The sequence below is a fragment of the Streptomyces sp. NPDC047130 genome, assembly GCF_040643475.1.
Lineage (GTDB): Bacteria > Actinomycetota > Actinomycetes > Streptomycetales > Streptomycetaceae > Streptomyces.
Genome location: NZ_JBEYUK010000034.1, coordinates 1 through 57,671 on the forward strand (window position 1 = coordinate 1; position 57,671 = coordinate 57,671).

General features: G+C 74.5%; 39 protein-coding genes and 2 pseudogenes. 13 read left to right on the forward strand and 28 right to left on the reverse strand.

Annotated features, from left to right (window positions below):
* The 9 genes from ABZ836_RS27770 to ABZ836_RS27810 all read right to left on the reverse strand — a co-directional run.
* Positions 1–647, reverse strand: a 647-nt coding sequence (locus tag ABZ836_RS27770) for a polyketide synthase (protein ID WP_361146625.1), incomplete at its 3' end; no start/stop codon positions are given.
* Positions 648–690: 43 nt separating this feature from the next.
* Positions 691–10,479 carry a type I polyketide synthase gene (locus ABZ836_RS27775; RefSeq protein ID WP_361146628.1) on the reverse strand — a complete coding sequence of 3,263 codons (9,789 nt, stop codon included), beginning with the start codon at positions 10,477–10,479 and terminating at the stop codon, positions 691–693.
* Between the two features lie 112 nt (positions 10,480–10,591).
* The gene (locus ABZ836_RS27780; protein WP_356133558.1) at positions 10,592–10,792 is read right to left on the reverse strand and encodes a ferredoxin; all 201 of its coding nucleotides are present in this window, start codon (positions 10,790–10,792) and stop codon (positions 10,592–10,594) included.
* Positions 10,793–10,797: 5 nt separating this feature from the next.
* Positions 10,798–11,982 (reverse strand): cytochrome P450, encoded by a 1,185-nt coding sequence (locus ABZ836_RS27785; protein ID WP_361146631.1) that lies wholly within the window; start codon positions 11,980–11,982, stop codon positions 10,798–10,800.
* A gap of 204 nt (positions 11,983–12,186) precedes the next feature.
* A complete protein-coding gene (locus tag ABZ836_RS27790; RefSeq protein WP_356133435.1) occupies positions 12,187–12,645 on the reverse strand; it encodes a winged helix-turn-helix domain-containing protein in 459 nt (152 codons plus the stop codon).
* A gap of 220 nt (positions 12,646–12,865) precedes the next feature.
* Positions 12,866–13,108 (reverse strand): MbtH family protein, encoded by a 243-nt coding sequence (locus ABZ836_RS27795; protein ID WP_356133433.1) that lies wholly within the window; start codon positions 13,106–13,108, stop codon positions 12,866–12,868.
* Between the two features lie 26 nt (positions 13,109–13,134).
* Positions 13,135–14,661 carry a methyltransferase gene (locus ABZ836_RS27800; RefSeq protein WP_361146635.1) on the reverse strand — a complete coding sequence of 509 codons (1,527 nt, stop codon included), beginning with the start codon at positions 14,659–14,661 and terminating at the stop codon, positions 13,135–13,137.
* Positions 14,662–14,772: 111 nt separating this feature from the next.
* Positions 14,773–17,124, reverse strand: coding sequence for an amino acid adenylation domain-containing protein (locus ABZ836_RS27805; protein ID WP_356133429.1), 2,352 nt, complete (start codon positions 17,122–17,124; stop codon positions 14,773–14,775).
* Entirely contained in the window at positions 17,121–17,402 is a 282-nt protein-coding gene (locus ABZ836_RS27810) for a phosphopantetheine-binding protein (protein ID WP_361146704.1), read from the reverse strand. Before ABZ836_RS27810 ends, ABZ836_RS27805 begins: the two co-directional genes overlap by 4 nt.
* Positions 17,403–17,640: 238 nt before the next feature.
* Between ABZ836_RS27810 and ABZ836_RS27815 the strand changes: the two genes are divergently transcribed.
* The 3 genes from ABZ836_RS27815 (at position 17,641) to ABZ836_RS27825 (ending at position 22,059) form a co-directional block, all read left to right on the forward strand.
* Entirely contained in the window at positions 17,641–18,402 is a 762-nt protein-coding gene (locus ABZ836_RS27815; RefSeq protein ID WP_361146638.1) for an alpha/beta fold hydrolase, read from the forward strand.
* A gap of 317 nt (positions 18,403–18,719) precedes the next feature.
* Positions 18,720–20,354, forward strand: coding sequence for a ribosomal protection-like ABC-F family protein (gene abc-f / locus ABZ836_RS27820; RefSeq protein ID WP_361146641.1), 1,635 nt, complete (start codon positions 18,720–18,722; stop codon positions 20,352–20,354).
* Between the two features lie 79 nt (positions 20,355–20,433).
* Entirely contained in the window at positions 20,434–22,059 is a 1,626-nt protein-coding gene (locus tag ABZ836_RS27825) for an ABC-F family ATP-binding cassette domain-containing protein (protein WP_361146644.1), read from the forward strand.
* A gap of 187 nt (positions 22,060–22,246) precedes the next feature.
* Here the strand turns inward: ABZ836_RS27825 and ABZ836_RS27830 are convergent, their stop codons facing one another.
* Positions 22,247–23,239 carry a helix-turn-helix domain-containing protein gene (locus ABZ836_RS27830; protein WP_361146647.1) on the reverse strand — a complete coding sequence of 331 codons (993 nt, stop codon included), beginning with the start codon at positions 23,237–23,239 and terminating at the stop codon, positions 22,247–22,249.
* A 52-nt stretch (positions 23,240–23,291) separates the two neighbouring features.
* Between ABZ836_RS27830 and ABZ836_RS27835 the strand changes: the two genes are divergently transcribed.
* The gene (locus tag ABZ836_RS27835) at positions 23,292–23,687 is read left to right on the forward strand and encodes a cupin domain-containing protein (protein ID WP_361146650.1); all 396 of its coding nucleotides are present in this window, start codon (positions 23,292–23,294) and stop codon (positions 23,685–23,687) included.
* A 56-nt stretch (positions 23,688–23,743) separates the two neighbouring features.
* On the opposite strand, the gene ABZ836_RS27840 is transcribed toward ABZ836_RS27835, so the two are convergent.
* Together ABZ836_RS27840 and ABZ836_RS27845 are read right to left on the reverse strand one after the other, a co-directional pair.
* Positions 23,744–24,292 carry a hypothetical protein gene (locus ABZ836_RS27840; RefSeq protein WP_361146652.1) on the reverse strand — a complete coding sequence of 183 codons (549 nt, stop codon included), beginning with the start codon at positions 24,290–24,292 and terminating at the stop codon, positions 23,744–23,746.
* Positions 24,289–26,058, reverse strand: a complete 1,770-nt coding sequence (locus ABZ836_RS27845; RefSeq protein WP_361146655.1) for a PHP domain-containing protein — start codon at positions 26,056–26,058, stop codon at positions 24,289–24,291. The genes ABZ836_RS27840 and ABZ836_RS27845 overlap by 4 nt, the downstream gene beginning before the upstream one ends.
* A gap of 299 nt (positions 26,059–26,357) precedes the next feature.
* Here ABZ836_RS27845 and ABZ836_RS27850 point away from each other — a divergent pair, with 299 nt between their 5' ends.
* A complete protein-coding gene (locus tag ABZ836_RS27850; protein ID WP_356133416.1) occupies positions 26,358–27,134 on the forward strand; it encodes a GNAT family N-acyltransferase in 777 nt (258 codons plus the stop codon).
* Positions 27,131–27,886: pseudogene (locus ABZ836_RS27855) on the forward strand (lysophospholipid acyltransferase family protein); the annotation flags it as partial. The gene ABZ836_RS27850 and the pseudogene ABZ836_RS27855, both read left to right, overlap by 4 nt.
* Positions 27,887–28,893: 1,007 nt before the next feature.
* Here the strand turns inward: ABZ836_RS27855 and ABZ836_RS27860 are convergent.
* The 5 genes from ABZ836_RS27860 to ABZ836_RS27880 all read right to left on the reverse strand — a co-directional run bounded on the left by ABZ836_RS27860 (position 28,894) and on the right by ABZ836_RS27880 (position 34,273).
* On the reverse strand, positions 28,894–30,081 hold the full coding sequence (locus ABZ836_RS27860) for an MFS transporter (protein ID WP_361146658.1): 1,188 nt from the start codon (positions 30,079–30,081) through the stop codon (positions 28,894–28,896).
* A gap of 132 nt (positions 30,082–30,213) precedes the next feature.
* The gene (locus ABZ836_RS27865; RefSeq protein ID WP_356133411.1) at positions 30,214–30,810 is read right to left on the reverse strand and encodes a helix-turn-helix domain-containing protein; all 597 of its coding nucleotides are present in this window, start codon (positions 30,808–30,810) and stop codon (positions 30,214–30,216) included.
* A 125-nt stretch (positions 30,811–30,935) separates the two neighbouring features.
* Positions 30,936–31,700 (reverse strand): maleylpyruvate isomerase family mycothiol-dependent enzyme, encoded by a 765-nt coding sequence (locus ABZ836_RS27870; protein ID WP_356133407.1) that lies wholly within the window; start codon positions 31,698–31,700, stop codon positions 30,936–30,938.
* A gap of 189 nt (positions 31,701–31,889) precedes the next feature.
* On the reverse strand, positions 31,890–33,464 hold the full coding sequence (locus tag ABZ836_RS27875) for an MDR family MFS transporter (RefSeq protein WP_361146707.1): 1,575 nt from the start codon (positions 33,462–33,464) through the stop codon (positions 31,890–31,892).
* A gap of 38 nt (positions 33,465–33,502) precedes the next feature.
* Positions 33,503–34,273, reverse strand: a complete 771-nt coding sequence (locus ABZ836_RS27880) for a helix-turn-helix domain-containing protein (protein WP_361146662.1) — start codon at positions 34,271–34,273, stop codon at positions 33,503–33,505.
* Between the two features lie 119 nt (positions 34,274–34,392).
* On the opposite strand from ABZ836_RS27880, the gene ABZ836_RS27885 reads away from it, so the two are divergent.
* Together ABZ836_RS27885 and ABZ836_RS27890 are read left to right on the forward strand one after the other, a co-directional pair.
* On the forward strand, positions 34,393–36,588 hold the full coding sequence (locus tag ABZ836_RS27885; protein ID WP_361146665.1) for an AAA family ATPase: 2,196 nt from the start codon (positions 34,393–34,395) through the stop codon (positions 36,586–36,588).
* Positions 36,589–36,725: 137 nt separating this feature from the next.
* Complete coding sequence (locus ABZ836_RS27890; protein WP_361146667.1) at positions 36,726–38,174, forward strand: NAD(P)/FAD-dependent oxidoreductase; 1,449 nt, start codon at positions 36,726–36,728, stop codon at positions 38,172–38,174.
* 78 nt (positions 38,175–38,252) lie between these two features.
* On the opposite strand, the gene ABZ836_RS27895 is transcribed toward ABZ836_RS27890, so the two are convergent.
* Positions 38,253–39,020 (reverse strand): IclR family transcriptional regulator, encoded by a 768-nt coding sequence (locus ABZ836_RS27895; protein ID WP_356133399.1) that lies wholly within the window; start codon positions 39,018–39,020, stop codon positions 38,253–38,255.
* A 138-nt stretch (positions 39,021–39,158) separates the two neighbouring features.
* Between ABZ836_RS27895 and hutH the strand changes: the two genes are divergently transcribed.
* Both hutH and hutI read left to right on the forward strand, forming a co-directional pair.
* Positions 39,159–40,694 carry a histidine ammonia-lyase gene (gene hutH, locus ABZ836_RS27900; protein WP_361146670.1) on the forward strand — a complete coding sequence of 512 codons (1,536 nt, stop codon included), beginning with the start codon at positions 39,159–39,161 and terminating at the stop codon, positions 40,692–40,694.
* 198 nt (positions 40,695–40,892) lie between these two features.
* Positions 40,893–42,098, forward strand: a complete 1,206-nt coding sequence (gene hutI, locus ABZ836_RS27905; protein ID WP_361146673.1) for an imidazolonepropionase — start codon at positions 40,893–40,895, stop codon at positions 42,096–42,098.
* 176 nt (positions 42,099–42,274) lie between these two features.
* Here the strand turns inward: hutI and hutG are convergent, their stop codons facing one another.
* From hutG to ABZ836_RS27945, 8 genes and pseudogenes are all read right to left on the reverse strand, one after another.
* Complete coding sequence (gene hutG / locus ABZ836_RS27910; RefSeq protein WP_356133393.1) at positions 42,275–43,312, reverse strand: formimidoylglutamase; 1,038 nt, start codon at positions 43,310–43,312, stop codon at positions 42,275–42,277.
* Positions 43,309–45,000, reverse strand: coding sequence for a urocanate hydratase (gene hutU / locus ABZ836_RS27915; RefSeq protein ID WP_361146676.1), 1,692 nt, complete (start codon positions 44,998–45,000; stop codon positions 43,309–43,311). The genes hutG and hutU overlap by 4 nt, the downstream gene beginning before the upstream one ends.
* Positions 45,001–45,231: 231 nt before the next feature.
* Positions 45,232–46,059, reverse strand: coding sequence for an IclR family transcriptional regulator (locus tag ABZ836_RS27920; RefSeq protein ID WP_356133389.1), 828 nt, complete (start codon positions 46,057–46,059; stop codon positions 45,232–45,234).
* An 82-nt stretch (positions 46,060–46,141) separates the two neighbouring features.
* The gene (locus ABZ836_RS27925; protein ID WP_361146679.1) at positions 46,142–46,396 is read right to left on the reverse strand and encodes a triose-phosphate isomerase; all 255 of its coding nucleotides are present in this window, start codon (positions 46,394–46,396) and stop codon (positions 46,142–46,144) included.
* A complete protein-coding gene (locus ABZ836_RS27930; protein ID WP_361146710.1) occupies positions 46,393–46,527 on the reverse strand; it encodes a hypothetical protein in 135 nt (44 codons plus the stop codon). The genes ABZ836_RS27925 and ABZ836_RS27930 overlap by 4 nt, the downstream gene beginning before the upstream one ends.
* 61 nt (positions 46,528–46,588) lie before the next feature.
* Positions 46,589–46,768, reverse strand: a pseudogene (locus ABZ836_RS27935) (hypothetical protein); the annotation flags it as partial.
* Between the two features lie 80 nt (positions 46,769–46,848).
* The gene (locus ABZ836_RS27940) at positions 46,849–47,442 is read right to left on the reverse strand and encodes a hypothetical protein (RefSeq protein ID WP_356133387.1); all 594 of its coding nucleotides are present in this window, start codon (positions 47,440–47,442) and stop codon (positions 46,849–46,851) included.
* Positions 47,443–47,899: 457 nt separating this feature from the next.
* Complete coding sequence (locus ABZ836_RS27945) at positions 47,900–49,501, reverse strand: PucR family transcriptional regulator (protein WP_361146682.1); 1,602 nt, start codon at positions 49,499–49,501, stop codon at positions 47,900–47,902.
* 145 nt (positions 49,502–49,646) lie between these two features.
* Here ABZ836_RS27945 and ABZ836_RS27950 point away from each other — a divergent pair, with 145 nt between their 5' ends.
* The 3 genes from ABZ836_RS27950 (at position 49,647) to ABZ836_RS27960 (ending at position 54,127) form a co-directional block, all read left to right on the forward strand.
* Entirely contained in the window at positions 49,647–51,149 is a 1,503-nt protein-coding gene (locus ABZ836_RS27950; RefSeq protein WP_361146685.1) for a CoA-acylating methylmalonate-semialdehyde dehydrogenase, read from the forward strand.
* Positions 51,150–51,162: 13 nt separating this feature from the next.
* Positions 51,163–52,530, forward strand: coding sequence for an aspartate aminotransferase family protein (locus ABZ836_RS27955; RefSeq protein ID WP_361146688.1), 1,368 nt, complete (start codon positions 51,163–51,165; stop codon positions 52,528–52,530).
* Between the two features lie 106 nt (positions 52,531–52,636).
* A complete protein-coding gene (locus ABZ836_RS27960; protein WP_361146691.1) occupies positions 52,637–54,127 on the forward strand; it encodes a gamma-aminobutyraldehyde dehydrogenase in 1,491 nt (496 codons plus the stop codon).
* A gap of 72 nt (positions 54,128–54,199) precedes the next feature.
* Here the strand turns inward: ABZ836_RS27960 and ABZ836_RS27965 are convergent, their stop codons facing one another.
* Entirely contained in the window at positions 54,200–54,754 is a 555-nt protein-coding gene (locus ABZ836_RS27965) for an XRE family transcriptional regulator (RefSeq protein ID WP_356133379.1), read from the reverse strand.
* Positions 54,755–54,760: 6 nt separating this feature from the next.
* Positions 54,761–57,199, reverse strand: coding sequence for a helix-turn-helix transcriptional regulator (locus ABZ836_RS27970; protein ID WP_361146695.1), 2,439 nt, complete (start codon positions 57,197–57,199; stop codon positions 54,761–54,763).
* Between the last annotated feature and the right edge of the window lie 472 nt (positions 57,200–57,671).

Genomic DNA, 57,671 nt, shown 5'->3' on the forward strand with positions numbered 1-57,671 from the left:
CGCTGCCGCAACGCCGACACCGCCAGATGCAACGCCACCAACGACGACGAACACGCCGTGTCCACCGTCACCGCAGGCCCCCGCAAACCCAACGCGTACGAGACACGACCCGACAGCACACTGCTCGCCCTGCCGGTGTTGACGTATCCGTCCTGGTCGCCGAGGCCGTGCCCCAGGCTGCCGTAGTCGCCGTTCATCGTGCCCAGGTACACACCGGTGTTGCTGTTCTCCAGGGCCTCGGCGGGGATGCCGGCGCGTTCGAGGGCCTGCCAGGAGGTTTCGAGGACCACGCGCTGCTGCGGGTCCATCCCCTGCGCCTCGCGCGGGGGGATCCCGAAGAAGGCGGCGTCGAACTCCTCGACGTCCCGCAGGAATCCGCCCTCACGTACATAGCTCTTGCCGGCGGCCTCCGGGTCCGGGTCGTACACGTCCCAGCCGTCCCACCGCGACGGGAAGCCCTCGATCGCGTCCCCGCCCGAGGACAACAGCTCCCAGAACTCCTCCGGCGTCTCCACCCCACCCGGCAGCCGGCACGCCATCGACACGATCGCGACCGGTTCGGTGAGTTGGGCCTCCAGATCGGTCGCCCGCCTCTTGAGCTCCCGGATGGCGGGCAGGGCGAGTTCCAGCCGACTCTGTTCGGACATCGAGCAGTTCCTTCCGGCAGGGCGATGGGGGGGACGGAAGCATCTACAGATCGAGCGCGAGGAGGGCCTCGAGCTCGGCGCCGATCTCGGCGGCCGACCGGGCCGGTGCGGGCGCCTCCGGGGCCGTCGCGGGCCCCGGTCCGGGTGCCGTCGCGGTCTCCGGGCGGGTGATCCCCAGGCGCAGCATCAGCAGGTCCGCGATGTCGGCCGGGGTGGGGTGGTCGAAGGCGAGGCTCGCCGGCAGCGGCACCTCGGCGGCGTCCGCGAGCCTGCGCCGCAGTTCCACGGCCATCAGCGAGTCGAGGCCGAGGTCCTTCAGCACGGCCTTGCTCCTGAGCGCTCCCGGACCGGGCAGCCCCAGGACGACGGCGGCCTCCTCCAGCACGAGCCGGGTGACCGTGGCGGCCTGCTCCTCGGGCGTCGCGCCCCGCAGGCGCCGGCGCAGCCCGTGGTCCCCGCGGCCGTCGCCGGCGCGGCGGAGGGTGGGCCGGACGAGTCCGCGCAGCAGCGCCGGGGGTTCGCCCTCCAACGCGGCGAGGTCGAGCCTGACGGGGACGAGGTTGCCGTCCGGCGAGCGCAGCGCCCGGTCGAGCAGTCGCAGGGCGTCGGCGACGGGCAGCGGGGCGATGCCCTGCCGTCGCAGGCGCCGCAGCTCCGCCTCGGTGAGGTGGGCGGTCATGCCGGGGCCCGTCGGCTCCCACAGGCCCCAGGCGAGGCTGGTGCCGCCGCTGCGGGCGGCGAGGGCGTCCAGGCAGGCGTTGGCCGCCGCGTAGGCGCCCTGTCCGGCGGAACCGAAGGTGGCGGCAACCGAGGAGAACAGGACGAACGCCGACAGGTCCATTCCGGCGGTGAGTTCCGCCAGGTGGGCCGCGCCGTCCAGCTTGGGGGCCATCACCTTGCGCAGGCGCCGCCGGTCGTGGTCGAGCAGCAGGCCGTCGTCGAGCACGCCCGCGAGGTGCAGCACGGCGGACCAGTCGTCGGCCGTGGACAGGACGTCGGCCACCTGGGTCCGGTCGGTGACGTCGCAGGCCAGTATCCGCACCGATCGCGCGCCGGCCCCGGTCAGTTCGGCGACCAGCTCCCCCGCCTGCGGGGCGGCCGGTCCGCTGCGTGAGGTCAGGACCAGGTCGCGGACCCCGTGTTCGGTCACCAGGTGCCGGGCGACGGCCCTGCCGAGTTCGCCGGTCCCGCCGGTGATCAGTACCGCTCCGCCGGACACCGTGGCGGTGGCCGTGCCGGGGGCGCCCGCCGCGGTCAGCCGGGGGGCCAGGATCTCCCCGTCCCTGAGGGCGAGTTCGGGTTCGCCGGTCACGGAGAGCGCCGTCAGCAGGGTCTCGGCGTCGATCCGGTCGCAGTCGACGATCCGCAGGACCGCCTCCGGGTGTTCGCGCCGCGCCGCGCGGAGCAGGCCCCACAGCGGCGCCCCGGCGAGGCCGCGCACGCGGTCCTCGGGGCGGGCGGCGACGCTGTCCCGGGTGATCCACACCAGTTCGGTGTCCCGGAGGGGCAGCAGCCGGCGCAGCAGGTCCAGCGTGTCCGCGGTCGCCTCGTGGACGGCGTCGACGCCCTCGGGGTGCGCGGTGGCGTCGATCAGGACGCGGCGCGGGCCGTCGTCCGGAACCGTCTCGGCCGGAAGCGCCTCGGCCGGTGTCAGCCCGAGGGCCTCGGACACCGGGCCGCGGCCCAGGACCGCCATCGGCTCCGTGACCGGGACCGGCGGCGTCTTCGGCACGGGGCGGAAGGCCACGCGGTAGAGGTCGGGGACGGGGAGGGCGGCTCGTAGCTGACCGGCGTCGACGGGACGCAGCCGCAGGCCGCCGATGTGCATCACGGGAGCCCCGGCGGGGTCGGTGATGGTGGCCCGGATCGCGTCGTCGTGGAGGTCGACGCGGACGTGGAGTTCGGTGGCGCCGGTGGCGTACAGGCGGACGTCGGTGAACGCGAAGGGGATGCGGGCCTCGGCGGAGGCCGGGAGCACCGCGCGCATCACCTGCAGGGCCGCGTCCAGCAGGGCCGGGTGGACGCCGAATCCGCCCGCCTCGGCGACGGGCAGCCGCACCACGCCGCAGGCGGTCGGGCCCTGTCCGCGCAGTTCGGCCACGCCCTGGAAGGCGGGACCGTAGTGGACGCCCTGGGCGGCGAAGCCCTCGTAGAAACCGGTCAGGTCCACGGGCGGGAGTTCGGGCGTCGTCCGGTCGGCTGGCTCCGGACCGGGGTCGTCCAGCAGCTCGCCCTCGGCATGGGTGGTCCAGGCGCCGGTGCCGTCCACCCTGCTGTGCAGGGTCACCGTCCGGCGGCCCTGTTCGCCGGGGCCGATCCTGACCTGGATCCGGGCCGCGTCGCGCAGCACCATCGGCCGGGACAGCGTGAGCTCGCCGACGCCGGCCGCGCCGGCCTGCCCGGCCGCGGCGAGGACCAGGTCGAGCAGGGCGGTGCCGGGGACGACGACGGTGCCGTGGACCACGTGGTCGGCCAGCCAGGGCTGGGACGAGGCCGAGACGCGGCCCGACAGCACCCAGCCGCCGTCGGCCAGTTCGGTGGTGTCGGTCAGCCAGGGGTGTCCGGCGCCGGAGGGGTCCGGCCAGTAGCGCCGCCGCTGGAAGGGGTAGGTGGGGAGGTCGACGCGGCGACGCCGCCCGCCGAGGAGCGCGGGCCAGTCCGGTGCGGCGCCCGCGGTGTGCGCCGCGGCGACCGCCAGGGTCAGGGCCTCGGGTCCGGGCCGGTCCGGCCGCTGGGCGGCGATCACGACGGCGTCGCGGTCCACGCAGTCCTCGGTCATGGCGGCGGTCGTCCCGTCGGGGCCGATGCCGAGGAACGCGGTGACGCCTTCGCCGAGCGCGGTGCGGATGCCGTCGGCGAAGCGGACCGGCTGCCTGACCTGGCGCACCCAGTGGTCGGGGCCGCAGGCGGTGACGAGCCGGCCGGTCAGGTTGGTCACCAGCGGGATGCGCGGCGGGTGGAAGGTGAGTCCTTCGGCCACGGTCCGGAACGCGCCGAGCATGCCGTCCATGTGCGGGGAGTGGAAGGCGTGGGAGACGTCGAGGCGTTTGGCGCGGCGTCCGGTGAACCGGCCGGCCACCTCGTCCACGGCGTCCGCGTCACCGGCGATCACCACGGACCCGGGCCCGTTGACCGCGGCGAGGGCGACCCGTGCGGACGTCAGCGGGGTGATCTCGTGCTCGCCGGCCTCGAGGGCGAGCATGACGCCGGTGTCCGGGCGGTCCTGCATCAGCCGGGCGCGGGCGGCGACCAGCGCGCAGGCGTCCGCCAGGGAGAGCACGCCCGCCACGTGGGCGGCGGCGAGTTCCCCGACGGAGTGGCCGAGGACCAGGTCGGGCGTGATCCCGAGGCTCTCCAGGAGCCGGAACAGCGCCACCTCGAAGGCGAACAGCGCGGGCTGGGCGAACTCGGTGCGGCGCAGCGCCCGCGGGTCGTCGACGACCTGGTCGAGCGGAAGGCGCAGGTGCCGGTCGAGTCCGGTACGGATCTCCTGCCACGCGGCGTCGAACACCGGGTAGGCCTCGCGCAGGTCCGCTCCCATGCCGGCGCGCTGGGTGCCCTGTCCGGCGAAGACGAACGCCGTCCGGCCGTCCCGCGCCGATCCCTCCACCACCGACGTCGACGACTCTCCCCCGGTGACGGCACGCAGTCCGGCGAGCAGGTCGGCGGTGTCCCGGCCGACGACGACGGCGCGCTCCGGGAAGGACGTGCGCGAGGTGGCCAGGGAGAACGCCAGGTCGGCCGGGTCCGTCCCGGGGTGCGTGCCGACCTGGACGGCGAGCCGGGAGGCCTGCTCGCGCAGGGCTTCGCGGCTGCGCGCGGACAGGACCCAGGGGAGCGGCCCGGGAGGGGAGGCGGGGGCCGCCGGTTCGCCGGCCTCGGCGGCCTGTTCGAGGATCAGGTGGGCGTTGGTGCCGCTGATGCCGAAGGAGGAGACGCCCGCCCGTCGCGGGCGTTCGCCGTCCCAGGGAACGGGGTGGGTGGCCGGCCGGAGTGAGCTCGCCGACCAGTCCACGTGCCGGGTGGGGGTGTCGGCGTGCAGGGTGCGCGGTACCAGGCCGTGACGCATCGCCAGGACCATCTTGATCACGCCGGCCACGCCCGCGGCGGCCTGGGTGTGGCCGATGTTGGACTTCACCGAGCCCAGCCACACCGGCCTGCCGGAGGCGCCGTACGTGGCCTGCAGGGCGTGTGCCTCGATGGGGTCGCCCAGCGTCGTGCCGGTGCCGTGGGCCTCCACGACGTCCACGTCGGAGGCTTCGAGTCCCGCCGCGGCCAGGGCCTTGCGGATCACCCGTTGCTGGGCCCGGCCGTTGGGCGCGGTGAGCCCGTTGGAGGTGCCGTCCTGGTTGACGGCCGAGCCCCGGATCACGGCGAGGACCGGATGGCCGTGGCGCCGCGCGTCGGAGAGCCTCTCCAGGAGCAGCAGTCCGCTGCCCTCGGCGAGCGCGGTGCCGGAGGCGTCGTCCGAGAAGGCGCGGCAGCGTCCGCCCGGGTCGAGGCCGCGCTGCCGGCTGAACCCGACGAACAGCCGCGGCGTGGCCATCACGGTGGCGCCGCCGGCGACGGCCATCGCGCACTCGCCCCTCGACAGGGCCTGCGCGGCGAGGTGGACGGCGACCAGCGAGGCCGAGCACGCGGTGTCCACCGTGACGGACGGCCCTTCCAGGCCGAGCGCGTACGAGACCCGGCCGGAGACCACGGCGGCGGCGCTTCCGGTGAGCCCGAAGCCCTCGGAGCCGTGGGGGGTGCCCAGCGACGCGTAGTCCTGGCCGTTGGTGCCGAGGTAGACGCCGGTGTCGCTGCCGCGCAGCGTGTCCGGTGCGATCCCGGCCCTCTCCAGCAGGTCCCAGGCGCCCTCCAGGAGGATCCGCTGCTGCGGATCCATGGTCAGCGCCTCCCGGGGGCTGATGCCGAAGAACTCGGGGTCGAACGCGGCGGCGGCCACGAAGCCGCCGTGGCGGACGTAGCTGGTGCCGGGGTGGTCGGGGTCGGGGTGGTACAGCGAGGACAGGTCCCAGCCGCGGTCCTCGGGAAACGGGGTGATGGCGTCCCCGCCGTCGGCGAGCAGCCGCCAGAAGCTCTCCGGATCGTGTACGCCGCCGGGGAAACGGCAGCTCATGGAGAGGATGGCGATGGGCTCCGCGGGGTCCTCGGGGCCGGGCGTCGGGGCGTCGGCGGCCGGCGCGACGGCAACCGGTGCGACGGCGGCCGGGTCGAGGGCGGCCGGGGCGTCGGCCGTCGCGGTGGGGGCCGCCTGCGGGTCAGCCGTCGCGGCGGGGGCCGTGGGCAGGTCAGCGGTCGCGGCGGGGGCCGTGGACAGCTCGGCGGTCGTGGTGGGGGCGGCGGGTGGCGGGTCGTCCAGGGGGAGCGCGTCGAGGATGTGGGCGGCCACCTGGGCGGGCGTGGGGTGGTCGAAGACGAGGGTGGCGGGCAGCCGCAGTCCGGTGGCGGCTCCGAGCCGGTTGCGCAGTTCGACGCCGTGGACCGAGTCGAGGGCAAGTTCCCTGAAGGTGCGCTCGGCGTCGACGGCGTCCGCCGAGGGGAGTCCCAACAGGTGGGCGACCTGCGCCCTGACCTCCTCCCGCACGGCGTGCGGCCGGCTGTCCGCGGGGAGTTCGGCGAGCCGCTGCCGGAGGACGGGCGCCCGCACGGCCGGTGCCCCGGTGGCGTCGGGCAGGTCGCCGAGGAGGGCGCTGGCACGGGTCGCCGTGAACACGGTGCGGAATCGCTCCCACCGCACCTCGGCGACGGTCGTGCAGGGTTCCGGGGCCGCGACGGCCCGGTCCAGGGCGGTCAGGGCAAGGTCCGGCGCCATCGGGGGCACGCCGTGGCGGTCGAGGACCTCCCGCACCGGCCCCCGGGCCATGCCGCCGCCGTCCCAGGGACCCCACGCCACGGAGGTCGCGGGGAGCCCCTGGGCGTGCCGCAGCGCGGCCAGACCGTCCAGGTAGGCGTTGCCGGGCGCGTAGTTGCCCTGGCCCGGGACGCCGACGGTCGCGCCCCACGAGGAGAAGAGCACGAACGCGTCGAGTCCGTCGGTGAGTTCGTGCAGGTTCCACGCTCCGCGGGCCTTCACCCGCAGTGCCGCGTCGACCTGGTCGAGGGTGAGGTCCTCGACGAGTCCGTCGTGCAGCTCTCCGGCGGCGTGCACGACGGCGCGAGGCCGGGTCCGCCCGACGAGCTCCCGGAGGGCCTCCCGGTCGGCGACGTCGCAGGCGACGATCTCGACCCCGGCCCCGAGCCGGCGGATCTCCGCGGCGATGGCCTCGGCCCGCGGGGTGTCCGGTCCGCCGCGGCCGACCAGCACCAGGTGTTCGGCGCCGCGCCCGGCCAGCCGCCGCGCGACCGCGGCGCCGAGCGCGCCCGTGCCGCCGGTGATCAGGACCGTGCCCTCGGGGTTCCATTCGCGGGCCGGGCCGGTGGCGGCGCGCACCAGGCGGCGTCCGTACGCGGCGGACCCCCGGACGGCGATCTGGTCCTCGCCGTGCACGCCGGTGAGCATCCCGGCCAGGGCCGCGGCGTCGTACGCGGCGGACACGTCGATCAGACCGCCCCAGCGCGTGCCGTGTTCGAGGGCGACGACCCTGCCGAGCCCCCACACCAGGCTCCGGTCGGGCGCGACCGCTTCGTCGTGGACGGCGACGGCGTCGCGGGTGACGCACCACAGCGGGGCGGTCACCCCGGCGTCCCCCAGCGCCTGGACGGCGGTCAGCGTCATGGCGTACCCCGCGGGTACGGCGGGGTACGCGGGGTGCGGGGCGTCGTCCGCGCCGGGCAGGCAGAGCACGCCGTCGCAGGTGGTGCCGCGCAGGCGGGCGGCGAGCGCGTCCCGGTCGAGGCCGGGGCCGGCCTCCAGGGCGGTGACGCGCAGTCCTTGTCCGGTCAGCGCCTCGACGACGGAGTGCGCCCACGCGTCGCCGGTGGCCACGAGGGCCAGCCACTCGCCCTGGCGGACCGCGGCGCCGGGGAGCTGCTTCCAGTCGACGCGGTACTGCCAGTCGTCCACGACGGAGTCCGCGGTGCGCCGTCGGCGCCACGAGGCCAGTGCGGGCAGCACGGGAGCGAGGGCGTCCGGGGCGACGCCCAGGGTCCGGGCCACCTCGTCGAGGTCCTCCCGGCCGACCGCGTCCCAGAACGGCGCGTCGGCCGTGCCGGTGCCGCCCGTCGACGCGGCGTCGATCCAGTACCGCCGGTGCTGGAAGGGGTAGGTGGGCAGGTCCACGACGTCCGCCCGGCCGAAGGCGCGGCTCCAGTCGACGTCCACCCCGCCGGTGTACGCCTCGGCGAGGGCCGTCAGGAACCGGTCGCCCTCCTGCCGGCGCAGTGTGCCGACGGTGCGCACGTCGGCGCTCTCCTCCACCCCCATGGTGAGCACGGGGTGCGGGGTGCATTCGACGTAGACCCGGTGGCCCTCGGCGGCCAGTTCGCTCACGCACGCGTGGAGTTCGACCGGGGAGCGCAGGTTCCGGTACCAGTAGGTCGCGTCCAGGGTGCCGGTGTCGGTCCGGGCGGTGTCGACGGTGGAGAAGAAGCCCTCCACGCCGGGACGCGGCCGGATGTCCGCCAGTGCGGTGAGGATGTCCTCGCGGATCGTCTCGACCTGCGCCGAGTGCGAGGCGTAGTCCACCGGGATGCGTTTGGCCCGGACGCCGGTGGAGTCGCAGTGCGCGGTCAGTTCGGCGAGGGCCTCCGGATCGCCGGAGACCACGGTGTTGCGGGGCCCATTGGCTGCGGCCACGGACAGGCGGCCCGGCCACCGTTCGGTCAGCTGCCGCGCCTCGGCCCGGGAGCACACCAGGGAGACCATGCCGCCCCGGCCGGCCAGACCGCGGCGGATGGCCTGCGCGCGCAGCGCCACCACGGCGGCGGCGTCCTCGAGCGACAGCGCTCCGGCGGCGCAGGCCGCGGCGATCTCCCCCTGCGAGTGTCCGAGGAGGACCGCCGGCCGGACGCCGAAGTGCTCCCACAGCCGTGCCAGCGACACCATCATCGCCCACAGGGCGGGCTGCACGACGTCCACCCGTTCCAGGGCGTCGGCGTCGTCGATGACCTCGGCCAGCTTCCAGTCCACGTACGGTTCCAGGGCCGTCCCGCATGCGGCGAACCGTTCGGCGAAGACCGGGAAGGACCGGAGCAGCGCGGCGGCCATGCCCGCCCACTGGGCGCCCTGGCCGGCGAACATCAGCACCGGGTCGACCCCCGCGCCGGAGCCGGTCAACAGGTTCGGCGCCTGGGCTCCCGACGCGAGAGCCTGGAGCCCGTGGACCAGTTCCGCCTGGTCCCGTCCCAGCACGACGGCCCGGTGCTGGTGGTCGGCCCGGGTGGTGGCGAGGGAGTGGCCGACGTCGGCGAGGGAGAGGCCGGGGTGGTCGGCGAGGTGGGCGAGCAGTCGGCGGGCCTGTTCCCGCAGGGCCGGTTCGGAGCGTGCCGACAGCACCCAGGGAACGCGTGCCGGCGCGGCGGGCTCCGGGGCGTCGGCGGCCCCTGCGGTCGCGGTGGCTGCGGGCGTCTCGGGGGCAGCGGAGGTTCCGGAAGCTGCGGGGGTCCCGGTCGGCGGGCCGGTCAGCGCGAGGTGGGCGTTGGTGCCGCCGTAGCCGAAGCTGCTGACGCCGGCCAGGCGGGGGCCCTCCGGCCACGGCTGCCGGTGGGTCACCACGGCCAGGTTCGCGGCGGCGAAGTCGATCTCCGGGTTCGGGCGGTGGAAGTGCAGGCTGGCCGGCAGTTCTCCGTGGTACAGCGCCAGGGAGGTCTTGAGCAGGCCGAGCACTCCGGCGGCCGGTTCGAGGTGGCCGAAGTTGGTCTTGGCGGAGCCGATGCGCAGGGGCTCCTTCCGGTCCCGGCCGAACACGTCGGCCAGTGCCGCCGCTTCGATGGGGTCGCCGCGGCGGGTCCCGGTGCCGTGGGCCTCCACGTACGACACCAGGCTCGGGGAGACTCCGGCCTCCCGCCAGGCCGAGCGCAGCACCTCGGCCTGTGTCCCGGCGCCCGGGGTGGCCAGGCCGTCGGTGGTGCCGTCGTTGTTCACGGCGCTGCCCCGGATCACCGCGTAGATCCGGTCGCCGTTGCGCCGGGCGTCCGCGAGCCTGCGCAGCACGACGACGCCGCAGCCCTCGCTGCGCACGTACCCGGCGGCGTCCGCGTCGAAGGCGCGGCACTGGCCGTCGGGGTTGAGGGCGCCGAACTTGGACATCGCCACGGTCGTGTGGGGGTGGAGCATGAGGCTGACCCCGCCCGCCAGGGCGAGGTCGGACTCTCCGGAGCGCAGGCTGCGGACGGCCTGGTGGACGGCGACCAGGGAGGAGCTGCATCCGGTGCCGACGGACATCACGGGCCCGCGCAGACCGAGGGCGTAGGCGATGCGGGCGGGGATGATCGAGGTGTCCGTGCCGATGGCGGTGTGGGTGCGGATCTCCCCGGGGGACGCCCCGGTGGCGAGGTGGTACTCCTGCCACATGCTGCCTAAGTACACGGAGGTGGCGGACCCGGAGAGCCGGTCGGCGCGGATCCTGGCGTCCTCGACCGCGGCCCAGGCGACCTCGAGGGCCAGCCGCTGCTGCGGATCCATCTGCTGGGCCTCGGTGGGCGAGATGCCGAAGAACTCGGCGTCGAATCCCGCGACGTCGTCCAGGAATCCGCCCCGCCGGGTGGTCGTCCTCCCGGGTGCCGACGGGTCGTCGTCGTGCCAGTCGTCGGCCCGCCACCGCTGCGGGGGGACCTCGCCGATGGCGTCGACGCCCCGCAGCAGGCCCTGCCAGAGAGCTTCGGGGGTGTCGATGCCGCCGGGGAGGCGGCAGCCGAGTCCTACGACGGCGATGTCGTCGGCGTTCATCACGCATCCTCACTTCGGGCAGGTGAAAGGCACGACGGGTCCCCGGACGAGTCCGCCGGCGGGGGCGGGTCCCGGGGGGACCGCGCCGGCCCTGGGCGGTGGAGCGCGAGGGTCAGGCGTCGTCGTCGAGGCTGATCGCCTGGGAGGGGCACAGCCGCACGCACTCCGTGACGTCGTCCCGCAGCTCCTCGGGCGGGCGGGGGGAGAGCAGGAGGACGGTCCCGTCCTCCTCGTCCTGGTCGAAGACCTGGGGGAGGGTCAGGGCGCACATGCCCGCACCGCAGCACCTGGCCGGGTCGACCGCGACTCTCATGGCCGTCACCAGCCGACGGGAAGACGCTTCACGCCGTACATCGACGCCAGGTGGGCCGTCTCGATCTCCTCGGGCGCCACGGTCAGGTGCAGGTCGGGGAACTCGGAGATCAGCCGGCTGAACGCCACGCGCATCTCGATCCTGGCGAGCTGCTGCCCCACGCACTGGTGCACGCCGTAGCCGAAGGCGAGGTGCCGTCCGGCGTTGCGGCCGATGTCGAACACCTCCGGGTCCGCGAAGGACTCCGGGTCCCGGTTGGCGGTGGACAGGGCCACCGTGACGACCTCACCGGCGCGGATCAGCCGGCCGTCCAGCTCGACGTCCTCGGTGGCTCCGCGGATGATCCCGAACTGGACGATGCTCAGGTAGCGCATCATCTCCTCGACGGCGCCGTTGATCAGCTCCGGCCTCTCCCTGAGCAGCGCCCACTGCTCGGGGCGGGACAGCAGCAGGTAGGTGCCGAGCCCGAGCATCTTCGCGGTGGTCTCGTGTCCCGCCGTGAGGAGGAGCATCGCCGAGCCCGCGGCCTCGGCGTCCGTGAGGTCGGACGCGGCCACCCTGCTCAGCAGGTCGTCCTCCGGCTTCTCGCGCTTGCGGCGGATCAGCGCGGAGAGGAACTCCGCCATCAGCGTGAAGGCCTCCATGGCCTCGTGCATCGGGCGCTCGTAGTCGAGCATGGTCTCCGAATGCCGCTGGAAGAACTCGTGGTCCTCGTACGGAACGCCCAGCAGTTCGCAGATCACCAGCGAGGGAATCGGCAGGGAGAATTCCTGTACGAGGTCCACCGGGGATCCGGATTTCCGCATGGCCGTGATCCGGTCCGCGGTGATCCGCTCCACCTTCGGTTCCAGGTTCTTCATCCGACGCACGGTGAATTCGCCGGTGAACAGTTTCCGGAAACGGGTGTGCTCCGGCGGATCCATGAAGATGAAGACGCCCGGACGTGTCGGCTGGGGGACTCCCTCGCCGACGGCCATCCTGCGGTGTTCGCCGCGCGAGCTGAACCGCGGGTCGGTCAGCACGGCGCGCGCCGCGGCATGCCCGGTGACCAGCCAGCCCGTGGTGCCGTCCGGATAGGCCAGCCGGCTCACCGGGTGGTCGTCCCGCAACTCGGTCAGCTTCGGCGGAGGACTGAAGGGGCAGGCGCGCTCGGTGGGGAATTCCACCGCTTTCAGATCGGTCCGGGTCACGTCGACTCCATTCGGGAAAGTCCCGCGGACGGGCATGCCCCGATGCTGCCAGAAGACCCGGATTCCGTTCCGAATGCTCATGTGGGGTGCGGCCTTGTCGATATCGCGGCACCACCGGTTCTCCAGCGTTCCGCGAGCCCTTTTCGTGGAGAATGCGGTTGCGGCGGGGAATCGCGGTGCGAAGGGCGCTGGTCGTCGCGCCGGTCAGATGCCCGACGCCCTCGTCAACGGGACGGCCTCGGCGGAGACGGCGTTCTCCAGCATGTAGCCCCGCCCCCACACGGTCCGGATGGACAGTTCGACGGGCAGGAGCCGGCGGCGGAGCCGCATGATGTGCAGGTCGAGCGAGTTCCTGTTCAGCTTCAGCGCCCGCAGGGCCGGGCCCTGCACGAACTCGGCGCGGTGCACCACCTCGCCGAAGCGGTCCACGAGCAGCCGCATCAACTCGGCCTGCGTGGTGGAGACGGTGAGGGAGTGGCGGCCGTAGCTGAGGGTTCCGGTCGAGTCGATCGTCGGTACCCGGTTGCTGTCGAAGCGGTTCTGCAGGACGGTGACGCGGGCCTGCAGGTCGTCCCGGGACACCGGGGGGCGTACCCAGTCCTCGACCGGATCGTCGCTGATCGGCGGCTGCGCGCCCGCCTCGACGACGAGCAGGCGCGGCATCCCTTCCTTCCGGCAGCGGGTCCGCAGATCCGCCTGTGCCGGCCATCGGACGAAGACGACATCGGAATCTCGACCGCCCACGGAGGTCCTCCCTGTACATCCCGCGTACATCCATCCCGGTGCGTCCCACGGAAGCCGATGGGCCTCTCGGCACGGACGAGCCCCGGTCGAATCCGCCGGTACAGGGCCCGCGGTGGCGGCGGGCGGTGCGGTCCTCCGCTCAGGTCGCCCGCGTCGCCTCGCGCAGGCTCCGGGGCCGCAGGTCCGTCCAGTGCCGTTCGACGTGCGCGACGCTCTCCGCGCGCCCGGCCGGACCGGCCACGATCCGCCAGCCGCCGGGCACCTCGGCGAACGTGGGCCACAGCGCGTGCTGTTCCTCGTCGTTCACCACCACGTAGAACTCGCCGTTCTCGTCGTCGAACGGGTTCACCGCCGTGTCTCCCGTGTCCCGGATGCCGCTCATGCTTCCCCTGTCCCCTCCGTCGCCCTTCACGTCCGGTTGCCCTCGTCGTCGCCGGTCCGCGCCGGTTCGGGGAGCGCGGCGCGGTCGATCTCGCCGCGTGCGGTCAACGGCATGCGGGCGAGGACCACGATCTCGTCCGGCACCTGGTGGCCGGGGAGTTCGACCGCGAGTTCACGCCGCAGCACGGCCGGCAGCTTCGACGCCCGGCGGGAGGCCGCGGGCGCGTTGGCGAGCGGCCTGGAGCGGGTGTCCAGGGGCCGGTACACGCCGTCGTAGCGGTGCGTGCCGTCCTCCGCCGTGGGCTCCTCGGGCGTGATCACCGCCTCGAACCAGCCGGGCGCCTCGGCCGACCAGGTGCACAGGACGGTACGGCCGTGCTCCTCGCCCCAGGTCCGCAGCGCGTGCGGGTCGAGCGGCGTCCCTGGCTCCGTGGCGGGGACCCCGCACTCCGCCGCCTCGCCCACCAGCCGGGCGTTCGGTATCCGGGTGAGCCGGAAGGGGCCGCCGTGCCGGGCCAGTTCGGCTTCGATGGCGGACGTCCGGTGCACGTCGGAGCCCCAGACGACGGTGGGGACGTCCGCGAGCCGCGTCGGTCCGCCCGGCCCCTTGTGCAGGACGACCTCGTAGCGGTGCCGGGTGAGTTCGTTCGCGTCCGGTCCCGGCTTGAGCCGGACGTCCACGGCCACGACGTCGTGGTGCGCGTCGGCCCACTCGGTGAAGAAGCCCGGGTCGAGGTGGAGTTCCGTCTCGCGGCGCGCGGCGCGGGCGACCGCCGCCCGGACCGCGGACGGCTCGGCGTCGGGGCGCTGGGCGTGGTGGACGGCCGTCAGGAACTCCCGCAGGGTGCCGTGGTTGCGGATGTCGCCGACGACGATCCGGCCGCCCGGGGCGAGCCGGCGCAGCGCGGAGTCCAGGACGTCCGAGAGGTAGGCGGCGTCGGGGAAGTACTGCGCGACCGAGTTGAGGAGGACCGTGTCGAAGTACTCGGCGGGCAGTCCGTCGGCGACGTCGGCGGGCTGGCACCGCAGGGTCACCTTGTCCTTCAGCCGCGGGTCGCCGGCGACCTGGGCGCGGAGGCGTTCGACGACCGGCTCCGAGAAGTCGGTGCCCCAGTAGACCTCGGTCTCCGGGGCCAGCGGCCCGAGCAGGAGGCCGGAGCCGACCCCGATCTCCAGCACCCGGCGCGCCCGCAGTCCGCGCACCCGCTCGACCATGGCGGCGCGCCACCGGCGCATCTCGGGCAGGGGGATGGGTTCGCGGGTGTAGGAGCTGTTCCATCCGGTGAAGTCGTCGCCGATGCCGGGGGTGGTGTCCGGCCCGGTGTCGCCGTACATGTCGTCGTAGATCGCGCGCCACATCTCGACGTGCCGGGTCACGTCCGCGTCCGGCGCCTCGGGAACGACGTACGCGACCAGGCGCCGCTGCCCGGTCCCGTCCTCGTGGGGGACCACGGCGGCCTGCGCCACGCCGTCCCGCTTCCGGAGCGCGGCCTCGACCTCATCGAACCGGTCGACGGACGACACGCGCTGTCGCGTGTGCGTGAGGGGCGCCATGCTGCTGTCACCTTTCGGTCGTCCTGCGCGGGGTTGTCCGGTCGTCGGGCCACGGTCCGGGGTGTCGGGCCGCGGTCCGGGGGACGCGGCTGGGGCCGGTGCAGGAAGCGTCTAGAGCCGGTTCAGGAGGGCCGCCCGGTCGACCTTGCCCGTCCTGGTCAGGGGCAGTTCGTCGAGCGCCACGAGGCGCGTGGGGATCATGTACGAGGGCAGCAGGGTGCGCAGGGCGCGGACGACCTCGGCCTTCCGGAGCGGTCCGGCCGCCGGCACGTAGAAGCCGGCCAGCGTCCGTCCGCCCGGCCCGGTCGGTGCCACCACGGAGGCGGCCCGGACGCCGGGGCACTGGAGGAGGGCGCTCTGCACCTCGCCGAGTTCGATCCGGTAGCCGCGCACCTTGACCTGGTCGTCGAGACGGCCCAGGAACTCCAGGTCGCCGCTCGGCAGCCAGCGGGCGCGGTCACCGGTGCGGTACATGCGCTCGCCGGGGCGCCCGGCCAGCGGGTCGGGCAGGAACTTGGCGGCGGTGAGCGCGGCGGCCGCGGCGTAGCCCTGGGCCACGCAGGCGCCGGCGATGTACAGGTCGCCCTCCTCGCCGAGGGGGCAGGGCCGCAGGGCTCCGTCGAGGACGTAGTAGCGGGCGTTCTGCATCGGTTTCCCGTAGGGGATGCTCGGCCACGCGGGGTCGACGTCGCCCACCCGGTACCCGTTCGACCAGACGGTGCACTCGGTGGCGCCGCCCAGCGCCACCACCTCGGCGTTCGGGAACGCGGCCCGGATCCGGTCCGGGAGCGGCACCGGGACCCAGTCGCCGCTGAGGAGGACCAGGCGGAGCGTGTCGCGTCCGGCGGGCCGGCGCGACTGGACGAAGGGCATGACCATGGCCAGGGCGGCGGGCGCCGAGTCCCAGATGGTGACGGCCTCCTGTTCGAGGATGTCCACCAGGGTGTCCGGTTCGGCGAGGTCCGTGGCGGACGCCAGGCGTACGGTCGCGCCGGCGGCCAGCACGCCGAAGATGTCGTAGACCGAGAGGTCGAAGCAGAAGGACGTGACGAAGAGGACCTTGTCGGCGGGCCCGACGGCGTGGGTGCGGTTCACCCAGTCGATGAGGTTCACCACCGACCGGTGGCTGACGACGACGCCCTTGGGCGCTCCGGTCGAGCCGGAGGTGAAGATGGTGTAGCAGACGTCGTCGGCGGTGGGGCCGGTGGTGAGGGGGGTGGCCGGCCGGAGGGCGACGTGATGGCCGGTCCACAGCGGCTCGCGGTCCGGTGCCGCGCGGTGGCGGGACGGCGCGACGCGGATGACGGCGTCGTACCGCTCGGCCAGCTCGCCGGTGAAGCGGTCGGCCGGCCGGCGGTGGACGCTCGCGTGGGCCACGCCGGGCAGGAGTTCGGGGAGGCGTTCGACGAAGCGGGGCGGCACCCGGAGGCCGGAGTGGGTGCTCAGCGCGGGGTCGGCGAGGTCGGCGAGGACGACGACGCCGTCGTCGGGGAGCAGCCCGAGGAGCGAGTCGAGGACGCCGGTCAGGTGGTCGAGGTCCGGCAGGAACTGCACCGTGCTGGCCAGGACGACGACGTCGAACGGCCCGTCGACCCGCTCGGCGGCCTCGTCGGCGAAGCACACCACACCCTCGACCTGGCCGCCGGCGCGGAGTCCGGCCTCCTCGCTGCGGGCCACGGCCACCGGTGAGGGGTCGACGGCGACGTAGCGGGACGCCCACGGTGCCAGGGCCTCGACGATCAGGCCGGATCCGCAGCCGATCTCCAGCACGGCGGGCCGTTCGGCGGGCGTCGCGGCCCGGACGAACCGTGCCACGTGGTCCTGGTAGGCCCGGACGTCTTCCGCGGTGCAGGGCCGTTCCGAGGGACGCATGTTGAAGCCGGCCGCTTCGAGGGGGTCCGGGGAGCCGGACACGTAGTCGAAGAGGTCGACGACCCGCTCGGGCCGGAAGGTGGCCGACCAGGAGAACTCCTCGGGGATGTCCGGACACAGGACGTGGCGCAGCGACGGCACCTCCCACCGGAACTCCTGCACGGCGGGCAGCGAGGCGCGGTCGGTGAGCACCGCCGCCACGCCGAGCTGGTCGAGCAGTCCGACCACCCGGGCGGCGGGCCAGACCGGGTCGAGCGGGACGTAGGAGGCGCCGGCCTTGAGCACCGCCAGCATGCCGACGAGGGCGGAGGCGCCGCGCTCGCCGTGGATGCCGACGGTGGAGCCGCGGCCCAGCCCGAGCTCGCGCAGGAGGCGGGCCAGCCGGTTGGAGCGGCGGTCGAGTTCGCCGTGGGTGAGGACCTGCCGGTCGGAGGTCACGATCGCGGGGTGGTCGGGGTACCGCCGGGCGGCCTCGGCGATCAGATCGGTGATCGTGGCGTCGTCGCGGAACGGCCGGGCGGTCTCGTTCCAGGCGCTCCAGGGGGCGTGCGGAGCCGACAGCGGCGGGGCGGGCATCGGCGGGGCGCTCACGTGGCCCCTGCCGGCGATGCCTCGTGGGCCGCCAGGGCGCCGGCCAGTGCGTCCACCGTGGGGTGGGTGAAGAACATGCGGAGCGGCAGGCGCGCGCCGAGCAGGGCCCCGAGCGCGGCCATGATGCCGGCCACCAGCAGGGAGTTCCCGCCGGCCTCGAAGAAGTCCTCGTCGTCGCCGAAGTCGTCGTGTTCCAGCGCGTCCGCCCACTGGGCCCGCACCTGGGCGCGCAGCAGTTCGAGGTCCGGGCCGTCGTGGCCGGTCCGGTCCGGGCTCACCAAGCCGACCGATCCTAAGTTGTCCACCGCTGTCTCCTGCGTCTCTCTCGGGGCTCTGCTTCGTCCCGTCGCCGCGCCGGCGGCGGGATCCGTCGTCGTGTGCGCGTTCGCGCTCACGCGGCCGAGGGGTCCGACAGGGTGTCAGCCTGCCGTGGCGGCCGGCTGTTGTCCGGGAATCTTTCAGAGGTCAGTCAGGGTTGGCGGCACCGGACCGCGGTGACTGGCCATGCTCACGTACATGGGTACTCACACGAAAAGCCGTTGGTTCGTCGGTGTCCCTCACGACGGCGTCCAGGAGTGCGTGCTGTACGCCTTTCCGCACGCGGGTGCCGGCGTGGCCACGGTGCGTCAGCTGTGCGTCGAGCTGTCCGACTCCTTCGACGCCTTCGCGGTGCGCCTGCCGGGCCGGGAGTCCCGCCTCGGGGAGCCGGTGGAGACCGTCATGGCGGAGCTCGCCGACAAGCTCGCCGGCGAACTGCTCGACCACGCGCAGGGACGGCCGGTGGTGCTGTACGGCCACTGCGCGGGCTCGTCGATCGCCTACGAGGTGGCACGGCGCCTGGGTCCGGCCACCGTGCGGGCGCTGGCCGTCTCCTCGCACCCGGCTCCCGGGAGCGTCCGCCGCGAGCCGACGTGGGCGTTGCCGCGGCCGGACTTCCTCCGGCAGGTCGTCACGGACGGGTACCTCCCGTCGCAGCTCCTCGCCAACGAGGAGCTGCTCGACATCGTCGAGCCCGCCCTGCGCGCCGACTACGAGCTCGTCGAGGCGTACGAGCTGGAGCTGTACGAGAGCGGTGCCGCCGAGCCCGTCGCGGTGCCGACGGTGGCCGTGTACGGCCGCGACGACCACACCGTCGCCCCTGACCGGATCGAGGCGTGGTCCGCGCTCACCACGGGGCCGTTCCGGGTCGTGCCGCTGCCGGGCAGCCACGACCTGCCGACCAGCCACCCCGCGGACCTGGCGGCGGTCCTCCGCGGGACCCTGGCCCCCGTCGCCTGACCCTGCCCTGCCGGAGCGGGGCCGCTCGGGGCCCCGCGGGCGGCCGCCGGGCGCGGTTGCCCGCGGGCGGCGGGCCACCGGCCGCGGGGGCCGGGAAGGGGCTGTTACCCTGCTGGGGAACGTTGACCGATTCGTCGAGGAGCCCAGACATGGTGGTGGACGACGACATCTCCGGGTGATACCCGGACCCGACAGGCCACCGGCCGGTGCGCGGACGCACCGCCGCCGTCGTGGCCTCGTTGTCGTTCCTTCCTTCCCTGTGTCTGCCGCCGAGGCAGAAGTGTTTCTCTGCCTCCCTCCCGCACGAGGTCACCTCCATGTCCGACGCCCGCGTCGTCTGCACCAACCTGTCCTTCTCCTGGCCCGACGACACCCCCGTCCTCGACGGCCTGTCCTTCACCCTCGGCACCGGCCGCACCGGCCTGGTCGCCCCCAACGGCACCGGCAAGAGCACGCTGCTCAAGCTGGTCGCCGGTGAGCTCGAACCCCGCGCCGGATCGGTCTCCGTGGCCGGCACGCTCGGCCACCTGCCGCAGACCCTCCCCCTGACCGGCGACCTCACGGTCGCCGAGGTGCTGGGCGTCGCCGCCGTCGTCCGGGCCATCGACGCCGTCGAGTCCGGGGACGTCGCCGAGGAGCACTTCACGACCATCGGCGACGACTGGGACATCGAGGAACGCACCCGCGCCCAGCTCGACCGCCTCGGTCTTGCGGACCTCACCCTGGACCGGCGCCTGGCCACCCTCAGCGGCGGCCAGATCGTCTCCCTGGGCCTCGCCGCGCAGTTGCTGAAGCGGCCCGACGTGCTCCTGCTCGACGAGCCCACCAACAACCTGGACGCGGACGCCCGCCACAAGCTGTACGCCGTGCTGGAGGACTACAACGGCTGTCTGCTCCTGGTCAGCCACGACCGCGCCCTGCTGGACCGCATGGAGAACATCGCGGAGCTCGACTCCGGCGAACTGCGGTTCTACGGCGGCAACTTCACCGACTACGAGGCGGCGGTGCGGGCCGAGCAGGAGGTCGCGGAGCGCAACGTCCGCAACGCCGAGCAGGAGTTGAAGCGGGAGAAGCGGGAGATGCAGCAGGCCCGCGAGCGCGCCGAGCGCCGGCAGAGCAACGCGGCCCGCAACCTGAAGAACGCGGGTCTGCCCCGCATCTTCGCCGGGGCCATGAAGCGGGGCGCCCAGGAGTCCGCCGGGCGGGCCGGCCAGGTGCACGCCGGCCGGGTCGGCGAGGCGCAGGCCCGGCTGGACGAGGCCGGGCGCGCGCTGCGCGACGAGCAGCGCATCACCCTGGACCTGCCGGACACGAACGTGCCCGCCGGGCGCACCCTGTTCTCCGGCGAGAACGTCCAGGTCCGCCTCGGCGGCAGGGACGTCTTCGCGGACGGCGGCGTCGACCTGACCATCCGCGGGCCGGAGCGCATCGCGCTGACCGGCCCGAACGGCGCGGGCAAGAGCACGCTGCTGAAGGTGCTCAGCGGTGACCTGACGCCGCTCGGCGGGGAGACCAGGCGGGCCGACGGCCGCGTCGCCCATCTGTCGCAGCGCCTGGACCTGCTGGACGAGGACCGCACCGTCGCCGAGAACTTCGCCGAGCACGCGCCCGGGCGGCCGGAGGCCGAGCGGATGAACCTGCTCGCCCGCTTCCTCTTCCGGGGGCCGCGCGCCCATCTGCCCGTCGGCGTCCTCTCCGGCGGTGAGCGGCTGCGCGCCACGCTGGCGTGCGTGCTGTGCGCCGAACCGGCTCCCCACCTGCTCCTCCTGGACGAGCCGACCAACAACCTGGACCTGGTCGGCGCGGGCCGACTGGAGGACGCCCTCAACTCCTACCAGGGGGCTTTCGTGGTGGTCAGCCACGACGAGCGGTTCCTGCGCGAGATCGGCGTGCGACGGTGGCTGCGGCTGGCCGACGGCCGGCTGAGCGAGGCGGGCGCCCCCGAGGTGTGAGCCGTCGCGTGTCGCCCTGGCCCGTGCCGAGGCACCCCGCCCCACGGGCCGTCCACCGATCACGTTCTGGACGGACCTCATGCCTCACCCCGCTCTGCTCGCCCACGACCTCGTCCGCACCCTCGACGGCCGGCGGGTGCTCGACGGCGTCTCCCTGACCGCCTCGCCCGGCCGGCGCATCGGGCTCATCGGCGAGAACGGCGTCGGCAAGTCGACCCTGCTGCGCCTGCTGGCCGGGGCCGACGAGCCCGACTCCGGCCACGTCACCCGACCGGCCGCGCTGGGCTTCCTCCATCAGGAGATGCCGTACGACAGCGACGCGACGATCTCCGACGTCCTCGACGATGCCCTGCGCGAGGTCCGCGAGGACCTGCTCGAACTGGAACGGCTGGCCGAACGGCTGGCCCGGACCGCGCAGGACGCGCCGGGCCAGGCCGACCTGCTCGACGCGTACGCCGTCCGCCTGGAGCAGGCGCAGGCCCGGGACGCGTGGGACGCCGACCGGCGTGCCACGCTGGTGCTCGACGGCATCGGTCTCGGCGCCCTCGCGCACGACCGGACGCTCGGTTCGCTGTCCGGCGGTCAGCGCGGCCGGCTCGCCCTGGCCGCGCTGCTGGTCCGGCAGCCCACCGCCCTGCTGCTGGACGAACCGACCAACCACCTCGACGACGACGCGGCCGCCTTCCTCGAGGAACGGCTGCGCGCCCTGCCCGGCGCGGTCGTGCTGGCCAGCCACGACCGCGCCTTCCTGGACGCCGTGTGCACGGACCTCGTCGACCTCGACCCCGCCCTGGACGGGCCGGTCCGCTACGGCGGCAACTACACCGCCTACCTGGCCGGGAAGCGTGCCGCCCGCGAGCGCTGGGAGCGCCGCCGGGCGGAGGAGCAGGAGGAGCTGGCGGCCCTGCGGGTTTCCACGGAGCTGACCGCGCACCGCGTCGCGCCGGACCGGGGGCGGCGCGACAACGAGAAGATGGGTTACGGCCGCCGCGGGAACCGGGTGCAGCACCAGATCTCCCGGCGGGTGCGCAACGCCTCCCGGCGCCTGGACGAGCTGGAACGCGGCCAGGTCGGCGAGCCTCCGCCGCCGCTGCGGTTCGTGAGCACGGCGCTGGCCTCGCCCGCGGAGGAGGGGGAGGGGCCGCTGGTGTCCCTCACGGACGTCGCGGTTCCGGGCCGGCTGGCGCCGGTGTCCGCCGAGGTGCCGGAGACCGACCGTCTCCTCGTCACGGGCGGCAACGGGGCGGGGAAGTCGACGCTGCTGGCCGTGCTGGCCGGACGCCTCGACCCCGAGGGCGAGGTGCGGCGGCGGCCCGGACTGACCGTGGGACAGCTCGCGCAGGACACGGTCTTCGACCGGCCGGAGCGGTCGGCCCGGCTCACCTACGAGCTGACGCTGGGCGACGAACGGGCGGAGGCGGTGCCGCTCGACTCCCTGGGCCTGCTGCACGCGGCGGACCTCGACAAGCCGGTCGGCGCGCTCTCGGTCGGCCAGCGGCGGCGGCTCGCGCTGGCCCTCCTGGTGGCGATGCCGCCGCAGTTGCTGCTGCTCGACGAGCCCACCAACCACCTGTCGCCGAGCCTGTGCGACGAACTGGAGGAGGCGTTGCACACCGGGCCCGGGGCGATCGTGGTGGCCAGCCACGACCGCTGGCTCCGCAGGCGCTGGCGGGGCCGCGAACTCCCCCTGGCCCCTCGCGGGTGACGCCCGGTTCGCGGCCACGTCGCGCCCCGGGCCCCGCGAGCCTTCGCGCGGGCCACCGCGGTGGCTCTCGGGGACCGCGGCCGGGCGTAGCGGCCGGCACCCGCGTGCGGGCGACAGCGGGGCGTCACCGGGTCGCGGGTCGCGGGTCGCGGGGCGCGGGTGGCGGGGCGCCGGGGGATGTCGGCCGTCAGTGCGTCGCCGGGCCGAACCGGCGCCTGTACGCGGACGGCGTGATGCCGGTCTCGCGGCGCATCAGGGTGCGCAGGTGGGCGGCGGTGCCGAGCCCGCTGCGTCGGGCGACCACCTCGAAGCGGGACTCGCCGCGCTCGATCAGCCGGCACGCCAGGGCGAGGCGTTCCCCCGTCAGCCAGGCCAGCGGCGTGGTGCCCAGTTGTGCCTGGAAGCGGCGGTGCAGCGTGGCCGGACTGACCGCCGCACGCGCCGCGAGGCCGGACACGGTGAGGGGTGAGTCGAGGCGTTCCTGGGCCCAGGCCAGGACGGGTGCCAGGGACTCGTCCGGCACGTCGGGCATGGGACGCTCCACGAACTGCCGCTGCCCGCCGTCGCGGTGGGCCGCGAAGACCAGGCGCCGGCTCACGGCGTTGGCGATCTCCGCGCCGTGGTCGCGGCGGACGACGTGCAGGCCGAGATCGAGCGCCGCCGCACTGCCTGCCGCGGTGAGGATGTCGCCGTCGTCCACGAAGAGCACGTCCGTCTCGAGCTGGACGGAGGGGAAGCGGGTGCGGAAGGAGTCCGCCCACTGCCAGTGCGCGGTGGCCCGGCGTCCGTCGAGGACACCCGCCTCGGCCAGGGTGAAGGCGCCGCTGCAGAAGCCGAGCAGGCGCGCGCCCCGGGCGTGTGCCCGGCGGACGGCGTCGAGCACGGCGGGCCGGCGGGGTACCTCGGTGTCCGGGCGGTTGGGGACGATCAGGGTGTCCGCCGCGTCGGCCGCCTCCAGGCCGGCGACTCCCGTGAGCGTGAAGAACCCGTCGCGCATCAGGGTGCGGGGCTCGGGCGAGCAGAGCCCGAAGTCGTAGAGGTCGCGGCCGAGCTCCGGTCGGCGCAGGCCGAAGACCTCGGTGGCGCAGCCGAGTTCGAAGGGGTTGGAGTTCTCGTCGACGATCACGACGACCCGGTGCGCGCCCGCAGCGCGAGCCCCGTGCGAGGATTCTTTCGACATGTGCGATTTCTAGCACTCACGGCGGTCGGCCGGAAGGGCCGAGGGTGGGCGCATGAACAGCGAACCCATCTCCCTCGGCAAGGCTCTGGCCTCCTTCGACGCCTTGTGGAGCCCTCGTATCGTCACGCGCGTCAACGACTACGACGTCCGCGTCGCCAAGGTCGAGGGCGAACACGTCTGGCACGCGCACGACGACACCGACGAGTTCTTCCTCGTACTCGACGGCGAGCTGCGCATCGCCCTGCGCGAGCCGGACGGGGAGCGGACGGTCGTGCTCCCGCGGGGGGCGGTCTTCACCGTCCCCCGCGGCACGGAGCACAGGCCGTTCGCTCCGTCCGGCGCCGCGATCCTCATGTTCGAGCCCACCGGGACACCGAGCGTGGGCGATCGCCACGACGAGATCCCGGACCACGTCGACGCGACGACCGGACACGCGCTCGGCACCTGACCCGGCCGGGGCGGGAACGCCCCGGCCGGGCCTCGGGTGGTGCCGGCGCTCCGGGGTCAGTGGTCGGAGCAGCAGGCGGTCTGGTGGCGCACCTCGAAGGGGATCAGGGCGTCCGCGCCCCGCTGGACGAGCAGGACGCACCGTCCGTCGCGCCACACGGGGCGGGCGAAGCCGGTCAGGTCGAGGCCGGTGTCCGGGGTGACGACCGTGCCGGCGAGTCCCTCGACGGCGTCGAGGCAGCTCGCGGCGACCGCCTCGGCGGGGGTGGTGCGGCGTTCGACGGGGGTGCGTCCCGGGTAGCGGGCCAGCCGGCCGGCGGTCCGGTGCCGTGCCTCCTCGACGGCGGTGCCGGAGTCGCCGACGGCGGCGTCGGGGAGCGCGGCCCGCAGCCGGGCGGCGACCTCGCCGGGTTCCGGCCCGTCCGACCAGCTCACCACGGCCACGAACCGGCCGACCGGTTCCCGCACCGTGTGCGTGCTGACGACGTGGTCCTCGCCCGGGAACAGACCCGCCAGCGCCTCGTCGAGGTCGTGGACCAGGTGCTCGGCCGCGCCGAGGCTGCCGGCCGCCCGGTCCACGGCCACCGCTCTGCGTGCCGTACTCACCGGACCGGGAGCACCCAGATCGGGTTCGTGTAGAACCACAGGTCCAGCCAGGGGTCGGCGTCGCCGACCACGTCGATCGCCGGGCCGGCCGGGTCGATCCGGGGGCCGAGGTAGCCGGGCTGCTGCCGGTTGCCGTCGGTGCCGCGCAGCCGCACGTAGAACGCCTCCTCCAGTACGCCCAGGTCGTGGCGGAGGGTGAAGGTGCCGGTGCGGCCGGAGGTGTCCGTCTGGACGACGACCCGGGTGTCCGGGGCGGTCAGCTTGTCGTGGTCGGAGTCGGCGTGGGCCGGGTCCACGGCGCCGCGGATCAGGTCGACCCGGTTGAGCCGGGGCAGGAACATGCCCCAGTTGGGCACGTCCTGAGCGGTGACGGTGACGACCAGTTCGAGCCGGCTGCCGCGCTTCGCGGTCAGGGTGCCGCCGAGGGTCTCCTCGCCGCGGCCGCGGCCCGAGGCCACCAGCCGGACGTCGAGGTTCTTCACCAGGTTGCCGTGGTCGACCCAGATCCGGCCCTCGCGGATGCCCCGCATCACCGCCGTGTAGCCTCGGGCGGACGCGCCGACGTGGGTGCGGCTGTACATGCCGGGCCAGAAGTCACCGAGTTCGAGGTTGACCTGGCCGGCGTAGACGGGGTCGCCGTAGCGGCCGTCGCGGTCGAAGCGGGCCGAGTCCGAGCCGTTGGGACGGCGGGAGGTGTCGCCCCAGTTGCGGTGCGAGTCGGAGTTGGCGGAGATTGACCACGCCTTGCCCTCGGCCAGCAGCGAGTCCCACAGGCCGCCCACGGTGGCCGTGTAGAAGTCGAAGCCGCCCCACGAGCGGTAGCTCTCCGGCGGGTAGCCGGGGAACGAGCTGGGTCCGGCGGAGTTGCCGTAGCCGCCCCGCGCGTCGCCGGGACCGTAGCCGGCGCGGATGCCCGCGGCCTGGTGGCCGGGCGCGCCCTCCCAGCCCACCGCGATCCGCGGGTCGGCGTCGCGCCAGGCCCGCACCTCGTGGGGGCTGTCGATGCCGTTGCGCGCCGGGTGGTTGGCGAGGAACAGGGCGTCCTCGACGCGGCGCCGGTCCTTCTGCCGCCCCAGCCACTGGATGCCGGCGACGGCCAGCGCCTCGTTCTGCGGGGTGTTGTCGCGGGCGTTCCTGACGCTGCCGTCGTAGTCGTTCTCGAACTGCTTGAGGACCTCGACCTCGTTCTTCCCCGGCGCGACGAAGACGGTGCCGTGCTCGGCGGCGGGGATGTTCCACTCCAGGCCCTGGAAGATCAGGGTGTCCTTCAGTTCGGCACGCGCCGCCCGGATGTCCGGGTTCACGAGGTCCACGCCGAGGCGGGCGTGGGTGGCGCCGCCGTGGTCGGTGATGACCAGCCAGTCGAGGCCGTAGGCGGCGGCGTGCCGCGCCTGGTCCATGACGGTGTACTGGCCGTCGGAGGAGTACTGGGTGTGGATGTGGTGGTCGCCGGCCAGCCAGTGCCGGACGCCCCTGCCTCCGTGGCCGTGGCCGTCCTGGCCACGACCTCGGCCGGCCTCGTCGGCCATGGCGGGGGTGACTCCCAGCATCCCGGAGAACCCGACGGTGACGGCGCCGGTGACGCCGGCGGCCCTCAGCAGCCGGCGGCGGGAGAGTTCACGCGGCGTCAGGTCCTTGTCGGAGGCGGAGGCGTCCGCGGCGGCCCGGGTCACCGGGTCGACCTCGTGCGCGTGGGGGTGGGTGTGGCTGTGGGAGTGCGGGTGGGAGTGCGGGTGGGAGTGGGTGTGCCCGTGGTGGTCCGACACGTCGGCCCTTTCTCGTGGTGAACGAGGTGGAAGGGAGGTCTGGTGGGCGCAGCGAATCCCGGTGCTCCTGCCGGGAAGGGGCGCCGGGGTGGCGGACGTCTGACCATCGGGTGAAGCCGAGGAGCCGGAACCGGCCACCGGCGGGCCGGCCGGGGCGCGTGTTCCGCGCCTTAAGGAACTCCACACCCGAGCACCCCACTCCGGTCATGCACCGGTCAGGCCCGGTCGGCAGAACAAGGACTGACGGCGGCCCGCCCGGCCCGCCGCTCCGTGTTCCTCCGGCCCTCAGGAGAACCCCGATGACCGTCGTCCTGGCCGACCCTTCCCGGCCCGAGCTCTCCGGCGTTCCGCCCCGCTACGCCGTCGCCCTCGCCCGTACGGAGGCGGAGGTGCGCGCCGCCCAGCGGCTGCGCCACGAGGTGTTCGCCGGCGAGATGGGCGCCGTGCTGTCCACCCCTCTGCCGGGGCACGACGTCGACGCCTTCGACGAGTACTGCGACCACCTTCTCGTCCGCGAGACCACCACCGGCCAGGTCGTCGGCACCTACCGGCTGCTGCCCCCGGAACGCGCCGCGGCCGCCGGACGGCTGTACGCGGAGACGGAGTTCGACCTGCGCGCCCTGGCGCCGCTGCGCTCCGGGATGGTCGAGGTCGGCCGGTCCTGCGTCCACCCGGACCACCGGGACGGGGCGGTCATCGCTCTCGTCTGGGCCGGCATCGCCCGCTACATGACCGAGCGCGGTCACGAGTGGCTGGCCGGCTGCTGTTCCCTCCCCCTGGCCGACGGCGGCGGGTCGGCCTCGGCGGCGTGGGAGCGGGTCCGTGCCGGGCACCTCTCCCCCGAGGAGTACCGCGTCACCCCGCTGCGCGCCTGGCAGCCGCAGGAGCCGCCCTCCGGGCGGGCCCCGCTGCCCGCGCTGCTCCGCGGTTACCTCCGGCTGGGCGCCCAGGTGTGCGGCGCGCCCGCCCACGACCCGGAGTTCGGCGTCGCCGACCTGTACGTCCTGCTGCGGATGAGCGACATCGACCAGCGCTACCTGCGCCACTTCCTCTCCCTGACGCCCGCCGCCGGATGAACCCCTGGGACCCGACGGCGCCGTGCGCCGTGCCGTCCTGCGTGGAGGCGTTCCCGCGGGTGGGGCGGGCGCGCGCCGCGGCCCGTGCCGGAGCACTGCTCGCGCTGCTCCTGGCCGGGCTGGCGGCCTGCCCGTTCACCCGGCTGCTCCCCCGCCGGGCGGTCCGGCTGTGGTGCCGGGGCGTCGTCCGGGCGGCGGGGGCACGCGTCAGGGTGTCCGGCGCCGCACCGGGGCGCGGTGGGCTGCTGCTGGTCGCGAACCACGTCTCGTGGCTGGACGTCGCGCTGCTCGCCTCGGTCCGCCCCGCGCGGATGCTCGCCAAGGCCGAGATCCGGCGGTGGCCGGTGGCGGGGCGGCTGGCCGCGTTCGGGGCCGTCTTCATCGACCGGCAGCGGCTGCGGGCCCTGCCCGGCACCGTCGCCGGGCTGGCGGAACTCCTGCGCGGGGGCGCCGCGGTGGCGGTCTTCCCCGAGGGCAGCAGCTGGTGCGGCCGGGCCCAGGGACGCTTCCGGCCCGCCGTCTTCCAGGCGGCCCTGGACGCGGGCGTGCCCGTCCAGCCGGTCCGTCTCCGTTACCGCTTCTCCGACGGCACGCCGGCCACCGCCGCCGCGTTCGTGGGCGACGACACCCTCCTGGCCTCGGTGTGGCGCGTGATGAGCGTGCGGGGGCTGGTGGCCGAGGTGGACGTCCGGCCCGTGCTCGGCGCCGGGAGCCACCCGGACCGCCGCGCCCTGGCCCGTGCCGCGCAGCCGTACGCCGCCGATCCGCTGCACGGTCCGGCGGGGGGGGAGGCCACCCTGAGGTGCGGCGCGCGGGCGCGCGGGACCGCAGCGTACCCGTTCCCGGCGCGTCCTCGCCGGCCTCGCCCGCGCCCGTGTCGGCGTGAGGGCGGCGGAGCGGCCGACCACGAGCCGCCCGTACCCGTGCATTCGCCGGGGCCACCGGCATACGATGCCCCGACCTGGCCGAGCGGAAGGGCTTCCATGGCGGAACTTCCCGGCGCACGCGCGGAGTTGGAGCGGCTCGCCGACGACCTGCGGGAGCGGATCGGGGAGTTGGCCGAACGGCTGACCCCCGGCGCCGACCTCGGCATGCTCTTCCCCCGCGAGCCGTCGGTCGTCGACCGGCACGAGCCCCCGGGCTTCCGGTACACCGTCATGGCCCGCGGACGCCGACCCGGCGGGCTCGGCGCCCCGGCACTCGTCGCCCACGCGGCGGACCTCCTCGGCCGCCTGGACTGGGACGTCACGGACAGGGAGGGGGACGCGGAGGACGCGAAGGCCGGGACGGACGCGGAGGCCGGGACGGACGGGAGAGCCGCCCTCAGCGGCGGCACCGGCCACCGGCACGTCCTCACCGCCCGCCACCCGGACGGCAGCGTCATCGAGGTGCGGGTGGACGCCGGCGGCCCGACCGTGCTGTACATCGGGCGGACACCCGTCGTGGCCCTGTACGAGCCGGAGGAGTTCCGGTGGCCGGAGCCGGTGCGGACGCCCGGCACCGTCACGCCCGGCCACCTGCTCTGCTACGAGTGCGACGGCCTGGGCGCCTGCGCCTGCTGCGGGGGCCGCGGGTGGCTGCCCGACGAGCCGCACGGGCGCAGCCGCTGCCCCGAGTGCGCGACCCGGCGCGTCTGCCCGATCTGCCGCGGCGCGGGCCAGCTTCCCGTGTCCCTGCTGTCGCCGTACCAGCGGACGATGTACCCCGAGCTGGACGGGTGACCGTCCTGCCGCGTGTCCGTGCCGGACGACGTCGACGCTCACGCGCGTTCCGCCTGTTCGGCGGCGCCTGAGGCCGGGATCACGGCGGGGGCGGAGCGGCGGGCCAGGTCGGGCAGGACGGTGGCCAGGCCGGCCAGGGCCATGATCGCGCCGAGCCAGAGCGGGGCGCGAAGACCCCAGGCGTCGATCACGAGGGCGCCGAGGGAGGAGCCCAGGATAATGCCGAGGGTGATGAAGGAGGAGTGGACGGTGTTGACCAGCGGGCCGGCGTTCCCTGTGCGCTGGACGCGGGTCGCCATCGCCGGGTTCATGGTGACGCCGACCAGGCCGATGCCCATCATGCAGAGCACGGCCGGTGCGGGCAGGTCGGCGAGCAGCGCGAAGCCGGCCAGGAACACGGCGTTGAGGACGAGGCCGACGGCGAGCACGGGGACGGTGTGGCGGTCGGCGAAGCGGCCGACGACGTTGTTGCCGACGACGGTGGCGGCGCCGTAGGCGATCAGCAGGAGCGGGACGGTGCCGGTGGAGAAGCCGGTGAGTTCGGTGAGGATCGGGTTGAAGTAGCTGAAGGCGGAGAAGGTGGCGCCGATGATGAGCGTGCTGGTGGACAGTGCCGACCAGAGTCCGGGCCGCTTGAAGACGCCGATCTCCTGACGGATGCCGCCGCCGCTGTCGGCGCGCTCGACGCGGGGCACGCCGAACCAGGTGGCCGCGGCGGCGACCACGGTGATGAGTCCGATGGTCCAGAACGCCGCGCGCCAGCCGAAGCGTTCGCCTACCAGGGTGGAGATGGGCAGTCCGAGCAGGGTGCCCAGCATCAGGCCGTTCATGGCGACGGCGATCGCCCGGCCGCGGATCTCCGGGCGGGTGATCCGGACGCACAGCGAGATGGCCACGCCGAAGAACGCCTGGGCGGCGATGCCGGTGACGATCCGCGCGGCCAGCATCGTGGAGTAGCCGGTCGCCGTGGCGGCCAGCACGTTGCCCGCCAGGAAGACGACGAACAGCGTCAACAGGGCCGTCCGGGGAGGGAACTTCATGAGCGCCATGGTGAGGAACGGCCCGCCCACCGCCATGGCCACCGCGAACGCGGTGATGAGGTATCCGATCTGCGGGATGGTGACGTTCAGACCGTCGGCCATCTGCGGCATCAGTCCGGCGACCACGAACTCGCTGGTCACCATGGCGAAGATGCCGAGGGCCAGGACGTATACGGCACGGGGCAAGGCGGTGTCTCCTTACGGGACCGACGCCACCGGCGTGGGGGGCGGGTGACGTGGGGATGACGAGTTATGGATTACTCAGTCCAAAACACGGACACGCACAGGTGCCGCCCAGAGGGCGCTTGGCTCAGCGGGTCAGCGGGTCAGCGCGTCGAGGGTGACCTCGGCGATCGACTCGAGCGCGGCCCGGTCGGCACCGCCCTGGCTGGAGATGCGCATGCCGCCGATCGCCGCGTTGACGAAGCGGGCCAGCGCTCCGGCGTCCCGCTGGGAGGTGATGCTGCCGTCCCGGCGGCCCTCCTCGATCACCGCGCGCAGCACCGCGAGCCTGCGGGCCGTGTCGCGCTCCAGCAGTCGCGCCGCCCGGCTGTCGTGGGCGGCCAGTTCGACGGTGGTGTTCACGGTCAGGCAGCCCAGGCTGCGGCCGCCGGCCCGGTGCTCGGTCTCACCGTCGACCACCATCGCGAACAGGTCGCGGATGCGGTCGGCGGCACGGCGCCGAGGGTCTTCCAGGACGGCCAGCTGAGCGGTGGTCATGGTGTCGATGTAGTGGGCCAGCGCCCGCTCGAACAGGTCGCGCTTGCTCGTGAAGGTGTTGTAGATGCTGCTGCGCCCCAGCCCGGTGGCTTCGCACAGGTCCTGCGTGGAAGTGGCCTCGTAGCCCTTCTCCCAGAACGTGCGCATCGCCGCGTCCAGGGCCCGTTGCTCGTCGAACATCCGCGGTCGGGCCATGGCGCCAGCCTAGCCGTTTTGGATCGACCGTTGCAATACAGGGAACTCTCCCTGCGCGAGGACCGACAGCCGTCATGCGGTTCACCGAAGGGCACGGGTGAGGAGCCGCCCCGCTCGGGGCGGCCTCAGCCCCAGTCCTGCAGTTGCTGGAGCAGGTCGGCGTCGCCCTCGATCCGCAGCGAGCCGGCCGGGATGCGCATGTACATGAGCAGAGCCATCTCGCTCGCCGTGCCGTGGACGGCGGCGGTGGGCTTGCTCCCGGCGGCCTCCGCCGGGGTGAGGCGGGTGAAGCGGGAACCGGCGGCGTCCACTGTCTGGCGCCAGGAGCCGGCCGAGGCCGCGTGGTAGTCCATGGTGGCGGGCTCGCCCGGCCACGGGACCGTGCCGGTGCAGACGGTGGCGAGGAACTCCTCGATGGCGTCGACCGCCTCGGTCGTCGGCAGCTCCTGAGGGGCACCGGAGGCCAGTTGGGCGTCATAGGTGTGGATCAGCGATTCCGCGACGCGGCGGCGGGCCACGGCGGCCCCTGTGTGCGGCGAGGCCAGCGGCTCCCACCAGGCCCAGCAGCCCCGGTCCGGGCCGGCCTCGCGCAGGGCGGTGAGCAGTCGCTCCGTCGAGTCGGCCAGCCAGGTTATGAGGGCCTCGCGCTCCCTGGGCGCCGCCAGGCCGTCCTTGCTCGGCCGCTCGTCGCCCGGCACGGTGTGCAGCACGATGTAGGCCCAGAAGCGGTCTCCCTCGCTGAGGTGGTTCGCCAGGTCGTACAGCGTCCAGCCCGGGCAGGACGGGACGTCGGCGTCGAGGCTCGGGGCCGCGGCGACAGCCGCGCGGAACGCGGCGGAACGCTCGTCGATCCGCCGCAGCAGGGTGGGGAAGTGCAGATGATCAGTCACGCGGTCCTTGTACCACCCGGGCCGGGACTCCCGCACGCGATTGCGACCGATCGGCACCCGCAGCGGGACTCGCGCGCACCTGCCGTGCCGGACGCGTCGGCCACGGGCCCGGAACCGCAAGCCGTCCGCGCGGAACGCGGTGGGGCGCCCGCGGGTGGCGGGCGGCCCCAGGCCGGGAGGGGTGGGGGGTCAGCCGACGAGGGTCTTGCCGGTGTCCGGGGTGGTGGGGCCGTCGCCGGCCTCCTCGGCGAGGCGCTCCAGGCCGCTGGTGGTCTTCAGCGGCTTCTCCTTCACGAACAGCACCGCGATCAGCGCGAGGAACGCGAACGGGGTGGCGATCAGGAACAGGTCGGCGGTGGCGACCCCGTAGGCGTGCTCCACGATGTCCCGCATGGGTGCGGGCAGGGTGCTGAGGTCCGGGACGCTGTGGCCGCCGCCGCCCGAGGCCTCCGTGGTCCCCGCGGGGACGCCGGCCTCCTGCAGGCCCTTGGTCATCTCGTCGGCGACCCGGTTGGCGAGGATCGCGCCGAGGACGGAGGTGCCGATGGTGCCGCCCATGCTGCGGAAGAAGGAGAGCACCGAGGTCGCGGCGCCCAGTTCGGCGGCCGGGACGTCGTTCTGCGCGGCGAGCACCAGGTTCTGCATCAGCATGCCGACGCCGATGCCGAGGACGGCCATGTAGAGGCTGAGCAGGCCGAAGTGGGTGCCGGCGTCGATGAGGGAGAGCAGGGCGAGGCCGGCGGTCATGATCACCGCGCCCGCCACCAGGTAGCCCTTCCACTTGCCGGTGCGGCTGATCAGCTGTCCGGCGACGGTGGACGACACCAGCAGGCCCAGGATCATCGGCAGGCTCATCAGGCCCGCGACGGTGGGCGACTTGCCGAGGGAGACCTGGAAGTACTGCGAGAGGAAGACGGTGCCGCCGAACATCGCGACGCCGACGAGGAGGCTGGCGACGGTGGTGAGGGTGACCGTGCGGTTGCGGAAGATGTCGAGGGGGATGACCGGCTCGGCGGCGCGGGCCTCGACCAGGACCGCCAGGACCAGCAGCAGGACGCCTCCGGCGACGAGCGCGGCGGTCTGCCAGGACGCCCAGTCGAACTGGTTGCCGGCGAGCGAGACCCAGATGAGGAGCGCGCAGACGCCGGCGACGATGAGGAACGCGCCGAGCCAGTCGATCTTCGCCTCGCGCTTGACGGTGGGCAGCTTCAGCGTGCGCTGCAGCAGCAGGATCGCGATGAGGGCGAAGGGCACGCCGATGAAGAAGCACCAGCGCCAGCCGAGCCATTCGGTGTCGACGAGCACACCGCCGATGAGCGGTCCGGCCACCGTGCCGACGGCGAAGACCGCGCCGAAGATGCCGGAGTACTTGCCCAGGTCCCGGGGCGGGATGACGGCGGCCATGACGACCTGGGCGAGTGCGGTCAGACCGCCCGCGCCGATGCCCTGCACGACCCGGCTGAAGATCAGCAGGGTGGTGTCCTGGGAGAAGCCCGCCAGGAGGGAGCCGACCACGAACATCAGCAGGGAGAGCTGGAGCAGCAGCTTCTTGTTGAACAGGTCGGACAGCTTGCCCCACAGGGGCACCGTCGCGGTCATGGCGAGGAGCTCGGCGGTGACGACCCAGGTGTAGGACGACTGGCTGGCGCCGAGGTCGGTGATGATCGTGGGCAGCGCGTTGGACACGACGGTGCCCGCGAGGATGGCGACGAACATGCCGGCCATCAGGCCGTACATGGTCTGGAGTATCTGCCGGGAGGTCATGGGGGCGGGGGGCGCGTCAGCGGGCGCCTGTGATGCGGTCACGACATCTCTTTCGAACGGTGGCTGTGGTGTGTGGTCGGTGGTCCGGGCGGGGCCGGCAGGCCGGCGGCCAGGAGCGCGAAGGTCTCCCGGAACACGTCGCGGACGGCGCGCTCGTCCGGGCGCGCGCACCAGTGCTCGACGCTGATCCGCAGGGCGGTGACGGCCACCGCGGCCAGCAGCCTCGGGTAGAGGTCCAGTTCCTTGCGCCGGTCCTCGTCGGAGGCGGCCGGGGCCGTGGCCTCCGTCGGGGCCGTGGCCTCCGTCGGGGACGCGGCTTCCGGCGGGGCCGGGGGTTCCGGTGCGGTGTCCGGGCGGATCCGCGCGGCGATGGCCTCGGCCAGTTCCGTCTCGTCCGCCGCGTGCGCGCCGAGGAGGCGTACCAGCAGGTGGGGGGTGGCGCGGAGCACCTCGGCGTGCAGTCGCCACAGGTCGTGGTGGTGCTCGGCCTCGGCCAGTTCCGCCGCCAGGGCGCCCTGGAGCGCTTCGAGGGGGGTGAGGGCGGGCGGCGCGTCGAGCAGCGCGCGGCGTATCCGGGCGCCGGCCTCGGCGTCGGTGAGGACGAACACGTCGTCGCGCGTGTCGAAGTAGTTGAAGAACGTCCGCACCGACACACCGGCGGCCGCGCTGATCGCCTCGACGGTCACCTTCTCGGCCCCGTGTTCGGCGGCCAGGCGGATCGCGGCCTCGGTGAGGGCGGCGCGTGTCGCCCTCTTCTTGCGTTCCCGCAGTCCGCCGCCCGCGGTGCTCTTCTCCGACATAAGTTGCATGGTATGCAAACATGCATGCCGTGCAAAATTCGGACCACCGGGTCGGGAACGGTCGCGCACGGGCCGGGCTTACGGCCGGTGGCCTGAGCGGGGTGGTGGTGGGCGGATAGGGTCGCCGGATGAGCAGCGATGCGGGGAGTCTGGCGGAACGGCTGAGGTGGGCGCGGGAGCGCGCCTTCGTGGGGCGTCGGCGGGAACTCGCCCTGTTCCGCGACGCGTTGGCGGGGGCGGCGGGTGCTCCCGCGGTGCTCCATGTGCACGGGCCCGGCGGGGTGGGGAAGTCGACGCTGCTGCGCCGGTTCGCCGACGAGAGCCGTGACGCCGGGCGGCCGGTGGTGGAGGTGAACGGGCGGCTGATCGATCCCTCGCCCGCCGGGTTCCGCGCGGAGGCCGGGGCCGTCGCCGCCGCGTCCGACGCCGTCCTGCTCATCGACGCGTTCGAGCACTGCCAGGGCCTGGAGGGCTGGCTGCGCGACCACTTCCTGCCCGGGCTGCCCGGGCGGACGCTGGTGGTGCTCGCCGGACGGGAGGGGCCCAGCCCCGCCTGGCGGGCCGACCTGGCCTGGAGCGAGGCGCTGGCGGTGGTGCCGCTGGCCGACCTGGAGCCGGCGGAGGCGGAGCGGCTACTGGAGCTGCGCGGGGTGGCGCCCGCGGCGCGGGAGCGGGTGCTCGGCTTCGCCGGCGGCCACCCGCTCGCCCTGAGCCTGGCCTCCGGCGTCGCCGCGCCCGGCCCGGCGGCGAGCGCAAGCGGCGCCGGGCCGGGCGGGAACCCGGGCGCGGACGACGGCGGGAACAAGGGCGGGAACCCGGGCGCGGACGACGGCGGGAACAAGGGCGGGAACCCGGGCGCGGACGACGGAGGGTACGAGGGCGGGAACGAGGGCTGGGCGCCGACTCCCGACGTGCTGACCGCGCTGCTGTCCCGGATGGTCGGCGAGGTGCCCGGAGCCGATCACCGGCTCGCCCTGGAGGTCGCGGCGCACGCCATGACCACCACCGAGGGCCTGCTGCGGGCGGTGGTCGGGCCCCAGCGGGGCGCCGAGATGTTCACCTGGCTGCGCCGCCTGCCGGTCGCCGACTGGGCCCGGCAGGGCGTGTTCCTGCACGACCTCGTCAGCGACGCCGTCGACGCGGACCTGCGCTGGCGCGATCCCGAGGGGTACGAGGAGATGCACCGGCGCGTCGGCCACCACCTGCTGGAGCAGGCGCGCACCGCCGCCCCGGCCGAGGCGCTGGTGGCGATCCGCGAGCTCAGCTACCTCAAGCGGTACGGGCCGATGGGCCGGTACTTCCGGATGAGCCGGGAGGGCGACCACCACGAGGACGTCCTGCGGCCCGGGGACCACGACGCGGTGCGCCGGATGATCGCCGAGACCGAGGGTCCGGAGTCCGCCGCGGTGGTGGAGTTCTGGCTGGAGCGGCAGCCGGAGGCGTTCTGGATGTACCGGGACTCCGCGACGGGCGAGCCGGTCGCCTTCATGACCTGGCTGCGGCTCGGCGAGCCGCAGCCCGACGAGCTCGCCGCGGACCCGGTGCTGGCCCAGGCGTGGCAGCACACCCTGCGCACCGGCCCGCTGCGGCCGGGCGAGCACCTGCTGCTGGCCCGGTTCCTGATCCACCCGCCGGCCTACTACGAGATATCGCCGGTGCTGCACCTGATGCAGCTCCGCATCTGCGCCGACTGGATCCGCTCCGGTGCCCTGGCCTGGTCGTTCATCATCAGCCCGGTCCCGGACCTGTGGGAGGCGCTGATGGAGCACCTGGGCCACGAGCGGGCCACCGCCCTGCCCTGGCCCAACGGGCACACCTACACGCTCTTCGCCTGCGACTGGCGGGTCACTCCCCTGTCGATCTGGTTCGACCGCACCCAGCCGGGCGCGCTGACCGAGCCGCCCTCCCGCCCGTCGGCCGACGCGGCGCCCGCCCCGCTGGCCCGCGCCGACTTCGACGCGGCGGTCCGCGCCGCCCTGCGGGACTGGCACCGCCCGGACGTCCTGGCCGCCGGCGCGCTGCGCACCGCCCGGATGGTCACCGGCCAGCCCGGGTACGCCGCCGAGCACACCGGGGAGATGCTGCGGGAGCTGCTGAGCGACGCCGTGGACGCCCTGCGCGCCGATCCGCGGGACGCCAAGCTGCACCGCGTGCTGGCCACCGCGTACTTCCACCGGGTGCCCAGCCACATGGTCGCCGCCGAGCGGCTGAGCCTGCCGTACAGCACCTACCGCAGGCACCTGCGGCGCGGCTGCGACAAGGTCTGCGACATCCTCTGGCAGCGGGAGACGGCCGGCGTCCCGATCCCCGCGCCGGGCGCCTGAGGCGGAGCCGGGCCGGAACCGGGCAGGAACTGAGCACCGAACGGCCGACGGTGAGCGGGGAATGGACTGCCGGCCGAGCGGCGATCACGGCGAACGTGGCCCCACGACGAACCGATGTTCTCTCGAGGAGGCTTCCGATGCAGCGACGACCGGACGGACCGGACGCGGACGTGATCGTGATCGGCGCGGGACCCGTCGGCCTGGCGGCCGCGATGTCACTGGCCGGGCAGGGGCTGCGGGTCACCGTGCTGGAACGCGACGGACACGACCTGGGCCCGGGCCCGGATGTCGCGGAGCGCGCCTGGGGTGACTGGCGCCGCCCCGGCGTGTCCCAGTTCCGGCAGCCGCACATCCTGCTGCCCGCCGGGACCGCGCTGCTGCGCGGACGGCTGCCCGAGGTGGCCGACGCGCTGGAGGCCGCGGGACCGCTGCGGCTCAACATCGCCGCCGCGGCACGGGAGTTGCCCGGCATGGACGGCCCCCGGCCCGGTGACGAGCGCTACGACACCCTCACCGCGCGCCGTCCGGTCCTGGACGCCGCCTTCGCCGCGGCCGCCGCGGCCGCGCCCGGGGTGGGCGTGCGGCGGGGCGTGGAGGTGACGGGTCTGCTCACCGGCCCCGCCGGGCCGGAGGGGCGCCCCCGGGTGACCGGTGTGGTCACCCAGGACGGCGAGGAGCTGCGCGCCGCGCTGGTGGTGGACGCCGGCGGCCGGAACTCCCCGGTGCCCACGCTGCTCGCCCGGCTCGGCGGACCGCCCCCGGCCAGTGAGCGGGCCGAGGCGGGCTTCGTCTACTACGCCCGCACCTACCGCGCCGCGGACGGGGCCCCCGCCGGGCCCGTCTGGCCGCTCGTCCACCACGAGGGCCTGTCGAGCATCGTGATCCCCGCCGACCACGACACGTGGTCCGTGGTCCTGGTCGTCTCCGGCCGCGACCACGCCCTCAAGGCCCTGCGCGAGCCCGCGGCCTGGGAGCGGGCCGCGAGGATGCTGCCCGAGCTGGACGGCCGGACCGGCCGGGAGCCGATCACGGCGCCGCAGGCCATGGCGGGCCTGCACAGCCGCATCCAGCGCACGGTGGTCGACGGACGGCCGGTGGTGACCGGACTGGTGGCGGTCGGGGACGCCTGGGCGGCCACCGACCCGCAGTTCGGGCTCGGCCTGTCGATGGGGCTGACCCACGCGGTCGCGCTCGGCTACACGGTCGCCAAGACGGGGCTGTCCGACCCCCTCGACCTGGCCCTGCGCTTCGACGAGGTCACCGCACGGACCCTCGCCCCGGTGTACGGGCGGCTGCGCGAGTGGGACCGGCACCGGATCGCCGAGATCGACGCCGTGGTCGCCGGCCGCCCCTACGAGACGGACGACGAGGCCTGGCACCTCACCAACGCCCTGGACGGCGTGAAGCTGAGGGACCCGGACGTGCTGCGGGCGATGACCGAGGTCGCGTGCATGCTGGACAGCCCGGAGAACGCCTTCGCCGCGCCCGGCCTGGTCGAGCGGGCCCTCGCCCTGAACGGCGGCCCCGCCTGGACCTGGCCCGGCCCGGCCCGCGCCGAGGTGCTGGCCGCGATCGAGGCCCGGTAGGGGCGAGCTGGAGGCCTACCGGGCGGGGCCCTTTTTCCGGCGCGGGGCGTCCGCCCCATCCGGCCGTGGTGAGGCCGGTCAGGGCGGGGTGACGCCGCCCACCCGGCGTGTCAGTTCCCGTGCCGTCTGGGTCACGTGGTCGGCGATCCGGTGCCGTTCGGAGGCGTCGGCGGCGTCGCCGGGGAAGGTGACGGACACGCCGGCGATCGGGTGGGCGTGGTGGTCCAGCACGGGCGCGGCGACGGAGGACAGGCCGGGGGTGACCTCGCTCTCCTCCGTCGCGTATCCGCGGCGGCGGGCCTGGACGAGCAGGCCGCGCAGGGCCGTCAGCGAGGACGGGCCGACCCCGTGCCTCAGCACGAAGGCCGACCGGTCGGGGAAGATCGCCCGCACCTGGGCGGCGGGGAGCAGCGCCAGCACCGCCCGGCCGCTGGCGGTCAGGTGGGCCGGCAGCCGGACCCCGACCTCGCTGACCAGCGGCGCCCGGCCCGGGGCGCGCTCCTCGATGACGTAGATGACCTCCCGGCCGTGCAGCACGGCGAGGTTCGCGTTGTGCCCGGTGCGGTCGACGAGCGCGGCCAGCGGCGCCCGCGCCAGGCGCTGGAGGGGCGCCTGCCGCTGGTAGCCGGAGGCGAGTTCGAAGGCGCTGACGCCGAGGCCGTAGCGGCGTTCCTCCGGGAGGTGGACCACGAAGCCGCCCGCCACGAGGGTGTCGAGCAGGTGGTAGGTCGTGGAGCGCGGCAGGCCCACGTCGCGGCTGATGGCGGCGGCGGGGACCGGCGCCGCCTGCCGCGCCAGGTAGCGCAGCACGGCGAGCACCTGTGCGGCGGCCGGGACGATACCCATGGGGCGAGAGTAGACCAGCGGCGGCGCGGTCCCGGTGTCCGGGATCCCAGACGTTTCACCGGGAAAGATCTGGGATCCCAGACACCGGTGCCGCCGCACCCCTCGAAACCCGTCCGGACCTGCGGCTTCGATGGGCCCATGACTGTTGTTGTCGGTGTCGGCGCGCTCTCTGCCGACGAAGTTGTGTCCGTTGCCCGTCTCGGCGCCCCGGTGGCCCTCGCCCCCGAGGCGCTGGAGGAGATCGCCCGCAGCCGGGAAGTGGTCCGGGCCCTCGCCGACGACGCCAAACCCCATTACGGCGTCTCCACCGGGTTCGGCGCGTTGGCGACCCGTCACATCCCCGTGGAGCTGCGCGCCCAGCTCCAGCGCAGCCTGGTGCGCTCGCACGCCGCCGGTTCCGGCCCCGAGGTGGAGCGGGAGGTCGTCCGCGCGTTGATGCTGCTGCGGCTGTCGACCCTCGCCACGGGCCGTACGGGTGTCAGGACGCGGACCGCGCAGGCGTACGCGGAGCTGCTCAACGCGGGCATCACGCCCGTCGTCCACGAGTACGGGTCGCTCGGCTGCTCGGGCGACCTCGCCCCGCTGGCGCACTGCGCGCTCGCCGTGATGGGCGAGGGCGAGGTCCGCACCGCCGACGGCGTGCGCAAGCCGGCCGCGGAGGCGCTCGCCGAGGCGGGCATCACCCCCGTCGTCCTGGAGGAGAAGGAGGGCCTGGCCCTCATCAACGGTACCGACGGCATGCTCGGCATGCTGCTCCTCGCCGCCCACGACCTGCGCCGCCTGCTGCGCACGGCCGACATCGCCGCCGCGATGAGCGTCGAGGGCCAGCTGGGCACCGACGCCGTGTTCGCCGCCGACCTGCAGGCGCTGCGCCCGCACCCCGGCCAGGCGGACAGTGCGGGGAACCTCCGCTCGCTGCTCGCCGGGTCGGCGATCGTGGCGAGCCACGCGGGCCCGGAGTGCGTCTACGTCCAGGACGCCTACTCGCTGCGCTGCACCCCGCAGGTCCACGGCACGGCCCGGGACACCCTGGCGCACGCGGAGCTGGTGGCCTCCCGTGAGCTGGCGAGCGCCGTCGACAACCCGGTCGTCACCCCCGACGGCCGGGTGGAGAGCAACGGCAACTTCCACGGCGCGCCGGTCGCCGCCGTGCTCGACTTCCTGGCCATCTCGGTCGCCGACGTCGCCTCCATCTCCGAACGGCGTACGGACCGGTTCCTCGACCCCGCCCGCAACCGCGGTCTGAACGCGTTCCTCGCCGACGATCCGGGCGTGGACTCCGGGCACATGATCGCGCAGTACACGCAGGCCGCGATCGTCTCCGAGCTGAAGCGGCTCGCGGCGCCCGCCTCCGTCGACTCGATCCCGTCCAGCGCCATGCAGGAGGACCACGTGTCGATGGGCTGGTCGGCCGCGCGCAAGCTGCGCCGCGCCCTCGACGGGCTCGGCCGCGTGCTCGCCATCGAGATCGTGACCGCTGCCCGCGCCCTGGACCTGCGGGAACCGCTGGTGCCGGCACCGGCCACGGCGGCGGTGCGGGACGCGCTGCGCGAGACGGTGGCCGGCCCCGGCACGGACCGGTGGCTCGCCCCCGAGATCGAGGAGACCGTCCAGTACGTCGCCTCGGGCCGCGCCGTGGCCGCCGCGGAGTCCGCCACCGGCCCGCTGCTCTGACCTGTTCCCCCGCCCGCCCCGGCCGCCGCTCGGCCTCCCGCCCCTCGGGCCGGGCTTCGGGCCGGGCTTCGGGCCGGATAGCGGGCCCGGAGGCACCGCTGTGACGCGCCGGGGCGCACCTCCCGCTGCGGCGGAGGGGCGCGCGCCCGGCCCTCGCGGCGGACGGCCCGCGCCGACCCCCCTCTCCAGGAGTACCGCATGGATCCGCACCACCGGACGAGCACGCTGATCACCGGCATCGGCTCGCTCGTCACCAACGACCCCGCCCTCGGGAAGGGCCCGCTCGGGCTGCTCACCGACGCCGCACTGCTTGTCGAGGGCTCCGACGTCGCCTGGGCCGGCCCCGCCGCCGGCGCCCCGGCGGCCGACGAACGGGTGGACGTCGGCGGACGGGCCGTCATCCCCGGCTTCGTCGACTCGCACTCCCACCTCGTCTTCGCCGGGGACCGCACGGACGAGTTCCACGCCCGCATGTCGGGGCGCCCCTACACCGCGGGCGGCATCCGGACCACCGTCGACGCCACCCGCGCCGCCGACGACGACCAGCTGCGCGCGGTGGTCTCCCGTCATGTGCGGGAGGCGGTCCAGCAGGGCACCACCACGCTGGAGATCAAGTCCGGCTACGGGCTGACCGTGGCGGACGAGGCGCGCGCCGTGTCGATCGCCGCCGCCCACACCGACGAGGTCACCTACCTCGGCGCCCATCTGGTCCCCCCGGAGTACGCCGACGACCCGGCCGGCTACGTCGACCTGGTCACCGGCCCGATGCTGGACGCGTGCGCGCCGCACGCCCGCTGGGCGGACGTCTTCTGCGAGCGGGGCGCCTTCGACGGCGACCAGGCGCGGGCGGTCCTGACCGCGGCGGCGGCCCGCGGCCTCGTGCCGCGGGTGCACGCCAACCAGCTCTCCCACGGGCCGGGCGTCCAGCTCGCCGTCGAGCTGGGGGCGGCCTCGGCCGACCACTGCACCTTCCTCACCGACGCCGACGTCGACGCCCTCGCGCAGGGCGGGACCGTCGCGACCCTGCTGCCGGGTTCGGACTTCTCCACCCGCTCGCCCTACCCCGACGCCCGCAGGCTCCTCGACGCGGGCGCCACGGTGGCCCTCTCCCCCAACTGCAACCCCGGTTCCTCCTACACCAGTTCGATGGCCTTCTGCATCGCGCTGGCCGTGCGGGAGATGCGCATGACGCCCGACGAGGCCCTGTGGGCGGCGACGGCGGGCGGCGCCCGCGCACTGCGCCGTACCGATGTCGGCCGGCTGTCCCCCGGGGCGCGGGCCGACCTGGTGGTCCTGGAGGCGCCCTCCCCCGTGCACCTGGCGTACCGTCCGGGGGTGCCGCTGGTCTCCGCCGTCCGCCGCGCCGGCCGCCCGTGCGCGGGGGCGGCGTCCCCCGCCGTCTGAGTGCCGCGGCCGCCAGGCCGCGGCACTCGTCGCTCGCACGGCCTGGCGGCCTGTCCGGGGGGGGGGGCGGGCAGTGCGAGCCCGCGGGCGGGGTCACGCCAGGGCGGTGGCGATCCGGTGGATCAGGCGGGCGCCGGCCCGGGCGGTGCCCGGGCAGTGCGAGCCCGCGGGCGGGGTCACGCCAGGGCGGTGGCGATCCGGTGGATCAGGCGGGCGCCGGCCCGGGCGGTGCGCCGGTCCACGTCGAACTCGGGGTTCAGTTCGGCGACGTCGCAGACCAGGAGCTTGCCGCTCGCGGCGACCCGGTGGCAGACCCGCTCCACGACCTCCATCGGCACCCCGTAGGCGGCGGGCGCGCTCACCCCGGGCGCGACGGCGGCGGGCAGCACGTCGAGGTCGATGCTCAGGTGCACGACGTCGCAGCTCGCGAGGAAGTCGTCGACGAACCGCTCGGCTTGGTCCAGGTCGGTCGCCCCGCAGTCGGTGTCCGGCAGCCAGCGGACGCCGAGCCGTTCCGCCGTGGCGAACAGCCGCCGGGTGTTGCTCGGCTGGCTGATCCCCAGCACCCGGTAGGTGAACTCCCGGCCGTGCCGGGCCTCGTCGCGCGCCATCTGCAGGAAGGGCGTGCCGGAGCTGGGCCGGTCGTCGTCGCGCAGGTCGAAGTGGGCGTCGAGGTTGAGCACCCCGGGACGGGCGCCCTGGCGCAGCGCGCGGCTGCGCGCCAGCCCGAGGTAGCTGCCGTACGCCACCTCGTGGCCGCCGCCGAGCACCATCACCGGGTGGCCGCGGTCGACGAGGGCGGCGACCGCGCGTCCCAGGCGCTCCTGCCCCGCCTCCAGGGCGTCGTCGTCCTCCCCGGCGACCTCGACGTCGCCGGCGTCGAGCGCCCGCAGCGGCTTCGGCAGCGCCATCGACGCGAGCGCGTGGCGCAGGGCCGCCGGGCCGGCGGCGGCGCCCGGCCGGCCCTTGTTGCGGCGTACGCCCTCGTCGCTGCGGAAGCCGACGAAGGCGATGTCCCCGGGCGCCGCCTCGCGGGGGTCGAGGCGGACGGCCCCGTGCCAGCGCAGGTCCTCGGCGCCGGGCCCGTCGTCCCGCCCGGTCCAGGGCTGCGCCGGCACGTCCTGCGGATCCGGCAGGTTCGGCAGGTCGGACAGGTGCGTGGGGACGGGCCGGGTCTCCTGGCGTGGTGCGGGTCGGCTCGGCGCGGCGCTCACGCGGCACCGCCGTCGGTCTCCGCCATCGGGATGCGCACGCCCCGCTGCTGGGCCACCGAGGCGGCGTGCTGGTAGCCGGCGTCGACGTGGCGGATGACGCCCATGCCGGGGTCGTTGGTCAGGACGCGGGCGAGTTTGCGGGCGGCGAGTTCGGTGCCGTCGGCGACGCAGACCTGGCCGGCGTGGATGGAGCGGCCCATGCCGACGCCGCCGCCGTGGTGGATGGAGACCCAGGAGGCGCCGGAGGCGGTGTTGACCAGGGCGTTGAGCAGCGGCCAGTCGGCGATGGCGTCGGAGCCGTCGAGCATCGCCTCGGTCTCGCGGTAGGGCGAGGCCACGGAGCCGGAGTCGAGGTGGTCGCGGCCGATGACGACGGGCGCGGACAGCTCGCCGGAGGCGACCATCTCGTTGAAGCGCAGGCCGGCGCGGTGCCGTTCGCCGTAGCCGAGCCAGCAGATGCGGGCGGGCAGGCCTTCGAACGCCACGCGTTCGCCGGCCATCCTCAACCAGCGGTGGAGGTGTTCGTTCTCCGGGAAGAGCTCCATGACGGCCTTGTCGGTGGCCTCGATGTCCTTCGGGTCGCCGGAGAGGGCGGCCCAGCGGAAGGGGCCGAGGCCCTCCTCGAACAGGGGTCGGATGTGGGCGGGCACGAAGCCGGGGAAGTCGAACGCCCGCCCGTAGCCGGCCTTGCGGGCCTCGTCGCGGATCGAGTTGCCGTAGTCGAAGACCTCGGCGCCGGCGTCGAGGAAGCCGACCATCGCCTCGACGTGCCGGGCCATGGAGGCGCGCGAGCGCTCGGTGAAGCCGGCCGGGTCCTTGCGGGCCTCCTCCTGCCAGTCCTCCACGGTCACGCCGACGGGGAGGTAGGCCAGCGGGTCGTGGGCGCTGGTCTGGTCGGTGACGATGTCGATGGGCGCGCCCCGCTCCAGCAGGTCGGGGAAGACCTCGGCGGCGTTGCCGAGCACGCCGACGGAGAGCGGCCTGCGGGCGTCGCGGGCCTCCACGGCGAGGCGGAGGGCGTGGTCGAGGTCGTCGGCGGCGACGTCGAGGTAGCGGTGGGCGATGCGGCGCTCGATGCGGCTCGGGTCGACGTCCACGCAGATGGCGACGCCGTCGTTCATGGTGACGGCGAGCGGCTGGGCGCCGCCCATGCCGCCGAGGCCCGCGGTGAGGGTGATGGTGCCGGCCAGGCTGCCGCCGAACTTCTTGCGGGCGACGGCGCCGAACGTCTCGTAGGTGCCCTGGAGGATGCCCTGGCTGCCGATGTAGATCCACGAGCCGGCCGTCATCTGGCCGTACATGGTGAGCCCGCGGGCCTCCAGGCTGCGGAACTCCTCCCAGTTGGCCCAGTCGCCCACCAGGTTGGAGTTGGCGAGGAGCACGCGCGGCGCCCACTCGTTCGTCCGCATCACGCCGACGGGCTTGCCGGACTGCACCAGCAGCGTCTCGTCGTCCTCGAGCGTCCTCAGCGTGCGGACGATGGCGTCGTACGCCTCCCGGTTGCGGGCCGCCTTTCCGGTGCCGCCGTAGACCACGAGGTCCTCGGGGTGCTCGGCGACCTCGGGGTCGAGGTTGTTCATGAGCATGCGCAGGGCAGCCTCCTGCTGCCAGCCCAGGCAGGTGAGTTCGGTGCCGCGCGGCGCGCGGACGGCGCCGGGGGCCTGGGCCTCGGGAGAGACGCCGGTCATGTGCACTCCTTGGGGAGGGGTGGGGCGGTTGCTCCGCCATGACACGGCAGCGCCGGGCGCGGGACCAGCGCCGAGCCCGCGGATTCTCGGATCCGAGACCGTTTCGGCTCCGGCTCCGGCTCGGCTCGGCTCCGCTCCGGGGTCCGGGGTCCGGGGGTTCTCAAGGTCCGGGGTTCTCGAGGTCCGGTTCCACGCCGGGCCGAGCCGGGCCGGAGCAACGGTCGGCCGGTTCTACGCGTCGGCGGTTCGCGGCGCGTGCCCCGAGACGGCCGCGGTGAGTCGTGCGGCGCCCCGGCGGAGGGCGTCCCGGATCTCGTCCGTGTCGTGCCGGGCGTGGTGGAGGCGCCAGGTGGTGCTGATGGCCGTGATGGGCCGCTCCAGGTGGTCGAACGCCGCCACTCCCATGGAGCAGAACCCGCGGGTGACGAGTTCGATCTCCTGGGACCAGCCGCGCTCCCGCTCCTGGGCCAACTCCTCCGTGAGCGCGGCCAGGGTGCGCGGGCCCTTGCCGGTCCGGGTGGTGAGGTCGCCGGGCCGGGCGAAGAGCGCCCGGAGTTGCGCCGGGGAGGAGTGGGCGAGGATCGCGCGCCCGTTGGCGGTGAGGTGGGCCGGCAGGCGCACGCCGACATCGGTGACGAGCGCGATGTCGACGTCACCCGCCCGGCCCGCCGGCGGACGCTCCTTGAGGAGGTAGACGGTTTCCGCGCCGTGGAGGATGCCCAGGTGAACGGTCTGCCCCAGGCGCCGGGCGAGCGTGCGCAGGACAGGCCGGGCGAGCCGCTCGAGAGGCTCGTGGCGCAGGTAGGCGGACCCCACTTCGAAGGAGGTGACCCCGAGCCCGTACGCCTGCTCCGACGGCACGTAGGTGACGAACCCGCGGTCGGCCAGCACCGTGAGGATGTGGTACGCGGAGGACCGCGGAATGCCGAGGTCGCGGGCGAGCGTCGCCGCCCGCACCAGCCCGGGACGCTCGGCGAGGTGGACCAGGATGTCCAGGGCCCGCCCGACGGCGGGCGAGGCGCTGGACGACGTGCTCGTGGCTGCCTTGCGCTCGCTCACCGGGTCGCTCCTCGCTGTTCACGCACGGGCGAGAAGTTACCGGAGCGGAGAGGCGGGTTCCGTCCGCGCGGGGCTGCCGACCTCACGTCCCGGGGAGAAGTTCGTCTCCGCCGTAGAGGAAGCGGACGTCGTGGCCTTCGGTGGCCTCGCGCAGTGCGCGCAGGACGTGGCCGGCGTGGGCGGGCTCCGCGGGGCGGGATCCGCCGATGGTCCGGCCCGGCTCGTACAGGAACAGCAGGGACCGCCCGGCCGGGACGGCGTCGGCGACGGCCCTGGCCCGGGCGGTGGCCGGTGCCGCCGCCTCGTGCGAGGCCGCCTTCCGGTCGGTGGATGTCATTCGAGGTTGGTGTGGCGGGCGTACATCTCGGCCGGGTCGACGTCATGGGTGCGCTGGGCGGCCAGGATCAGACAGTCGAAGAAGACCAGAGCGCCCTGTTCGAAGAGGGTGCCGACGAACTGCGTACTCACCGAGGTGGACACGGATGTCGGCGAGTCGGGCCAGCGGGGAGTCGAGGTTCGCCGTCACGGCGGCGATGCGGGCGCCGGCCCGCCGCGCCGCCTCCGCACGCTGCACGACCGTCGAGGTGTGTCCCGACCCGCTGCACGCCACCAGCAGGTCACCCCCGGCGATCGCCGGACGGCGCGGGAGGAGGCGGAGGCGTGTTCTGATCGACCATCCTTGGATCCCTTCATGCAGCGGGTCGTTCATTTGGACCGGATTCCAGGTGTTTCGTGGTGGGGGACGGGGACGGTTCAGGAGTCGGCGGTACGGTGTCCGGGGGACCGCCGTCAGACCGACGTGATCTCCAGGATCACCGTGCTGTAGATGCTCTGGACGGTTCCCAGGCCGAGCGTGCACTGGAGCACCTGGGTCGCGGGACCGGTCTGGGTCAGGAGCACGGTGTCGCCCTGGAAGAGGCCGGAGGTGACGGTCCCGGTGATGACGACCTGCAGCAGCGCGCCCACCACGGTGGTGTTGAAGTTCGCCGAAACGGTGCTGGTCTGCCCGGTGTTCCAGGTGATGCCGATCGTCATGCTGCCACCGGCCAGCAGGTCGAGGCAGGAGCGTTCCCGGGGCGGGTTGACGACCGTGGCCGACCCCGAGGTGATGCCCGGCTGCGACAGCGAGACGCAGGGGCCCAGTTGGTAGGAGACGGAGGACTGGGAGGTCTGCGGCGTGTTGGTCAGCGGCGGGCTGTAGCTGGAGACCGCGCTGCTCGGCGGGGTGCAGGTGACGTCGAGCAGGCCGGAGGAGGAACTCGTGGCCGCGCCGGCCGGTGCCGCGGTCAGCAGGGCGCCGACCAGCAGGCAGGCCGCCGAGAGCAGCCTGACGAGCCTGCTCCGGAGGAGGCTTCGGGGAGGTGAGGTGGGGCTGGGTGACATGACTGGTCCCTTTCCGTGCGTGATGCGTCAGGGCGGGGGGTGGGAGGGTTCCCGACGGCTGCGAGGCCGTGGTCCACGGCATCCCGGCCGGTGCACACGAGGCTGCTCCTCGGGGGGAGCGACGGACAGGGTGTGCGGGGGCGCCGATGGTGTGAACGGAACGCCCCCGCGCGAAAGGGGAGTCGACCACCGCGCGATGCTCGCGCTGGGCCGTGACCGGGTCCCGGAGACCGCCGGTCCGGGCGGCGGTCAGCCGGTCGGGGGTGGTCGGCACCCCGCGCCGCGGCAATCACCCGCCGCCGGGGCGCCGTCGGGGTCGTCACCGGGGTCGCCGCCACGCCCTCACCACCCTCGGCGGAGGCGGACTGCTCAACGGCGGGCCGCCCCGGGGGCGGAGGCAGGCGGCCGGGCGACGCGGCGGTGCACCTCGGGGCGGCTGCGCTCCGCGAGTCCGTCCTCAGCGGGCGTCGATGATCATGAGGGCGGTGTGGAGGGAGGTGCGCGAGGCGGGGTCGTCCAGGGAGACGCCGAGGATGCGCTCGACGGCGTGCAGCCTGCTGTAGAGGGTGGGGCGGCTGAGCCCGGTCAGCCGGGCCGTGCGGGTCTTGCTGCCGCCGCCGTCGAGGTGGGTGCGGAGCAGGTCCAGGAGGCTGTCGCCGGTGCGGACGTCGTGGTCGAGGAGGGCGCCCAGTTCGGTCTGGGCGAACCGCTGCACGCGGTGGTCCTCGCGGAGCAGGGCGACGAGTCCGCGCAGGCGCACGTCGGTGGAGCGGTAGAGCCGGTTCGTCTCCGGCATGGCGAGGCCCACTTCGGCGACGTGTTCGGCCTCGGCGATGCCCCGCGCCGCGGTGACCAGGCCGGCCGAGGCCGCCGCGGTGCCGGCGGCCCATGTCTCCGCCTCGGCCTTGCCGGCGAGCCGCTCGGCCAGTCCGGAGCAGATGGCGCGCAGCACCCGGTCCGCCCCGGTCGCCGGGCAGGAGACGAGGGCCGACACGGTTCCCTCGCGGCGGACGGCGAAGATCGCGCCGGCGCCGGCCGCGGCGACGGCCTGCCGCAGGGAGGCGAGCAGCCGCCGGTCGGTCTCGCCCTGGGCCAGGACGCCGGTGTCGGCCGTCCGTGGGACGCGTACGCAGAGCGGGGCGTAGGCGCTGTTGGGGCGCAGCCCCAGGGAGGTGGCCCTGGCGAGGGCTTCGGTCTCCTCGCTGATCCTGCCGTGGACGAGGTCGTCGAGGAGTCCTCCGAGCGCCTGGACCACGAGGGCTTCGCGTTCCTGCTGGATCATGCGGTGCAGTTGGAGGGACTGGGCGGCGCGTTCCAGGACGGCGCGGGCGCGGGGGTGGGCGGGGCCGTGGCCGGGCATGACCAGGCGTCCCCATTCCTCGGAGCCGACGCCGACGGGCACGGCCGTCCACGAGGGGCCGGGTTCGCGGGCGCCGGCCGTCGGGCTGTGGAGGCGGGAGCGTTCGGCCCACTGGTGGAGCAGCCCTGCGGTGGAGGTGTCGAGGGCGCAGTAGGCGAGGACGTGGCGGCTGAGGTCCTCCAGGACCAGGGAGGCGCCGAGCGTCTGCGCGGCCTTGGTGACGATGTCGGTGGTGGAGGCCCGGGCGAGGTTGAGGGAGGTGAAGACCTCGTGGGTGGTGCGGGCGAACTCGACCTCCTCGTACTGCTCCGCCACGATCAGCCGGTGGACCTGCTGGGTGACCTCGATGAAGCGTGTCCTGGCCGCCAGGGTCACCACGGGGAACGCCAGGGAGCGGGCGAGGGGTGCCAGGCAGTCGGGCGCCGCGTCCAGGAAGGTGCCCAGTTCGACGACGAGTCCGGCGACGTCCTGCTCGGCCAGCATGCCCAGGTACGCCTCGACGGCGCGGGCGTCGCCGGTCAGGGGCGCACCGGTGGTCAGGACGAGTTCGCCGCCCTCCAGGAGGTCCGTCAGGTCCGTCAGGTCGCTGACGTGCACCCAGCGCACCGGGCGGTCGAGGTGGGCGTGGCCGCCGACGACGGCCGGTCTGCCCCTGGCCAGGGCGGAGAGCTGGAGGACTTCCCGGACGGTGGGCTGCATCGACACAGTGTAAAGATCTTCCGGTATCGCTGTACAGACTGTCGGTCCCGGGCGCTGGGAGGCTTCTCGCGGACCCTGCCGCCGCGTTCCGCCGCGGCCGGGTCCGCCAGCTTGTGCGCGACCGGAACAAGGTGAGGGATCAGTGGTGACGACGGACCTGCAGCGCGTCGGACATTGGGTGGACAACAAGCCGTTCGCCGGGAGCGGCGGGCGCACGGCGCCGGTGACGAATCCGGCGACCGGGGCGGTGACCCGCGAGGTGGCGCTGGCGGACGTGGCGGACGCCCGGGCCGCCGTCGAGGCCGCCGCGGCGGCGTTCCCGGCCTGGCGGGACACCTCGCTGGCCAGGCGGACCTCGGTCGTCTTCCGGTTCCGGGAGCTGCTCAACGCGCGCAAGGAGGAGCTGGCGGCGATCATCACCGCCGAGCACGGCAAGGTGCTCTCCGACGCGCTGGGCGAGGTCGCCCGGGGCCAGGAGGTCGTGGAGTTCGCCTGCGGCATGCCCCATCTGCTCAAGGGCGCGTTCAGCGAGAACGTGTCGACGGGGGTGGACGTGCACTCGGTGCGCCGGCCGCTGGGCGTCGTCGCGATCATCGCTCCGTTCAACTTCCCCGCCATGGTGCCGATGTGGTTCTTCCCCATCGCCATCGCGGCCGGCAACACCGTCGTGCTGAAGCCGAGCGAGAAGGCGCCCTCGGCCGCGCTGTGGCTGGCCGAGCTGTGGGCCGAGGCGGGTCTGCCCGCGGGCGTCTTCAACGTGCTGCAGGGCGACAAGCCGGCCGTGGACGAGCTGCTGACGCACCGGGCGGTGAAGGCCGTGAGCTTCGTCGGTTCCACGCCGATCGCCCAGTACGTGTACGCGACGGCCACCGCGCACGGCAAGCGGGTGCAGGCGCTCGGCGGTGCGAAGAACCACGCCGTGGTGCTGCCCGACGCGGACCTGGACACGGCGGCGGACGCGCTGGTCTCCGCCGGTTTCGGCTCGGCGGGCGAGCGCTGCATGGCCGTCTCCGCGGTGGTGGCGGTCGGCGGCGTCGGCGACGCGCTGGTGGCGAAGATCGCGGAGCGGGCGCGCGCGCTGCGCACCGGGGACGGCACCCGGGGCTGCGACATGGGGCCGCTGGTCACCGCCGCGCACCGGGACCGCGTCGCCGGGTACGTCGACCGCGCCGAGGCGGAGGGCGCGACCCTCGTGGTGGACGGCCGCGAGGTCGCCGCGGACGGCGAGGCGGACGGCTTCTGGCTGGGGCCGACCGTCGTCGACCACGTCAGCACCGACATGTCCTGCTACACCGACGAGATCTTCGGCCCGGTGCTGTCGGTGCTCCGGGTGGACACCTACGACGAGGCCCTGAACCTGGTCAACGCCAACCCGTTCGGCAACGGCACGGCGCTGTTCACCAACGACGGTGGCGCGGCCCGCAGGTTCAACAACGAGGTGGAGGTGGGCATGGTGGGGATCAACGTGCCCATCCCGGTGCCCACGGCGTACTACAGCTTCGGCGGCTGGAAGAACTCACTGTTCGGCGACAGCCACGCGCACGGCACCGAGGGCGTGCACTTCTTCACCCGGGGGAAGGTCGTCACCACCCGCTGGCGGACCCCCGCCGAGGGCGGCGTCGACCTCGGCTTCCCGCAGAACGTCTGAGAGGACGACCGTCATGACCGAAGTTCCCGCCGAGTCCCTGCTCGACGCCGCCGCCCGGACCTACGAGCTCGACCGCCGGCACGTCTTCCACTCCTGGTCGGCGCAGGCCGAGATCACCCCGATGGTGATCACCCGCGCCGAGGGCTCCTACGTCTGGGACGGCGCCGGCAACCGCCTGCTGGACTTCTCCTCCCAGCTGGTGAACACCAACATCGGCCACCAGCACCCCGACGTGGTCGAGGCGATCGTCGAGCAGGCCCGCACCCTGGCCACGGTCGCCCCCCAGCACGCCAACGACCGGCGCTCCGAGGCCGCCCGGCTGATCAGCGAGCGCACCCCGGGCGACCTGAACCGGATCTTCTTCACCAACGGCGGCGCCGACGCCAACGAGCACGCCGTGCGGATGGCCCGGCTGAGCACCGGCCGCCCCAAGGTCCTCACCCGCTACCGCTCGTACCACGGCGGGACGCAGACCGCGATCAACCTCACCGGCGACCCCCGGCGCTGGGCCAACGACAAGGCGGACGCGGGCGTCGTCCACTTCTTCGGCCCCTACCTGTACCGCAGCCACTTCCACGCCTCCTCCGAGGCCGAGGAGTGCGAGCGGGCCCTCGCCCACCTCGAACAGGTCATCGAGCTGGAGGGTCCGCAGACCGTGGCGGCGGTCCTGCTGGAGTCGATCCCCGGCACGGCCGGCATCATGCTGCCGCCGCCGGGCTACCTCGCCGGGGTGCGGGCGCTGTGCGACCGGTACGGCATCGTGCTCGTTCTCGACGAGGTGATGACCGGGTTCGGGCGCGCCGGCAGCTGGTTCGTCGCAGAGGACGAGGGGGTGGTCCCGGACCTGCTGACCTTCGCCAAGGGGGTCAACTCGGGGTACGTGCCGCTGGGCGGCGTGGCCATCGGGGAGCGGATCGCGGACCACTTCGCGCACCGCCCGTACCCGGGTGGTCTGACGTACTCGGGGCATCCGCTGGCCTGCGCGGCGGCCGTCGCGGCGATCACCGTGATGGAGCGGGACGGCGTCGTGGACAACGCCCGCCGGATCGGCGAGGAGGTCCTCGGCCCCGGTCTGGCCGCGCTCGCCGCACGGCACCGCTGCGTCGGCGAGGTGCGGGGGCGGGGCGTGTTCTGGGCGGTGGAGCTGGTCGCCGACCAGGTGACCAGGGAGCCCGTGGCGCCGACCGGGGGCGGCAGCCCGGTGATGGCGGAGGCCGTCCGCGCCTGCAAGGAGCTGGGCATGCTGCCGTTCACCAACTCCAACCGGATCCACATGGTCCCGCCGTGCACCGTCACCGACGACGAGGCGCGGGAGGGCCTGCGCATCCTGGGCGAGGTCCTCGGCCGCGTCGACGACCTGCTGGTCAAGGGCGACGGCTGATCCTCGACCGGGTGACGCCGCGGGCACCCCGGCCTCCGGGGTGCCCGCGGCGTCGCGTCCGCACGCATCCTTCCTTCGGTACCGACGAGCTGGAGAACTGACGGCAATGCAGATCGACGCAGACCACTTCATCGCGGGGCGCCGCCGCCCCGGTACGTCCGGCGAGCGGTTCGCGGTGACGAGTCCCGCCACCGGCGAGGTCCTGGCCTCCGGCGTCCTGGCCGGCCCCGAGGACGTGGACGCGGCGGTCGCCGCGGCGCGGGAGGCGTTCCCCGCCTGGTCGCGGGCCACGCCCGCCGAACGGTCCGAGGCACTGTCCCGCTGGGCGGACCGGGTGCAGGCGGGCGACGAGGAGTTCGCCGCCGTCGAGAGCCGCATGTGCGGCAAGCCGATCCGGCTGACCCGCGGGTTCGACGTGCCGGGCACCATCGACAACATCCGCTTCTTCGCCGGGGCCGCCCGCAACCTGGAAGGCCGTGCGTCGGCGGAGTACTCCGGCGAGCACACGTCCTCCGTCCGGCGTGAACCGCTGGGCGTCGTCGGCTCGGTGGCGCCGTGGAACTACCCCCTGCAGATGGCGGCGTGGAAGCTGCTGCCGGCGGTCGCGGCCGGCAACACCGTCGTGCTGAAGCCGTCCGAGCTGACCCCGCTGACCTCGCTGATGTTCGCGGAGGCGGCGCGGGAGGCCGGCATTCCCGACGGGGTGATCAACGTCGTCACCGGCACGGGCCCGGTCGCGGGGCAGGCGCTGGTCGGGCATCCGGACGTCGCCATGGTGTCGTTCACCGGCTCCACCGCGGTGGGCCGGCAGATCGCCGCGCAGGCCGCCGGGACGGTCAAGCGGGTCCACCTGGAGCTGGGCGGCAAGGCCCCGTTCGTCGTCTTCGACGACGCCGACCTGGAGGCGGCCGCCCGGGGCGCCGTCGCCGGAAGCCTCATCAACGCCGGCCAGGACTGCACGGCCGCCACCCGCGCCTACGTCCAGGGCCCGCTGTACGACCGGTTCGTCGGGCGGGTCGCCGAGCTGATGGACGAGGTCCGGCTCGGCCCGGTGGACGATCCCGCCACCGACATGGGCTCGCTGATCTCGTCCCGGCAGCGCGACCGGGTCGCCGGGATGGTCGACGCCGCCCGCGCGGCGGGCGCGACGGTGGTCCGGGGAGGCCGGGCCCCCGGTGGCGGCCTGGCGGGCGGCGCGTACTACGAGCCCACGCTCGTCACGGGTGCGGCGCAGGACTCCGCGATCGTCCAGCAGGAGGTCTTCGGGCCCGTCCTCGTCTGCCTGCCGTTCGACTCCGACGACGACGGCATCCGGCTCGCCAACGACACGCCGTACGGGCTGGCCGCCTCCGCCTGGACCACCAACGTCTTCCGCGCGGGCCGCGCCACCCGCGAGATCCAGGCGGGCTGCGTGTGGGTCAACGACCACATCCCGATCGTCAGCGAGATGCCGCACGGCGGCTTCAAGGCGTCCGGCTTCGGCAAGGACATGTCGGTCTACTCCTTCGACGAGTACACCAACGTCAAGCACGTCATGTCCGAGAACACCGGCGCCGCCCGCAAGTCCTGGCACGACATCGTCTTCACCGGCCGCTGACGGCGCCACGCTCCCGGGCGCGGGCACGGCGCGCCCGGCCCGGGAGCGCGCGGCCCGGGAGCGCCCGGCGGGTCACAGGCTGATGTCGACGTGCTGGACGTCGGTGAACTCCACCGCCAGTCCCTGGGCGCGCCGGTCGTTGTCGCGGAAGTACATGCGGCCCAGGCCCTCGGCCGCGATCTCGCGGAGCCGGTCCTCGGAGGCGCCCTGGTCCCGGGCCGCGAACAGCCGGTCCGCGAACTCCGGCGGCAGCGCCTGGGTGATGTCGCGGATCCGGGCGTCGTCCGTGGTGCCCGGAGCCGCGGTGAAGCCGAACCGGGCGCGGGTGGAGACGACCAGGCCGTCGGTGGAGGCGGCCCTCTCCTTGGCCCTGGCGCGGATCTGCGGCTGCCACCGCTTCCTGACCTCGCGTTCCATGCGCTCGCGCAGGGCGGCGCGGGGCCGTTTCAACTGGCCCTTGACGTAGCGCTCCACGGTGCGCTGGGAGACGCCGAGGGCCCGGGCCACGGCGGCGGTGCCCTTGAGCTGCTTCACCAGGTACCGCATCTGCGCCTGGGCGCTCCGCGGGACGGGGCGGGTGAACGCCGCCTCCAGCGCACGGTCCAGGCCGTCCCCGATCGAGTCCACCGGCGGTTACTCCCCTTCTCCGGCGTTCCGGTCCGTCTTGACGAGGTTGGCGATGTTGAAGACGCCGCCGTGCTCCTCGAACTGCTGCTCCGCCCACAGCACGGTCTCGGTGCCCTGGTGCTTGACCATGCCGGGCGAGACGCCGAGCCGGAAGGTGCCCGGGACCGGCCTGCCGTCGGGGGTGTGGGGCAGGAAGTCGAGGGGGGACGGGCCGGGCGAGGGGTAGACGAGGGCGTCCGTGCCGATGGCGACGGGGTAGACGCCGGCGGTGGCGGCGGTCTTCATCATCTTGCGGTGCATGCTCACCCGCACCCCGGCCAGCACGGCGGCCCGGATGTCCGGACGCCACGTCGGGCGTTCCAGGGCAGGCCAGGGCTCGTAGTAGGGCACCTGGCCGCGGTTGCGCTGCCGCAGCTTGCCGATGCCGCCCTTCGCGGTGGCCTTGACGGCCTTCAGCACCAGGGCCAGCGCCGGGTCGGCGTCCCGTGAGCGGGCCATGGCGTCGAGGAAGTCCTGGCCCCCGAGGTCCGTGGTGACGCCGAGGTCGGCCATCGTCGACACGTAGGCGTCGCGCAGGCGCTTGTACCAGGGGTCGAGGTAGCGGCCGGTGCGGGTGCGCACGTACGCCTCGAGGGGCGCGACGTCGAAGCCGAGTTCCCGGGCGTAGGCGACGGTGGGCGTGGCGTACCAGGCCGGGCCGGTGGGGCGTTCGCCGGTCGGCGTGAACGGGGACGGCAGCCGGTCCGCGTCGACGGTGCGGCCGTCGACCCGCACGCGGCCGAGGTCGACGTGGGAGAGGTCGACCAGCCAGGAGCCGGGGAGCGCCGGGTCGAACGGGGGGTTGCCGGTGAGGTGTTCGGGCCCGTCCAGGCCGACGGTGAGGCCGTTCGCGGCGGCGGCGAAGGCCATGTTGACGTCGATGGCGACCAGGTACGGACGCATGCACTCGTCGTCGGTGAGCGGCCGGCACCAGTTGTACGGCTCCTCCATCAGCATCTCGGCCGGGGTGCGCTGGTGGTGCCGGGGGAACCGGCCCTTGAGGACCGGGTGTTCGTCGGGGACCTCGCACTCCACCACGTCGTACAGGCGGGTGAGGGCGTCGTCGTTGAACGCCTGCCGGAACTCGCCGGTCGCCGGGTCCTTCTCCGCGCGCGTCGGGGGGCGCAGTGCCGTCATCAGCTCGAGGCCGGTGACGGCGGTCGTGCCGCGCGGGGTCATCACCCGCTCGGCGTAGGTGCCGAGGAAGCGGGCCAGGTCGGCGGCGTGCATGGCGGGGAGGCGGGGGTCGTGCCGGTCGTCCCACTCCTCGGCGGGCAGCGCGCCCCAGGCGGGGACGGCGAGTTGTACGCAGCGGCGCCGGGAGCCCTCGGGCTCGCGGTAGACCCGCGTCCACGCCCCGAACCCGCGCTGGGTGAGGTGCAGGCCCGCCCGGGCAATCTGCTTGACCACCTTGTGGCCGGCGGGGAGGCGTCCGGCGCGGCGTTCCTCCGGCGAGAGCTCGGCGGGCAGGCCGTAGCGTTCGAGTGCGGCGGCGGCGAGGACGAGGACGGGGTCGGCGTCACGGCCGTGGCGGTGCAGGCGCGGCTGGCCGAGCCGGGCCTCGGCCAGCGTCCAGTCCACCAGTGCCGGGAGGGACTTGGCGGGCACGTCCAGGACCAGGCCGCCGACGCAGTAGGCGACGACGCGGCCGTCCTCGTCGACGTCCACGACGGCCAGGGGTCCGTTCTCGAAGCGGGGGTCGACGGCGGTGGTGGCGGCGGCCGGCTTCCGCGCCGCCGGCCTCGCCCCCTTCTGCGCCGCCTTGCGGGCAGCGGGCCGCCGCGCGGACGCCGAGGCCCCGCTGCCCGCCGGGGGGGCCGCCCCGACAGCCGGAGCCGAACCCCGGGCGGGGCCCTGGGCCGCGGCGGGGCCCCGGACCGCGGCGGGAGCCGAGCCTGCGGCGGGAGCCGGGCCCGCGACCGGAGCGGGAGCCGGAGCGGGAGCTGAGGCGCCGGCCGGGGCCGGGGCGGGTGCCGGGGCGGGAGTTGCACCCGAGGCGGTGGGCGAACCCGGAGCGGGAGCCGGGGCAGGAGCGGGAGCCGGGGCAGGGTTCGGGACCGCCGAGGCGGGGGCGGGGAGGGAAGCCGGGGCCGCACTCGGGGCGGGAGCCGGGACCGGGACCGAGGGGGTTGCCGGCGGGGCGGTGTCGGGGGCGGGGAAGCGTTCGGCGAGGCGTTCCAGGAGCCGGGCGTAGGCGGCCCGCTGGGGCGGCCGCGGCTCGTTCCTCCCGGACTCCCAGCTCGCGACGGTCTCGCGGCGGGTGTTCAACGCGGCCGCGACCTGAGCCTGGCTCAACCCCGCCGCCTCCCGCAGCCTCCTGCGCTCGGCCGGGGCCGGAAGGTCGTTCTGGGCGACCTGTTCCAGGAGCGCGTCCACCGCGCTGAACAACTGGTCCTCAGTGGACACGGACCTCACCTCCGGCGGCCACCCTACCCCAGTCCAACATCGAACCGCTCTTTCCTTCACGCACGGATCTCACACGAAGCATGCGCCGCGACGGAAAGGGCGAGCAACGGTCGACGCATTTCCCCGGGCTTTCCCCGGGCGTCCGCGAAGGCCCGCGCCCGTGCATTTCGCGGGCCGCTCGAGAAGGCGTCCAGAGCGGCTCGAAGGACGCCTCGGTCCCGCTGTGCGGGAGAACGGGTCCGCGACGGCCTCCGCGAGAGGCCGGCGGCAGGACGCGTCGTGGCCGGAAACCGCCCCGTCGCTCTCCGGCCAGGGAGAAGTCCCGGTCCCGGGGGTCGCGGACGCGTCGGCGCAGCACGGGGCCGCCGCACCGACGGGATTGCGTCACGGCGTCGGCGGGGGCGCTCCGCCGCTCCGCCCCGATGACCTCTGTTGCTTCTCCGGAGTCAGGCATGCAAATCTGCCGACGGTT

Excerpts from the sequence above, each read along its gene's own strand:
- ABZ836_RS27775 (WP_361146628.1), bottom strand. The coding sequence starts at position 10,479 with ATGAACGCCGACGACATCGCCGTCGTAGGACTCGGCTGCCGCCTCCCC.
- ABZ836_RS27780 (WP_356133558.1), bottom strand. The coding sequence starts at position 10,792 with ATGAGAGTCGCGGTCGACCCGGCCAGGTGCTGCGGTGCGGGCATGTGC.
- ABZ836_RS27790 (WP_356133435.1), bottom strand. The coding sequence starts at position 12,645 with ATGCCGCGCCTGCTCGTCGTCGAGGCGGGCGCGCAGCCGCCGATCAGC.
- ABZ836_RS27795 (WP_356133433.1), bottom strand. The coding sequence starts at position 13,108 with ATGAGCGGCATCCGGGACACGGGAGACACGGCGGTGAACCCGTTCGAC.
- ABZ836_RS27800 (WP_361146635.1), bottom strand. The coding sequence starts at position 14,661 with ATGGCGCCCCTCACGCACACGCGACAGCGCGTGTCGTCCGTCGACCGG.
- ABZ836_RS27815 (WP_361146638.1), top strand. The coding sequence starts at position 17,641 with ATGGGTACTCACACGAAAAGCCGTTGGTTCGTCGGTGTCCCTCACGAC.
- abc-f (WP_361146641.1), top strand. The coding sequence starts at position 18,720 with ATGTCCGACGCCCGCGTCGTCTGCACCAACCTGTCCTTCTCCTGGCCC.
- ABZ836_RS27825 (WP_361146644.1), top strand. The coding sequence starts at position 20,434 with ATGCCTCACCCCGCTCTGCTCGCCCACGACCTCGTCCGCACCCTCGAC.
- ABZ836_RS27830 (WP_361146647.1), bottom strand. The coding sequence starts at position 23,239 with ATGTCGAAAGAATCCTCGCACGGGGCTCGCGCTGCGGGCGCGCACCGG.
- ABZ836_RS27835 (WP_361146650.1), top strand. The coding sequence starts at position 23,292 with ATGAACAGCGAACCCATCTCCCTCGGCAAGGCTCTGGCCTCCTTCGAC.
- ABZ836_RS27850 (WP_356133416.1), top strand. The coding sequence starts at position 26,358 with ATGACCGTCGTCCTGGCCGACCCTTCCCGGCCCGAGCTCTCCGGCGTT.
- ABZ836_RS27865 (WP_356133411.1), bottom strand. The coding sequence starts at position 30,810 with ATGGCCCGACCGCGGATGTTCGACGAGCAACGGGCCCTGGACGCGGCG.
- ABZ836_RS27875 (WP_361146707.1), bottom strand. The coding sequence starts at position 33,464 with ATGACCTCCCGGCAGATACTCCAGACCATGTACGGCCTGATGGCCGGC.
- ABZ836_RS27880 (WP_361146662.1), bottom strand. The coding sequence starts at position 34,273 with ATGCAACTTATGTCGGAGAAGAGCACCGCGGGCGGCGGACTGCGGGAA.
- ABZ836_RS27885 (WP_361146665.1), top strand. The coding sequence starts at position 34,393 with ATGAGCAGCGATGCGGGGAGTCTGGCGGAACGGCTGAGGTGGGCGCGG.
- ABZ836_RS27890 (WP_361146667.1), top strand. The coding sequence starts at position 36,726 with ATGCAGCGACGACCGGACGGACCGGACGCGGACGTGATCGTGATCGGC.
- ABZ836_RS27895 (WP_356133399.1), bottom strand. The coding sequence starts at position 39,020 with ATGGGTATCGTCCCGGCCGCCGCACAGGTGCTCGCCGTGCTGCGCTAC.
- hutH (WP_361146670.1), top strand. The coding sequence starts at position 39,159 with ATGACTGTTGTTGTCGGTGTCGGCGCGCTCTCTGCCGACGAAGTTGTG.
- hutI (WP_361146673.1), top strand. The coding sequence starts at position 40,893 with ATGGATCCGCACCACCGGACGAGCACGCTGATCACCGGCATCGGCTCG.
- hutU (WP_361146676.1), bottom strand. The coding sequence starts at position 45,000 with ATGACCGGCGTCTCTCCCGAGGCCCAGGCCCCCGGCGCCGTCCGCGCG.
- ABZ836_RS27925 (WP_361146679.1), bottom strand. The coding sequence starts at position 46,396 with ATGACATCCACCGACCGGAAGGCGGCCTCGCACGAGGCGGCGGCACCG.
- ABZ836_RS27940 (WP_356133387.1), bottom strand. The coding sequence starts at position 47,442 with ATGTCACCCAGCCCCACCTCACCTCCCCGAAGCCTCCTCCGGAGCAGG.
- ABZ836_RS27945 (WP_361146682.1), bottom strand. The coding sequence starts at position 49,501 with ATGCAGCCCACCGTCCGGGAAGTCCTCCAGCTCTCCGCCCTGGCCAGG.
- ABZ836_RS27955 (WP_361146688.1), top strand. The coding sequence starts at position 51,163 with ATGACCGAAGTTCCCGCCGAGTCCCTGCTCGACGCCGCCGCCCGGACC.
- ABZ836_RS27960 (WP_361146691.1), top strand. The coding sequence starts at position 52,637 with ATGCAGATCGACGCAGACCACTTCATCGCGGGGCGCCGCCGCCCCGGT.